Source organism: Paenarthrobacter sp. TE3676 (genome assembly GCF_056279165.1).
Map to the genome: position 1 here is coordinate 570577 of NZ_JBWBQU010000003.1, position 56786 is coordinate 627362.

Annotated in this window: 55 protein-coding genes and 1 tRNA gene (2 of these 56 only partly in view); 41 read left to right on the forward strand and 15 right to left on the reverse strand. The window is 62.2% G+C overall.

Annotated features, from left to right (window positions below; genetic code table 11):
- The 3 genes in view from ACZ881_RS10250 to ACZ881_RS10260 are tightly spaced (at most 29 nt apart) and all read left to right on the forward strand, a layout consistent with a single transcriptional unit that may run on beyond the window.
- Window positions 1-318, forward strand: partial view of a GTP-binding protein gene (locus ACZ881_RS10250; RefSeq protein WP_476114860.1) — the end only. The gene continues 834 nt to the left of window position 1, outside the view; the window shows 318 of its 1152 coding nt (coding positions 835-1152); its start codon lies beyond the left edge, outside the window; its stop codon occupies window positions 316-318.
- Window positions 319-347: 29 nt separating this feature from the next.
- The gene (ykgO, locus tag ACZ881_RS10255; RefSeq protein ID WP_011775528.1) at window positions 348-470 is read left to right on the forward strand and encodes a type B 50S ribosomal protein L36; all 123 of its coding nucleotides are present in this window, start codon (window positions 348-350) and stop codon (window positions 468-470) included.
- 25 nt (window positions 471-495) lie between these two features.
- On the forward strand, window positions 496-1308 hold the full coding sequence (locus ACZ881_RS10260; protein WP_091468917.1) for a shikimate 5-dehydrogenase: 813 nt from the start codon (window positions 496-498) through the stop codon (window positions 1306-1308).
- A 13-nt stretch (window positions 1309-1321) separates the two neighbouring features.
- Here ACZ881_RS10260 and ACZ881_RS10265 read toward each other — a convergent pair whose 3' ends face one another.
- Window positions 1322-2551 carry a THUMP-like domain-containing protein gene (locus ACZ881_RS10265; protein WP_476114864.1) on the reverse strand — a complete coding sequence of 410 codons (1230 nt, stop codon included), beginning with the start codon at window positions 2549-2551 and terminating at the stop codon, window positions 1322-1324.
- Window positions 2552-2618: 67 nt separating this feature from the next.
- Between ACZ881_RS10265 and ACZ881_RS10270 the strand changes: the two genes are divergently transcribed.
- The 17 genes from ACZ881_RS10270 (at window position 2619) to ACZ881_RS10350 (ending at window position 27712) form a co-directional block, all read left to right on the forward strand.
- On the forward strand, window positions 2619-2981 hold the full coding sequence (locus tag ACZ881_RS10270) for a hypothetical protein (RefSeq protein ID WP_476114866.1): 363 nt from the start codon (window positions 2619-2621) through the stop codon (window positions 2979-2981).
- 191 nt (window positions 2982-3172) lie between these two features.
- Window positions 3173-3469 carry a co-chaperone GroES gene (gene groES / locus ACZ881_RS10275; protein WP_011775524.1) on the forward strand — a complete coding sequence of 99 codons (297 nt, stop codon included), beginning with the start codon at window positions 3173-3175 and terminating at the stop codon, window positions 3467-3469.
- Window positions 3470-3553: 84 nt separating this feature from the next.
- Window positions 3554-5167 carry a chaperonin GroEL gene (gene groL / locus ACZ881_RS10280; RefSeq protein ID WP_017200315.1) on the forward strand — a complete coding sequence of 538 codons (1614 nt, stop codon included), beginning with the start codon at window positions 3554-3556 and terminating at the stop codon, window positions 5165-5167.
- A gap of 173 nt (window positions 5168-5340) precedes the next feature.
- Entirely contained in the window at window positions 5341-6978 is a 1638-nt protein-coding gene (locus ACZ881_RS10285; protein WP_476114869.1) for a LuxR C-terminal-related transcriptional regulator, read from the forward strand.
- 116 nt (window positions 6979-7094) lie between these two features.
- Window positions 7095-7412 (forward strand): hypothetical protein, encoded by a 318-nt coding sequence (locus ACZ881_RS10290; protein WP_476114871.1) that lies wholly within the window; start codon window positions 7095-7097, stop codon window positions 7410-7412.
- Complete coding sequence (locus ACZ881_RS10295; protein ID WP_476114873.1) at window positions 7409-8509, forward strand: flavin-containing monooxygenase; 1101 nt, start codon at window positions 7409-7411, stop codon at window positions 8507-8509. Before ACZ881_RS10290 ends, ACZ881_RS10295 begins: the two co-directional genes overlap by 4 nt.
- 216 nt (window positions 8510-8725) lie before the next feature.
- Window positions 8726-10789: an acyltransferase family protein gene (locus ACZ881_RS10300; protein ID WP_476114876.1), complete on the forward strand. Its 2064-nt coding sequence runs from the start codon at window positions 8726-8728 to the stop codon at window positions 10787-10789.
- Window positions 10786-12867: an acyltransferase family protein gene (locus ACZ881_RS10305; RefSeq protein ID WP_476114879.1), complete on the forward strand. Its 2082-nt coding sequence runs from the start codon at window positions 10786-10788 to the stop codon at window positions 12865-12867. The genes ACZ881_RS10300 and ACZ881_RS10305 overlap by 4 nt, the downstream gene beginning before the upstream one ends.
- A gap of 244 nt (window positions 12868-13111) precedes the next feature.
- Entirely contained in the window at window positions 13112-14623 is a 1512-nt protein-coding gene (gene guaB / locus ACZ881_RS10310; RefSeq protein WP_091468897.1) for an IMP dehydrogenase, read from the forward strand.
- A 103-nt stretch (window positions 14624-14726) separates the two neighbouring features.
- On the forward strand, window positions 14727-16613 hold the full coding sequence (locus ACZ881_RS10315) for an ABC transporter ATP-binding protein (protein ID WP_178997123.1): 1887 nt from the start codon (window positions 14727-14729) through the stop codon (window positions 16611-16613).
- 41 nt (window positions 16614-16654) lie between these two features.
- Window positions 16655-17791: a GuaB3 family IMP dehydrogenase-related protein gene (locus ACZ881_RS10320; RefSeq protein WP_091468893.1), complete on the forward strand. Its 1137-nt coding sequence runs from the start codon at window positions 16655-16657 to the stop codon at window positions 17789-17791.
- A gap of 168 nt (window positions 17792-17959) precedes the next feature.
- Window positions 17960-19714: a glycerol-3-phosphate dehydrogenase/oxidase gene (locus ACZ881_RS10325; RefSeq protein ID WP_179019766.1), complete on the forward strand. Its 1755-nt coding sequence runs from the start codon at window positions 17960-17962 to the stop codon at window positions 19712-19714.
- A gap of 47 nt (window positions 19715-19761) precedes the next feature.
- Complete coding sequence (locus tag ACZ881_RS10330) at window positions 19762-20250, forward strand: PTS sugar transporter subunit IIA (RefSeq protein WP_309073172.1); 489 nt, start codon at window positions 19762-19764, stop codon at window positions 20248-20250.
- 52 nt (window positions 20251-20302) lie between these two features.
- Window positions 20303-21160 (forward strand): SURF1 family protein, encoded by an 858-nt coding sequence (locus ACZ881_RS10335; RefSeq protein ID WP_364307014.1) that lies wholly within the window; start codon window positions 20303-20305, stop codon window positions 21158-21160.
- Window positions 21157-21657, forward strand: coding sequence for a DUF3817 domain-containing protein (locus tag ACZ881_RS10340; protein ID WP_054809347.1), 501 nt, complete (start codon window positions 21157-21159; stop codon window positions 21655-21657). The genes ACZ881_RS10335 and ACZ881_RS10340 overlap by 4 nt, the downstream gene beginning before the upstream one ends.
- A 107-nt stretch (window positions 21658-21764) precedes the next feature.
- Window positions 21765-23354, forward strand: coding sequence for a glutamine-hydrolyzing GMP synthase (guaA, locus tag ACZ881_RS10345; RefSeq protein WP_091468881.1), 1590 nt, complete (start codon window positions 21765-21767; stop codon window positions 23352-23354).
- Between the two features lie 176 nt (window positions 23355-23530).
- The gene (locus tag ACZ881_RS10350; RefSeq protein WP_476114891.1) at window positions 23531-27712 is read left to right on the forward strand and encodes an AAA family ATPase; all 4182 of its coding nucleotides are present in this window, start codon (window positions 23531-23533) and stop codon (window positions 27710-27712) included.
- Between the two features lie 26 nt (window positions 27713-27738).
- Here ACZ881_RS10350 and cpaB read toward each other — a convergent pair whose 3' ends face one another.
- From cpaB to ACZ881_RS10365, 3 genes are all read right to left on the reverse strand, one after another.
- The gene (gene cpaB / locus ACZ881_RS10355; protein WP_476114893.1) at window positions 27739-28539 is read right to left on the reverse strand and encodes a Flp pilus assembly protein CpaB; all 801 of its coding nucleotides are present in this window, start codon (window positions 28537-28539) and stop codon (window positions 27739-27741) included.
- 65 nt (window positions 28540-28604) lie between these two features.
- Window positions 28605-28874 carry an FmdB family zinc ribbon protein gene (locus tag ACZ881_RS10360; protein ID WP_179019774.1) on the reverse strand — a complete coding sequence of 90 codons (270 nt, stop codon included), beginning with the start codon at window positions 28872-28874 and terminating at the stop codon, window positions 28605-28607.
- 154 nt (window positions 28875-29028) lie between these two features.
- A complete protein-coding gene (locus ACZ881_RS10365) occupies window positions 29029-29643 on the reverse strand; it encodes a 5-formyltetrahydrofolate cyclo-ligase (protein ID WP_476114897.1) in 615 nt (204 codons plus the stop codon).
- A gap of 97 nt (window positions 29644-29740) precedes the next feature.
- On the opposite strand from ACZ881_RS10365, the gene galU reads away from it, so the two are divergent.
- From galU to ACZ881_RS10390, 5 genes are all read left to right on the forward strand, one after another.
- Window positions 29741-30676, forward strand: a complete 936-nt coding sequence (gene galU, locus ACZ881_RS10370) for a UTP--glucose-1-phosphate uridylyltransferase GalU (RefSeq protein WP_178997109.1) — start codon at window positions 29741-29743, stop codon at window positions 30674-30676.
- Window positions 30677-30687: 11 nt separating this feature from the next.
- Complete coding sequence (locus ACZ881_RS10375; RefSeq protein WP_178997648.1) at window positions 30688-31299, forward strand: GNAT family N-acetyltransferase; 612 nt, start codon at window positions 30688-30690, stop codon at window positions 31297-31299.
- Window positions 31300-31444: 145 nt separating this feature from the next.
- The gene (locus ACZ881_RS10380; RefSeq protein ID WP_476115032.1) at window positions 31445-32335 is read left to right on the forward strand and encodes a hypothetical protein; all 891 of its coding nucleotides are present in this window, start codon (window positions 31445-31447) and stop codon (window positions 32333-32335) included.
- 6 nt (window positions 32336-32341) lie between these two features.
- Window positions 32342-33151: an SDR family oxidoreductase gene (locus ACZ881_RS10385; RefSeq protein WP_476114902.1), complete on the forward strand. Its 810-nt coding sequence runs from the start codon at window positions 32342-32344 to the stop codon at window positions 33149-33151.
- Window positions 33152-33187: 36 nt separating this feature from the next.
- A tRNA-Ala gene (locus tag ACZ881_RS10390) sits at window positions 33188-33260 on the forward strand.
- Window positions 33261-33316: 56 nt separating this feature from the next.
- On the opposite strand, the gene ACZ881_RS10395 is transcribed toward ACZ881_RS10390, so the two are convergent.
- A complete protein-coding gene (locus ACZ881_RS10395) occupies window positions 33317-33784 on the reverse strand; it encodes a SipW-dependent-type signal peptide-containing protein (protein ID WP_476114906.1) in 468 nt (155 codons plus the stop codon).
- A gap of 488 nt (window positions 33785-34272) precedes the next feature.
- Window positions 34273-34707, reverse strand: coding sequence for a GNAT family N-acetyltransferase (locus ACZ881_RS10400; RefSeq protein WP_476114909.1), 435 nt, complete (start codon window positions 34705-34707; stop codon window positions 34273-34275).
- A gap of 52 nt (window positions 34708-34759) precedes the next feature.
- Between ACZ881_RS10400 and arr the strand changes: the two genes are divergently transcribed.
- From arr to ACZ881_RS10435, 7 genes are all read left to right on the forward strand, one after another.
- Window positions 34760-35170 (forward strand): NAD(+)--rifampin ADP-ribosyltransferase, encoded by a 411-nt coding sequence (arr, locus tag ACZ881_RS10405; RefSeq protein ID WP_476114911.1) that lies wholly within the window; start codon window positions 34760-34762, stop codon window positions 35168-35170.
- A gap of 304 nt (window positions 35171-35474) precedes the next feature.
- Window positions 35475-36011, forward strand: a complete 537-nt coding sequence (locus ACZ881_RS10410; protein ID WP_091468858.1) for a PadR family transcriptional regulator — start codon at window positions 35475-35477, stop codon at window positions 36009-36011.
- Between the two features lie 4 nt (window positions 36012-36015).
- On the forward strand, window positions 36016-37719 hold the full coding sequence (locus ACZ881_RS10415) for an ABC1 kinase family protein (protein ID WP_476114916.1): 1704 nt from the start codon (window positions 36016-36018) through the stop codon (window positions 37717-37719).
- A gap of 29 nt (window positions 37720-37748) precedes the next feature.
- The gene (locus ACZ881_RS10420) at window positions 37749-38270 is read left to right on the forward strand and encodes a universal stress protein (protein WP_476114920.1); all 522 of its coding nucleotides are present in this window, start codon (window positions 37749-37751) and stop codon (window positions 38268-38270) included.
- On the forward strand, window positions 38257-38700 hold the full coding sequence (locus tag ACZ881_RS10425; protein ID WP_476114923.1) for a fluoride efflux transporter FluC: 444 nt from the start codon (window positions 38257-38259) through the stop codon (window positions 38698-38700). The genes ACZ881_RS10420 and ACZ881_RS10425 overlap by 14 nt, the downstream gene beginning before the upstream one ends.
- Window positions 38697-39068: a fluoride efflux transporter CrcB gene (crcB, locus tag ACZ881_RS10430; RefSeq protein ID WP_178997093.1), complete on the forward strand. Its 372-nt coding sequence runs from the start codon at window positions 38697-38699 to the stop codon at window positions 39066-39068. Before ACZ881_RS10425 ends, crcB begins: the two co-directional genes overlap by 4 nt.
- A gap of 70 nt (window positions 39069-39138) precedes the next feature.
- Complete coding sequence (locus tag ACZ881_RS10435) at window positions 39139-39669, forward strand: ferritin (protein ID WP_091468845.1); 531 nt, start codon at window positions 39139-39141, stop codon at window positions 39667-39669.
- Window positions 39670-39710: 41 nt separating this feature from the next.
- Here ACZ881_RS10435 and zapE read toward each other — a convergent pair whose 3' ends face one another.
- Genes zapE through ACZ881_RS10455 form a run of 4 tightly spaced genes read right to left on the reverse strand, consistent with a single transcriptional unit; the run spans window position 39711 to window position 42822 of the window.
- Window positions 39711-40859 carry a cell division protein ZapE gene (zapE, locus tag ACZ881_RS10440; protein ID WP_476114930.1) on the reverse strand — a complete coding sequence of 383 codons (1149 nt, stop codon included), beginning with the start codon at window positions 40857-40859 and terminating at the stop codon, window positions 39711-39713.
- Window positions 40856-41851: a magnesium/cobalt transporter CorA gene (gene corA / locus ACZ881_RS10445; RefSeq protein ID WP_091468841.1), complete on the reverse strand. Its 996-nt coding sequence runs from the start codon at window positions 41849-41851 to the stop codon at window positions 40856-40858. Before corA ends, zapE begins: the two co-directional genes overlap by 4 nt.
- A gap of 10 nt (window positions 41852-41861) precedes the next feature.
- Complete coding sequence (locus tag ACZ881_RS10450; RefSeq protein ID WP_476114934.1) at window positions 41862-42287, reverse strand: DUF1761 domain-containing protein; 426 nt, start codon at window positions 42285-42287, stop codon at window positions 41862-41864.
- A gap of 19 nt (window positions 42288-42306) precedes the next feature.
- Window positions 42307-42822, reverse strand: a complete 516-nt coding sequence (locus tag ACZ881_RS10455) for an Lrp/AsnC family transcriptional regulator (RefSeq protein WP_091468835.1) — start codon at window positions 42820-42822, stop codon at window positions 42307-42309.
- 174 nt (window positions 42823-42996) lie between these two features.
- On the opposite strand from ACZ881_RS10455, the gene ACZ881_RS10460 reads away from it, so the two are divergent.
- Window positions 42997-44232: an MFS transporter gene (locus ACZ881_RS10460; RefSeq protein WP_091468834.1), complete on the forward strand. Its 1236-nt coding sequence runs from the start codon at window positions 42997-42999 to the stop codon at window positions 44230-44232.
- 10 nt (window positions 44233-44242) lie between these two features.
- Here ACZ881_RS10460 and ACZ881_RS10465 read toward each other — a convergent pair whose 3' ends face one another.
- From ACZ881_RS10465 to ACZ881_RS10475, 3 genes are read right to left on the reverse strand one after another with little or no spacing between them, the layout of a single operon-like run.
- Window positions 44243-44749, reverse strand: a complete 507-nt coding sequence (locus tag ACZ881_RS10465; protein ID WP_026539896.1) for an Lrp/AsnC family transcriptional regulator — start codon at window positions 44747-44749, stop codon at window positions 44243-44245.
- Between the two features lie 54 nt (window positions 44750-44803).
- Window positions 44804-45445, reverse strand: a complete 642-nt coding sequence (locus tag ACZ881_RS10470; protein ID WP_091468831.1) for a TMEM175 family protein — start codon at window positions 45443-45445, stop codon at window positions 44804-44806.
- Between the two features lie 31 nt (window positions 45446-45476).
- Entirely contained in the window at window positions 45477-46706 is a 1230-nt protein-coding gene (locus ACZ881_RS10475) for an MFS transporter (RefSeq protein WP_476114946.1), read from the reverse strand.
- A 100-nt stretch (window positions 46707-46806) separates the two neighbouring features.
- Here ACZ881_RS10475 and ACZ881_RS10480 point away from each other — a divergent pair, with 100 nt between their 5' ends.
- On the forward strand, window positions 46807-47781 hold the full coding sequence (locus tag ACZ881_RS10480; protein WP_476114950.1) for a LysR substrate-binding domain-containing protein: 975 nt from the start codon (window positions 46807-46809) through the stop codon (window positions 47779-47781).
- On the opposite strand, the gene ACZ881_RS10485 is transcribed toward ACZ881_RS10480, so the two are convergent.
- Entirely contained in the window at window positions 47756-48787 is a 1032-nt protein-coding gene (locus ACZ881_RS10485; protein ID WP_476114953.1) for a nitronate monooxygenase, read from the reverse strand. The genes ACZ881_RS10480 and ACZ881_RS10485 overlap by 26 nt on opposite strands.
- A 41-nt stretch (window positions 48788-48828) precedes the next feature.
- Here ACZ881_RS10485 and ACZ881_RS10490 point away from each other — a divergent pair, with 41 nt between their 5' ends.
- Window positions 48829-49764: an N-acetylglucosamine kinase gene (locus tag ACZ881_RS10490; RefSeq protein WP_402934098.1), complete on the forward strand. Its 936-nt coding sequence runs from the start codon at window positions 48829-48831 to the stop codon at window positions 49762-49764.
- An 11-nt stretch (window positions 49765-49775) separates the two neighbouring features.
- Here ACZ881_RS10490 and ACZ881_RS10495 read toward each other — a convergent pair whose 3' ends face one another.
- Window positions 49776-50807 (reverse strand): pirin family protein, encoded by a 1032-nt coding sequence (locus ACZ881_RS10495; RefSeq protein WP_476114957.1) that lies wholly within the window; start codon window positions 50805-50807, stop codon window positions 49776-49778.
- Window positions 50808-50857: 50 nt separating this feature from the next.
- On the opposite strand from ACZ881_RS10495, the gene ACZ881_RS10500 reads away from it, so the two are divergent.
- From ACZ881_RS10500 to ACZ881_RS10525, 6 genes are all read left to right on the forward strand, one after another.
- Window positions 50858-52654 (forward strand): glycoside hydrolase family 35 protein, encoded by a 1797-nt coding sequence (locus tag ACZ881_RS10500; RefSeq protein WP_476114961.1) that lies wholly within the window; start codon window positions 50858-50860, stop codon window positions 52652-52654.
- Between the two features lie 29 nt (window positions 52655-52683).
- Window positions 52684-53136 (forward strand): NUDIX hydrolase, encoded by a 453-nt coding sequence (locus ACZ881_RS10505; RefSeq protein ID WP_476114965.1) that lies wholly within the window; start codon window positions 52684-52686, stop codon window positions 53134-53136.
- Between the two features lie 233 nt (window positions 53137-53369).
- Window positions 53370-54551 (forward strand): ribosome small subunit-dependent GTPase A, encoded by a 1182-nt coding sequence (rsgA, locus tag ACZ881_RS10510; RefSeq protein ID WP_476114968.1) that lies wholly within the window; start codon window positions 53370-53372, stop codon window positions 54549-54551.
- A 154-nt stretch (window positions 54552-54705) separates the two neighbouring features.
- Entirely contained in the window at window positions 54706-55800 is a 1095-nt protein-coding gene (locus ACZ881_RS10515) for an ABC transporter ATP-binding protein (RefSeq protein ID WP_476114970.1), read from the forward strand.
- Complete coding sequence (locus ACZ881_RS10520) at window positions 55800-56540, forward strand: ABC transporter permease (RefSeq protein ID WP_476114974.1); 741 nt, start codon at window positions 55800-55802, stop codon at window positions 56538-56540. The genes ACZ881_RS10515 and ACZ881_RS10520 overlap by 1 nt, the downstream gene beginning before the upstream one ends.
- On the forward strand, window positions 56537-56786 hold the beginning of the coding sequence (locus tag ACZ881_RS10525) for an ABC transporter permease (RefSeq protein WP_091468805.1). The gene runs 494 nt beyond the window's last position; only the first 250 of its 744 coding nucleotides appear in the window; it begins with the start codon at window positions 56537-56539; its stop codon lies beyond the right edge, outside the window. Before ACZ881_RS10520 ends, ACZ881_RS10525 begins: the two co-directional genes overlap by 4 nt.

Consider the following 56786-nt stretch of genomic DNA (forward strand, 5'->3'; position numbering starts at 1 on the left):
CCTAAAACGCGGATCGCCGTCCAGGGAATCGGGCCGCGTGTGTGGCTGGAAAGCACCGGAAAGTGGCTGGCTGACACTGTTGAATCAGCGCCTGGCCTCGCGCGCCCGGGGAAGGCAGGTGCCGACGTCGACTCCCTCCTTGACTGGCACCCCAGCCATGGCGACCGCGGAACTGTGTTGGCCATCACCGGAAGGTCGGAGGACATTGATCCCCAGGAAATCAGCGGTCTGCTGGACGGCTGCCAACTAACGGAGGCGGAGATGGAGCAGGATTTCGGCGTCTGGGACGACCCCCTGGAACTCAGCGACGCCCTCTAAACCGAACACCCACACAAAGGAGAAACACCATGAAAGTCAGGAATTCGCTGCGTGCCCTCAAGAAGATCCCCGGCGCCCAGATCGTGCGCAGGCGGGGGCGCACCTTCGTCATCAACAAGAACAACCCGCGGATGAAGGCGCGGCAGGGCTAACAGCACGGCGTTGTTTAATGGGGGAATGCCAATCCTGAACAAAGACATGTCCCTGTGCATTTCGCTTGCGGCCCGGCCCAGCAATATCGGGACCAGGTTCCACAACTATCTGTACGATCTGCTCGGCCTGAACTTTGTCTACAAGGCATTCGCCCCCGCGGACATCACCCTTGCGGTGGCGGGCATCCGCGGCCTCCCGATCCGGGGCGCCGCGGTGTCCATGCCGTACAAGGAAGCCGTCATCCCGCTGGTTGACGTCATGGATCCGTCGGCCAAAGCCATTGATTCGGTGAATACCATCGTCAATAACCACGGTGTCCTCACTGCCTACAACACGGACTACATCGCGATCGCCCGGCTCCTGAAGGACCACCAGGTTCCCAGCAGCCACACGGTGCTGCTCCGCGGTGCCGGCGGCATGGCCAAGGCCGTAGCCGCAGCCCTTCGGGACGCCGGGTTCACCGCTGTAACCATCGTGGCACGCAATGAGGGCACCGGCCGTGCGCTCGCAGACCTCTACGGCTTCGGATGGCAGGACGACGTCAACGGATCAACCGCGGACCTCATCATCAACGTCACTCCGTTGGGAATGGCAGGTGCGGATGAAACCGCCCAGTCCTTCGATGACGCCACTATTTCCGCTGCCCAGGTGGTGTTCGACGTCGTGGCATTGCCGTCGGAGACGCCGCTCATCACCGCTGCCCGGCGAGCTGACAAGAAGGTGATCACGGGCGCCGAGGTCATCGCTATCCAAGCTGAGGAGCAGTTTGTCCTGTACACGGGCGTGCGTCCGAGCGCCGAGCAGGTGCGTGAAGCTTCGGAGTTCTCCCGCCGTTAGCTCTTGTGACACATCAGGCCGTCACTGGCTCCACGACAACAGCCACTCTTTCCTCGCCGATCCGGGTGAGGACCAAGGTGGCTGTTTTCGCATCCTTGCCCTTGAGGGGTTTGGCGGGAAGCAGTTGCTTCCGCAACTCTTCCGGGGTCACTGCCGTGCCGCGCTTCTTGATATCCAGCACCGTGACGCCGTTGTTCTTCACCCATGCCTTGAGCGCCTTGACGTTGTAGGGCATCACTTCAAGCACTTTGTAGGCACGGGCGAACGGGGTGTCATGCAGCTCGGGGGCGCAGATGTAGGCGATGTGCTCGTCCACCAGATGCCCACCGAGGCGTTCTGCGACGTCGGCCACCAGCCCTGCCCGGATCACCGCCCCATCGGGTTCATAGAGGAAGCCCTCGACAGGCCCGACGGCGGCTACCGGGCCGCCGTCGAAATCCGCACCGCTGGTGATTTCAGCGGCGCCTTGGCTGCCGATAACCAGCGCTGCGCGACGCACGCCGGGGCGGGCCACTGCGTTGAACCATAAGGTCACTTCGGTAACATCGCCGCCCACTGAGACCCATTGGGCCTCGCAGCCTGACGGCACCGAATCATGGGGGATTCCGGGACCCATTTTGACGCCGATTGCGCGGCCGGTGGCTGCCAGGCGTTCAACGAAGGACAACGGGGGAGAGAACGCTTCAGGGTCCCAGATCCGCTTGGTTCCGGAAGTGGACGTGGTTCGCCGGGCAGGATCCAGCCATACACCGTCGATCCCGTCCAGTTCCACGGACGTGGCATCCGAGTGCACCACAGTGGCGTGCGGGAATGGCATGAGGTTGATCGTGGCGCAGGCGGCAGTGGTTTCATCCATCTCAACGGCGGTCACCGAAATGTCCATGGAAGCCATCGCCATGGAATCGGCACCAAGGCCGCAGCCGAGGTCAGCAACGTGCGGGATGCCCGCCTTCGCGAAACGTTCGGCGTGCCGGGCCGCGACGTTCAAGCGCGTTGCCTGCTCCAGTCCCGCTTGAGTGAAAAGCATTTGCCGGGCGAACTCGCCGAACTTGGCCTCGGCACGTGTCCGCAGGCGGGATTGCGTGAGGACCGCGGCCACGAGTTCGGGGGAGTGGCCCGCTTTCCGGAGCTCGGCATTGACGCTGAACGAGTCGGCTTCGCGGTAGGGCCCCAAGGAGGCAAGAAGTTCCCATCCTTCAGTTGTCAGCAAGGGCGCGATCTGTTCCTGCGGTGCGTGAGGCATGGGATCAAGCCTAACGGCGCGGTGCTTGACAACGTGACCGGCGAATCAGCCCGATAGGGTTGTTTTCATGGAAGACAACGCAGCCCCGCATCACTCCACCATGACAAAGTTCGCTCGTCCGGCCCTGATAGCGGGGGCAGTGATCGCGGTAATTTGCGTCGGCCTGCTAATCATTATCTTCGCGTTGGATTCCTTCAATGCCGCCACCTACTCCGTCGCCGGCAAGAGCGTTAACGACGCCACCGAAGAAGCGCGGGGCATCCGCGAACTCTACAGCGGTGCCAGAACCGGTGGAATCATCACCCTGGTGATCTCCGGCGTCGTAGCTATTGCCGCTGCCGTAGTGCTGTATCTGAACCGCGGCAACGCTCCGTTGGACGAGGACGATGACGGCGAAGACTACGACCTGGACGACCTCACCGGCCGGTGACGGAGGTTCACTCATGACGAAATTCTGGCACTCGCCTTGACCGAGTGCTAACGCTTACATAGAGTCTTGTTAGCACTCTCCCCCGGAGGGTGCTAATCACGCCAAGCGTCTTCCGGCACCGCGACGACGGTTGTACGCTCCGGCACCCTAGTTCTTAGTCCATGAATCAGCTCATGAAAAGGAGAGTCCGAGTGTCGGTCTCGATTAAGCCTCTTGAGGATCGTATTGTTGTTCGCCCGCTCGAAGCAGAGCAGACCACGGCTTCCGGCCTGGTAATTCCGGACTCCGCACAGGAGAAGCCGCAGGAAGGCGAAGTTGTTGCAATCGGCCCCGGCCGCTTCGATGACAACGGCAACCGCGTACCGGTTGACGTAGCTGTTGGCGACGTCGTCATCTACTCCAAGTACGGTGGAACCGAAGTCAAGACCGGCGGCAACGAGTACCTCGTTCTGTCCGCCCGCGACGTCCTTGCGATCGTCGTAAAGTAACTTCCTGGAGCCCCGCACCGCCGCCGCGTTGGAATCATTCCGACCGTCAGCGGTGCGGGTTTTCTGTCTTGAAAGGACACAACCATGGCAAAGCAGCTTGCTTTTAACGATGCTGCCCGCCGGTCTCTTGAGGCCGGTATCGACAAGCTCGCCAATACTGTCAAGGTGACGCTTGGCCCGCGCGGCCGCAACGTCGTGCTGGACAAGAAGTGGGGCGCTCCCACGATCACCAACGACGGTGTGACCATCGCCCGCGAAGTTGAGCTTGACGACCCCTACGAGAACCTTGGCGCACAGCTGGCCAAGGAAGTAGCAACCAAGACCAACGATGTCGCCGGCGACGGCACCACCACGGCCACCGTGCTGGCACAGGCCCTGGTCAAGGAGGGCCTCCGCAACGTTGCTGCCGGCGCCGCTCCTGGCGAGATCAAGCGCGGCATCGAGGTTTCCGTCGAAGCCATCGCAGCCCGCCTCCTGGAGAACGCCCGCGAAGTCGAAGGCACCCAGGTTGCCAGCGTTGCAGCCATCTCCGCGCAGAGCGACGAGGTTGGCGAACTGCTGGCTGAAGCGTTCGGCAAGGTTGGCAAGGATGGTGTCATCACCATTGAAGAATCCTCCACCACCCAGACCGAACTGGTGCTCACCGAGGGCATGCAGTTCGACAAGGGCTACCTTTCCCCGTACTTCGTCACTGACGCAGAGCGCCAGGAAGCAGTTCTTGAAGACGCCCTCATCCTGATCAACCAGGGCAAGATCTCCTCGCTGCAGGACTTCCTGCCGCTGCTGGAAAAGGCCCTGCAGGCCAACAAGCCGCTCTTCATCATTGCTGAAGACATCGAAGGCGAAGCCCTCTCCACGCTGATCGTCAACCGTATCCGCGGCACGCTCAACGTTGTTGCCGTCAAGGCTCCGGGCTTCGGCGACCGCCGCAAGGCCATGCTCCAGGACATCGCGACGCTCACGGGCGCCCAGGTTGTTTCCCCGGACCTCGGCCTGACCCTGGACAGCGTTGGCCTCGAGGTCCTTGGTACCGCTCGCCGTATCACGGTGACCAAGGACAACACCACCATCGTTGACGGTGCCGGCACGGCTCAGGACGTTGCCGACCGCGTGGCGCAGCTGCGTGCTGAGCTCACCCGGACGGACTCCGACTGGGACAAGGAAAAGCTGCAGGAACGCTTGGCCAAGTTGGCCGGCGGCATCGGCGTGATCAAGGTTGGCGCAGCCACCGAGGTTGAGCTGAAGGAAAAGAAGCACCGCATCGAGGACGCTGTTTCCTCCACGCGTGCAGCCCTCGAAGAAGGCATTGTTTCCGGTGGCGGTTCCGCTCTCATCCACGCCCTCAAGGCGCTGGACGAGTCCCCGGCCGTCAAGGCCCTGGAGGGTGACGCGGCAGCTGCTGTGGGCATCGTCCGCCGCGCCTTGGTTCAGCCTTTGCGCTGGATCGCCCAGAACGCCGGCTTCGATGGCTTCGTGGTTGTTGCCAAGGTTTCCGAGCTGGAAGCCAACCACGGCTTCAACGCCAAGTCGGGCGAGTACGAGGACCTGATCGCCGCTGGCGTGATCGACCCCGTCAAGGTCACCCGTTCGGCTCTCCGCAACGCCGCTTCCATCGCTGCCCTGGTTCTCACCACCGAGACCCTGGTTGCCGAGAAGCCGGCTGAGGAAGAAGACGCACACGCAGGCCACCAGCACTAAGAGCCTGTTATACAGAAGCCCCGGTCACCGTGACCGGGGCTTCTGTTGTCTTCGGGGTGGTGTCGTGGCCTGTGTCGCTCAGCTATTGTGAGCGCACGACGGCGGCGGTAACCTGACGCTAATACGGCGGCTTGGGTGCGTCAACGGGGCGCATCGACGCCGACGGGTGAGCCATGACGATGCCTGCCACAGCTTTGGACCTGGGACGCTCGGCATTCTCCGAGCACCGCTGGAGCGATGCCTTCGAATGCCTCGCCCGCGCCGACACCGCAGGGGGACTGCCTCCTCAAGACATCGAGCTGGTGGCCTCTGTAGCGATGCTGTTGGGCAAAGACGCCGAGGGCGTGGCCTACTTGACCCGGGCGCACGACGAATTCATCACGCTGGGCGACACGGATAGTGCCGCGCGCTGCGCAGCATGGCTGGTGCTGTACTTGATGGATCTCGGTGAGCCCGCCCGCAGCAGCGGCTGGATGTCCCGGGCCAAGCATCTGGTGGAAGGGCTGGATAGCCCTACCGCAGCGGAGGGCTACCTGTTGGTTCCGGAGGCACTTGGTGCCCTGTACGGAGGAGCTCCGGAGGCGAGCTTTGCGATTTTCAGCCGGGCGTTGGAGATCGGCCGGCACTTCCAGGACAAGGACCTCATGGCGCTGGGCCAGCTCGGCGTCGGAACCGCCAGGCTCACCCTCGGATTCCCGGATGAGGGCCTTCAACTTCTTGACGAAGTGATGGTCTCGGTCATCGCGGGCGAAGTTTCGCCCATCCCGTCCGGGATCATCTACTGTGCGGTGATCGGCAACTGCCGGTTGGTGTTGGATGTCCGCCGGGCCCAAGAGTGGACGGCCGCGTTGGAGAAATGGTGCGGGGACAGGCCGGACATGGTCATGTTCAGCGGGCAGTGCCAGTCCCACCGGGCGGAGTTGTTTCTCCTCCATGGCGCATGGGATGACGCCCTTGCCGCGGCGCGGATTGCCCAAGACCGTGCGCGGCGGGGCGACCCGGAAGCCACTTACGGCGCTTGGTACCAGCAAGGGGAAATTCTCCGTCTCAGGGGAAGCCTGGCCGAAGCTGAAGCTGCCTTTGCAAGGGCAGGCGAGACGGGTTTCGAGCCCCTTCCCGGTATGGCCCTGGTGCGATTGGCCCAGCAGAACGGCCCCCAGGCCCAGTCCATGATGCGTCGGGCAGTGGCAGCGTCGGATCCTGCCAACCGGCGAAGACTTCTTCCGGCTTTGGTTGAGGTGGAACTCGCCTCCGGTGAGCTGGCAGCGGCAAGGTTCGCTGCCGACGAATTTGCGTCCCTGGTTGACCCGGGAAAGCGCCCTCTGGAAGCTGCCCTCGCTGCCCACGCGGAGGCAAGCGTGCTCTTGGCTGAAGGCAGCGCGGAAGCTGCGCTGATGGCGGCCCGGACCGCATGGAGGCTGTGGTTCTCCCTTGAAGCACCATATGAGGCTGCCCGTTGCCGCGTGCTGGCGGGCAGGGCCTGCGCGGCGCTGGGCGACCCTGATTCCGCGACCATGGAATTCGAAGCAGCCCGGGCGGAATTCGTGGAGCTGGGCGCCGCTCCCGCGGCCTCTGAAGTAGTGGGCATCAGTGGAGAACGCGATCAAGGCACTGGCTCGCCGCTTACTGTCCGCGAACTGGAGGTCCTGCGTCTGGTGGCGGAGGGCAACGCGAACAAAACCATCGCCCGATCCCTTTACCTCAGCGAAAAGACCGTTGCGCGGCACGTGAGCAACATCCTCACCAAACTCGCTGTGCCATCGCGCGTGGCAGCGACCCGGTATGCGTTCGATCACCATCTGTTGAGCTAACGCCATCTGTTGAGGTCTGGCTCGTTCGCCTGTGCGCATAAATACCCATGCAGCGTGGGTGGGAATGGGCCATTCTGCCGACGCGGTGGATGGGGCTGGACTCATAGCTTGGCTGTATGAACATTCCACTGCTTGCCGGCACCGTATCCACCGTGCTTTTCGCCGCCAGCATGCTCCCCATGCTTCTGAAGGCCGTGCGCACCAAGGACCTTGAGTCATACAGCGTCGGCAACATCGCCACCACCAACGTGGCCAACGCAGTGCATTCGTTCTATGTCTTTGATCTTCCGGCAGGCCCCGTATGGCTGCTGCACTCCTTCTACATTGTGGCGTCTGCCCTCATGCTCTTGTGGTGCCTGCGCTACCGGAAGGTTCCTGAAGACACACACAAAGAACCCATCGGAGAACCAGTAATTGAAGGGAAAAAACCATGAACGGGAGCCAGAACCCAGCAGTAGACACGCTCATAGTAGGAGGTGGACAGGCAGGCTTGGCGATTGGATATTGGCTGGCACAAGAAGGCAGCAGCTTCCTGATAGTGGATGAAAATGCCAGGACGGGAGACTCTTGGCGGCAGCGATGGGATTCCCTGCGGCTGTTCACTCCCGGCAAGTACGACGGCCTTCCCGGGGCGCCGTTCCCTGGCGACAGGTTGAGTTTTCCCACCAAAGATGAGCTGGCTGACTACCTTGAGGACTACAAGCGCCGCTTCGACCTGCCGATCGTACACAATGTGCGTGTCGACGGCCTTGTGAGCGACGGGGATGGATTCCAAGTCACCTCGGGGCAGCGATCATGGCATGCCAGGAACGTGGTTATTGCCACGGGGGGATACCGTGTGCCCAAGACCCCGGCCTTCGCCGGGGAACTGTCGCCGGACATACTCCAACTCCATTCCCAGGACTACAAGAATCCTTCCCAGCTCCAGCCCGGCCCTGTCCTGGTGGTGGGACTGGGGAACTCAGGGGCGGAGATTGCCCTGGAGGTCAGCGGGAGCCATCCGACCGCTGTGGCGGGAGCCCCCGGTGGCGAGCTCCCCGTGCGCCACGGACGTGCAGCAGCGCGCTTCGTGCTTCCGGTCATTCGTTTCGCGGGCCTGCACGTGCTCACACTCGACACCCCTGTCGGCCGCAAGGTTGCTCCAAAGTTCATGCAGAAGGCTGCGCCGCTGATCCGGACCAGGACCAAGGAACTGCACGCTGCAGGTGTTGAATTGCTGCCCAGGGTCACCGGTGTCCGGGACGGCTATCCGGAAGTTGGCGGAGACATCCAAACGGTCAAACCTGCCAACGTTATCTGGTGCACGGGTTACCGGGACGACTACTCGTGGGTCCGGGTGCCCGTGGTGGACGGGGCAGGCAGGCTGCTGCAAAAGCGGGGAGTGGTGGCCGACGTTCCAGGTGTGTTCTTCATCGGCCAGGAATTCCTGTTCGCTGCGGCTTCGGCGACCCTTCCGGGTGTCGGACGGGACGCGCGCTACCTTGCCCGTCGGGTGGCAGCAACGCGTTCCAGCGGACTAGTGAACGTGTAATGGGTCACGTTAGTGAGGGGCGTGGCCGGCTGCAGTGTTAACGAGAGCAGGGAGTATCAGCACAGGTCACGCACAGGTTCGGGTGGCACAATGTATGGCTGGACCTGTGCTGATGGGGCTTCGGATGGCGGCCAGGGACACCCTTCAACATCGGTTGCGCGACTGAAACCGCGTAATATTGATGCTTTGTGCCAGAGCTTTGAGGAACTGCCTAACGTGACGACGCCAACGATTCCAGCCCCTGCCCACCACGGTAAGCGGGCTGCCGGACCCGTTGCAAAGTCTAAGTTCCGCCCCGAAATCCAGGGCCTTAGGTCCCTCGCAGTCCTGATGGTGGTCAGCTACCACATCTGGATCGGCAGGGTCTCCGGAGGCGTTGATGTCTTCCTCCTCATTTCAGCGTTCCTCATGACCCTCCAGTTCACGGGACGTTACAAACAGGGCCGCCCCATGGACCTTGTGCGCCACTGGCTGCACCTGTTCAGGCGGCTGCTGCCCGCCGTCGTCGTTGTTCTGGTGGGCACTCTCGCAGCAACCTTCGTTTTCCTGCCAGCCACGCGTTGGGTTGAAATTGTCCAGCAAACCTGGGCTTCGCTGTTTTACTTTGAGAACCGGCTGCTGCAGGAGCTGGCGGTTGACTACTATGCCACCGACCACAGCATGGCGAGCCCCGTTCAGCACTTCTGGTCCTTGTCCATCCAAGGCCAGGTATTCATTTTGTGGCCCATCATCTTTGCGACGGTTGCGCTGGTGTGCCGCCGCTTTGCCCTCCGCTACCGCGCCACTCTGGTGTATGTTTTCGCCATCATTTTCCTGGTCTCGTTCATCTACTCCATCATCTTCACAGCCAGCAACCAGGCCGTGGCATACTTCGATACCTTTGCCCGTTTGTGGGAGTTCGCCTTGGGCACGCTGGTGGCGTTGGTGCTACCGGGCCTGGACTTCTCCAAACCCGTCCGTGTGGTCCTGGGATGGGTGGGGGTGGCAGCGATGCTCACTTGCGGAATCCTGTTGCAGGTACAAACTGCGTTCCCGGGATTCGTAGCCTTGTGGCCTACGCTGGCCGCGGTCGCGGTGATCGCAGCCGGTCAGACCGGGAGCCGTTTCGGGGTGGACCGGATCCTGAGTTCCAAATTCCTGGTCCGGCTCGGTGACAACTCCTACGCCCTATACCTCTGGCACTGGCCCATCCTGGTGATTGCCCTGGCCTGGAGCGGCAAGGGTCAGGCCGGTTGGCTTTCCGGCACGGCCATCATTGCGCTGTCACTCGTTTTGGCTTTCCTGACCACCAAGTTCGTGGAGAAGCCGTTCCGGGAATGGAAATGGCCCGAGATGAAGCGCCGCCGCTCGGTCATCGCAATCGCGACGTGCCTGGCAGTCGTTTCCGCACCCCTGCTCGCTTTCCAGTACAAGCTGGACTTGGACCAGCAAGCTGCAGAGGCGCGAATGGTCTTCGACAATCCCGGGGCAAAGGCACTCCTGCCCACTTACGTGAATGAAGCGGCTCCAAATGCGCTCACTCAGCCCACCGCGGAAAGGATCGGGCGTGACTGGGCCCAACTGCCCGAGGGGTGCTCCGGAGACACGAAACCCGAGTCGCAGTTGCTGCAGGACAACTGCCGGCAGAACGGTGTGGGTTCCGACGCCACCAAGACAGTCCTGGTGGTAGGCAACTCGCACTCCCAGCAGTGGCTTGCCGCCATGGAAGTATTGGCGGAGCAGCATCATTGGCGCCTCTACTCGCTGCTGTACGGGGCGTGTCCCTTCATGACTGAAGACCCCGAGTCGGAGCCTGGCTGTAACGAGTTCAACAGTGAAGTGCGCAGCCACATCCGGGACCATACGCCGGATGCCATCTTCATGGTGGGCACAGCGGCCGTGTCGTCCTTGCCTGACGAAAGACTCACCCACGGCTTTGAGGACCTCGTTCCCGAGGTCACGGCACTGGGCATCCAAATGGTGGCAGTGCGGGATAACCCAAGGTTCACTTACAGCCTGACGGACTGCGCCCTCGCCAAAGGGGTGGACAGCCCTGATTGCCGTCCGCTGAAGTCGGACGTCCTGGCCGAACCCAGTCCTTTTGAAGCCGTGGCGGGTAAGCACCAGGACCTGATCCTGCTGGATATGACCGACCTAGTGTGCCTGGGCATCTACTGCCCGCCCATCATTGGTAACACCTTCGTTTACCTGGACGACAACCACCTGACCAAAACGTACGTCAAGAGCATGTCGGGCATGCTCGATGAAAGGTGGTTTGCCGCGACAGGGTGGCAACGATGATGGACACACGCGCAAGAACGGCTGCCCCGCCAAGCAAGGAATCCACGACGTCGAAACCCGGCTTCCGCCCGGAAGTCCAAGGCCTGCGAGCCCTGGCAGTGCTCATGGTCGCGGCTTACCATATCTGGCTCGGCAAGGTCTCGGGCGGCGTGGACGTTTTCCTGCTGATCTCGGCTTTCCTGCTGACGCTGTCCTTCACGCGCAAGCTCGAAAGTCATAAGCCACTTCGACTCCTGCGGCATTGGCTGCACGTGTTCAAGCGGCTGCTGCCCGCCGTCGTCGTTGTCTTGCTGGCCGCCTTGGCAGGCACCTGGGCACTCATACCGCAGAGCCGGTGGCCCGATATCCTCACTGAGGCTTGGGCATCCCTCATGTACCGGCAAAACTGGCAGTTGGCCGCTTTCGCAGTGGACTACTACGCCCAGCAGCACGTTCACGCCAGCCCCCTGCAACACTTTTGGTCGCTATCCGTGCAAGGCCAGGTGTTTATTCTGTGGCCGTTGATCTTCGCCGGAGTCGCACTTCTGCAGCCGCGGCTGGCTAAGCTGTTTCCGCAGCGGAAGGCCTTAACCCACAGGCAGCTGCTCTTCATCGCCTTCGGCGCGGTCTTCCTGGCATCACTCGTGTTCTCCATCGAGCAGACCGCCAACAACCAGGCCCATGCGTACTTTGACACCCGTGCCCGCCTATGGGAATTCGCTTTGGGTTCCCTTCTCGCCCTGGCGATCCCATACCTGAAACCAGGACGCCGGTTCCGTGTTTTCCTGGGATGGGCAGGGATTGCAGCGATGCTCGCCTGCGGGCTGATGCTCACGGTGGACCGCTCCTTCCCGGGTTTCGTAGCCCTTTGGCCCACCCTTGCGGCTGCAGCCGTCATCATCGCGGGTCAGAGCGGTAGCCCCTTCGGTGCCGACCGTCTCCTGGGCTCACGCCCACTGGTCATGGTGGGTGACAACTCGTACGCCCTGTACCTGTGGCACTGGCCGGTTTTGGTGTTCTTCCTCCTGGCCACCGGCACTACCGCGCCCAGCCTCCTCCAAGGCCTGGGAATCATGACGGTTTCCATGCTGTTGGCGGTAGCCACCACAAGGTATGTGGAAGTTCCCCTGCGCCGCTGGAAGTGGCCGGACGTGCGGTCCTGGCGGGCCGCCGTCGTGATTGCCACGTGCGGTGCGCTGTTGGCGTTGCCGGTCACGGTGTGGCAAAGCGCCATCACCGCTGAAGCTGCAGCGATTGCGGATCAGCCCCACGAACTGACGCCGGGTGCTGCCGCGTTGTCCCCGGAGTACGCCGGTGAGCCGAGCGAAGAAGCCCTCATCATCCCCGCGCCCGCAGCCATGAAGGACGAGTGGGCAAACGTCGACGGCAAGTGCACCGGCGACAACGTACCCAGCGATCCGTTGCTGCAGGACTGCCTGCAAAATGAGGAACCGGCGGTGGTCACCAAGAGGATCGTGGTGCTCGGTGATTCCCATTCCCAGCAGTACACGGCTGCTCTTGGCCCGATTGCCAAAAAGCACGGCTGGGAAGTGGTGACGCTGCTTAAAGGTGGCTGCCGGTTCGGTGCCCAGTCGCCGGAGCGCCCCGATTTCTGCAACGAGTTCAACAAGGCAAGTTCCGCCTACGTGATGGAGCACAAGCCCGACGCAGTTTTCACCGTGGCATCCAAGACGCACGTCGATGCTCCCTTTGAAACCGAAGTGCCCGGATACCTCGAAGGCATCAAGCCGTTCACGGACCTGGGAATCGATGTGGTGGGTGTCCGGGACAACCCGCGGTTCAGCTTCAATATGCCCGAGTGCGTGCAGAAGAAGGGCAAGGATTCGCCCGACTGCAATGTGCCCCTTGAAGAGTCCTTGGCGGCGTCATCACCTTTGGACGACTATGTAGGCAAGGTGGAGCGGCTCTACCTGATGGATATGAGCGACTTCATCTGCGAGCAAGGGACCTGTCCCGCGGTGGTTGGTAACGTCTACGTGTATAAGGATGACAACCACCTCACCAAGACCTATGTTCAAACCATGATCCCCATGTTTGAACAGCGGCTGCTGGCCGCTACCGGTTGGTCCGCAAGCTAGGTTCCGCGCTCGCCGGCTGTTTCAAACGTACGACGACGGCCTGCCGCCAGTGCTGTTGCTCACAGTCAGGCGTCGCGGAATATGGCGATCGGCGCGGAGGTTCTAGTATTTATCCAATACCTTCTGCACAGGTAACTTTTGCACAGGTACTCTCTGCACAGGCCAGTCCCGTAATGACGGGCTGGTCATCAGTTGCAACCCCTACCAGTTAAGCCCCCGGAACCCAGGTAAGAGGCGCACACTCATGACCCAGCCCGAACACGATCCCTTTGGCTTTGTAGGCCTGACCTACGACGACGTCCTGTTGCTGCCCGGCCACACGGACGTCATCCCGTCCGACGCTGACACGTCCTCCCGCATTTCCAAGCGCATCTCCGTCCAGACTCCTTTGCTTTCAGCAGCAATGGACACCGTGACCGAATCCCGCATGGCCATCGCCATGGCCCGGCAGGGTGGTTTGGGCGTGGTTCACCGCAACCTGTCCATCGATGACCAGGCCGAGCACGTAGACCGCGTCAAGCGCAGCGAATCCGGCATGATCACCAACCCGCTGACCATCGGCCCGCAGGCCACGCTGCAGGAGCTGGACGAGCTGTGTTCCCGCTACCGCGTTTCCGGGCTTCCCGTCGTGGACACGGACGGACGCCTGCTGGGTATCGTCACCAACCGCGATACCCGCTTCATTCCCGAATCTGAATTTCCGCTGCGCAGCGTCAGCGATGCCATGACCAAGATGCCGCTCATCACCGGTCATGTGGGTATCAGCCGTGAGGAAGCCTCCCACAAGCTGGCCACCAACAAGATCGAGAAGCTCCCGCTCGTTGATGAGCAAGGCCGCCTGATGGGCCTCATCACCACCAAGGACTTCACCAAGGCTGAGCAGTACCCGTTGGCCACCAAGGACGACGAAGGCCGCCTCCGCGTAGGTGCCGCCATCGGATTCTTCGGTGACGGCTGGGAACGCGCCATGAAGCTCGTCGACGCCGGCGTGGACGCACTGTTCGTTGATACCGCCAACGGCCACTCCCAAGGTGTGCTGGACATGATCCGGCGCCTGAAGTCGGATCCCATTGCGGCGCATGTGGACATCATCGGCGGCCAGGCAGCCACTCGTGAAGGTGCCCAGGCACTGATCGACGCCGGTGCTGATGGCATCAAGGTGGGCGTGGGTCCGGGATCCATCTGCACCACCCGCGTCGTCGCCGGCGTGGGCGTGCCGCAGATCACCGCCATCTACGAATCCGCCAAGGCAGCAATCCCCGCCGGTGTTCCCCTGATTGCCGACGGCGGACTCCAATACTCGGGCGATATTGGCAAGGCACTGGTTGCCGGAGCCGACACCGTGATGCTGGGCTCCCTCCTCGCCGGCTGTGAAGAGTCCCCGGGCGAGCTCATCTTCGTCAACGGCAAGCAGTTCAAGAGCTACCGTGGCATGGGCTCCCTTGGCGCCATGCAGTCGCGCGGCAAGAACACTTCCTACTCCAAGGACCGCTACTTCCAGGCCGACGTCTCGGGCGACGACAAGCTCATCCCCGAAGGCATCGAAGGCCGCGTTGCCTTCCGCGGCCCGCTGGCCTCCGTGGCTTACCAGTTGGTGGGTGGCCTCCGCCAGACCATGTTCTACACGGGCGCCCCCACCATCCCGGAGCTGAAGGCACGCGGCAAGTTCGTCCGCATCACGCCCGCAGGCCTGAAGGAATCGCACCCGCATGACATTCAGATGACCGTCGAAGCGCCGAACTACGGTTCCCGCTGATCACCCATCTGCCCACCAGCTGTTCCCCGTGGAAGTTTCCACGGGGAACAGCTGTTTAACAGGACGCGACATAAATGTCGGTCCCGAAGAATAGGCTGGGCACATGTCAGAAAAGCCCGCACAATCGCGGCACCCGGAGTCGGTCCGGCTGAACTCGGTCCCACCGGGGGCGCCGCCCCGCAAGCTCGCCTTGCGGCCATACGCGCGCGCCGTCGGGCAGGTCCTCAAGGTGAGCTTCAAAGCTTCACCCGGCGCAGTCATCATGAAGGTGGCAGGGTCCCTGATTTCGGCCACTCTGCCGCTGGTCACCACGTATTTCGCTGCACTGACCACCACAGCACTGGCGGCCGGTTACGCGGGAGACCCCGACGCCGGTCCCCGGGCCATTCTGTACGTCATCATCACCGCAGCGCTGGGATTGTTCTGGGGCGCCTTCAGCAGCGTTGACCGCTACATCCAGCAGTTGATGAGCTTCAAAGTGGGCGCCATCGTGGGCGACATGATGTACCAGCGCTTCCTCGCGCTGGAATTCTGGCGCTATGACGACAAAGAAACGGTGGATCTTTACGACCGCGCCAAGCGGTTCTCCGATTCGTATGCCCGCGTCCTGGACCGGATAGCCGCCATCTTTACACAGTTCGTTTCCGTGGTCCTGGCTATCGGTGCTTTGCTCCTGGTCAGCTGGTGGATCGCAGTCATCGTCCTGGTGGCCATCGTGCCCAGCGTCTACCTGCAGTTCAAACTGTCCCGCGAACAGATCGCGCACTGGAATACGCAGGTGGATTCGAGGCGGCAACGCCGGATGATCGAACAAAACCTGCTCCGGCCCCAACACATTGCCGAGATGCGGCTGTACGGGATCGTCGGATACCTCATGGATCTGCGATCGAGGCTGCGGGATGCTGACGAACGCAGGCGCCTGGACTTCCAAAAGCGGTACATTCCCAAGCAGCTTGCCGCCGATTCCCTGCAGTACGGGGCCGAGGTTGTGTCCCTGATCTGGGTTGTTGGCCAGATCATCGCCAGGGCGCAGCCAGTTGGACAGTTCCTGTACGTGCAGCAGATTGTGAGCCGCGCGCTGTCTACCGCCAACAGCCTTGTCTCTTCGCTGAGCTCCATTGACGAGGACCTCGCCAACCTCAAGGACTATGAGCTTTTCATGGCCCTCCCTATCCCAAGCGGGAAAGAAAAGCCGCTGTCGTCGTCGCCCGCAACCGTGGAGCTGCGGGACATCCGGTTCAGCTACACGGGGAGCGACATCGAGGTCATCAAGGGCATCTCCATGACCATCAGGGCAGGTCAGCACATCGCCATTGTGGGGGAGAACGGTGCAGGCAAATCAACGCTGATCCGAATCCTGGCTGGACTGTACCGCCCCGACTCCGGCCAAGTGCTGCTTGACGGCGTGGACCTTGCCGGGATCGACGTCACCAGTTGGCACCGGCACCTTGCAGTGCTGAGCCAGGAGTTCCTGAAATACGAGTTCGCCACCGCGGCGGAGAACATCTATCTCGGCGACGTGGACCAGCCCCGGGACGACGACCGGATCCGGCGGGCGGCCTCGGACGCCGAAGCCATGGAGTTCATCAACAAGTTGCCCAACGGCCTGGAGAACCACGTCAGCAACTGGATGGAGGACCCCCGGGGACGCAAGGGAAGCGGGCTGTCGGGTGGCCAATGGCAGCGCCTGGCCATGGCACGCAACTTCTACCGCGATGCCTCGTTCATGGTCATGGACGAGCCCACGTCAGCCATCGACGCTTTGGCGGAACATCGCATTTTCACCCGGCTTTTCGCAGACCGGAGCAGCACCATCATTGCCATCAGTCATCGCCTCGCCACCATCGAGAAGGCAGATATCGTGTACATGCTGGAGGACGGCCGCATTGCCGAGCAGGGAACCCACAAGGAACTGGTGGCATTGAGGGGACGCTACTTCCGGATGTTCGAATCCCAGCTCTCGGTGGATGAAACCAGCCGGAACACCTAGGGGAAAACGGGGCCTTCGTTTTGGTGGGATAAACTCGAGCAGTGACTTATGAGATTGAGATTGGCCGTGGCAAGCGTGGGCGTCGTGCCTACTCCCTGGATGACATCGCGATCGTCCCGAACCGCCGGACGCGTGACCCGAAGGACGTCTCTGTCTCCTGGCAGATCGACGCATACAAGTTCGACACCCCCGTTATTGCGGCTCCTATGGACTCCGTGATGTCCCCGGATACTGCCATCGCTTTTGGTCGCCTCGGCGGCTTGGGCGTCCTTGACCTCGAAGGCCTCTGGACGCGCTACGAGGATCCCCAGAAGGTGCTTGACGAGATCGCGGACTTGGCCGACGAGACCAACAGCCCCGCCGTCACGCGTCGCATGCAGGACCTTTACCAGGCACCCATCCAGCCTGAACTCATCAGCTCCCGCTTGGCGGAGATCCGCGCCGCCGGGGTGACTGTTGCTGGGTCCCTGACCCCCCAGCGCACCCAGGAGCACTACAAGACCGTGGTGGCTGCCGGCGTCGACATCTTTGTCATCCGCGGAACCACGGTTTCGGCTGAGCACGTCTCCAAGAATCACGAGCCCCTGAACCTCAAGCAGTTCATCTATGAACTGGATGTTCCGGTGATTGTTGGCGGAGCAGCCGGCTACACGCCTGCCCTGCACCTCATGCGCACCGGCGCTGCCGGCGTCCTGGTCGGTTTCGGCGGCGGAGCCACCACCACCACGCGTCGCGCCCTCGGTATCCACTCACCCATGGCTTCAGCCATTTCCGATGTCGCTGCCGCCCGCCGCGATTACATGGATGAGTCCGGTGGACGTTACGTCCACGTCATTGCCGACGGCGGCATGGGCAGCTCCGGAGACATCGTCAAGGCCATCGCCATGGGTGCCGACGCCGTCATGCTTGGCAGTGCACTCGCTCGCGCCGAAGAGGCACCGGGCCGGGGCTGGCACTGGGGTCCTGAAGCACACCACCTCGAATCTCCCCGCGGCGATCGCGTCAACGTCGGAACGGTTGGTCCGTTGGAAGAGGTCCTCTTCGGACCCGGCCACCACACCAACGGGACGTCGAACCTTATCGGCGCCCTGCGCCGCTCCATGGCGACCACCGGCTATTCGGACCTCAAGGAGTTCCAGCGCGTCGACGTCGTGGTTTCTCCTTACGCAGGCAACTGAAACTAGTCGCTGAAGGCCCGTGTTGGCTCCGATCACCATCGGAGCCAACACGGGCCTTCTTCGTTGGGGCGGTTCTTCCCATCGCGGCTGCACCCCGTGCCCTGCCCAAGGAGGCGAGCAACAAGTAGGGTAGGGGACTACCAGCTGTTGCGTTTGAGGAGGGGTCCGATGAGCAATGTCGCAGGCGGTCCGCAGGTGAATTCCCCGGGAGCACTGAGCCCGGAATCCCGTGCCGCATCGATCGAAGTCCTGAAAGCCACTGCCCAGCCGGGCAAAGAGCTCGACATCCTGATTGTTGGCGGCGGAGTAGTAGGAGCCGGTGCAGCGCTGGACGCAGTGACTCGTGGCCTCACGGTAGGCATCGTCGAGGCACGGGATTGGGCGTCCGGAACCTCCTCCCGATCGTCCAAGCTCATCCATGGCGGCCTGCGGTACTTGGAGATGCTGGATTTTGGCCTCGTCCAGGAAGCCCTTCAGGAACGGGGGCTGCTGATCCAGCAGATCGCGCCGCACCTGGTGCGCCCCGTCCCCTTCCTCTACCCGCTGACGCGCCGCATCTGGGAGCGCCCTTACGTCGGTGCGGGCATTATGCTCTATGACACCTTGGGTCTGACCTCCGGCCACAGCCGGGGCGTCCCCATGCACAAGCACCTCTTCCGGCGCGGAACCCTGCGCGCAGCTCCTAGCCTCAAAGAAGATGCCTTCGTCGGATCCATCCGCTACTACGACGCCCAGGTGGATGATGCCCGTCTGGTGGTCAACCTTGTAAGGACTGCGGCGCACTATGGCGCCCACGCAGCGAACCGCGTCCGCGTGGTTGATTTCCTGCGCGAGGGGGAACGCGTGGTCGGTGCCAAGGTGGAAAACCAGGAGGATGGCACAGTCTTCGAGGTCCGGGCCAAGCAGGTGGTCAACGCTACAGGCGTATGGACCGATGAAACCCAGGCAATGGTGACGGACCGTGGGCAACTCAAGGTGCGGGCCTCCAAGGGAATCCACCTTGTGGTGCCGCGCGACCGCTTCCAATCCACGGTCGGGTTGATCCTCCGCACCGAAAAATCTGTGCTCTTTGTGATCCCTTGGGGCAGGCACTGGATCATCGGTACAACAGATACCGATTGGACGTTGGACAAGGCACACCCGGCAGCTTCCAGCAAGGACATTGATTATGTGCTGGAACATGTCAACAAGGTTCTCAAGCGTCCCCTGACCCGCGAGGACGTGGAAGGCGTCTACGCAGGGCTCCGCCCCCTGCTCGCTGGTGACAATGACTCCACTGCCAAACTGTCCAGGGAGCATGTGGTGGCGCACCCCGTGCCCGGACTCGTGGTGGTAGCCGGCGGGAAGTACACAACGTACCGCGTCATGGCCAAAGACGCCGTGGACGAGGCAACCAGGGCCATGGACGAACGTGTTCCCTCCAGCTGCACTGAAACAATTCCGCTCCTGGGCGCCGAGGGATTCAAAGCAGCGTGGAACCGTCGGGGCAGGTCCGCCGAGCAGGCGGGTGTGCATGTGGCACGCGTGGAGCACCTGCTCAACCGTTTCGGATCCATGACCCCCGAAGTGCTGGACATTATCGCTGGACGGCCGGAACTGGGAGAGCCCCTTCCTGGAGCGGATGACTACTTGGCTGCCGAAGTTGTCTATGCAACAACCCACGAGGGCGCACGCCACGTTGACGACGTTCTGACCCGCCGCACCAGGATCTCCATCGAAGCTTGGGACCGGGGTGTGTCTGCCGCGCCCGTTGTAGCTAAGCTGATGGGAGAAATCCTTGGCTGGAGCGAGACCCAGCGCGAGAGCGAAATCAAGCACTACCTGGCGCGCGTGGAAGCTGAACGACTTAGTCAGCAGCAACCCGATGACGAATCGGCCGATGCCGCGCGCATGGGAGTGGATGACATCGTTCCCCTTCGCTGACCAGCTCAAGGAATTGAGGCCGGGAGGCCACATGGAGGGAACATAACTTGGCTGAACCACTTGACCGTTACGACGCGGAACTGACCACCCCGGATACGGTCATCCTTGAACTTGTTGCCAAAGACAAGATCGATGCCGCAGCGCAACTGGCTCACAGGCTCCACGCAGCAGGCAGGATCTCCAATCTTGAGGGCTTCCTGGAGCAAGTGCATTCGCGTGAGCACCAGCTTGCCACCGGGCTTCCGGGCGGCATTGGACTGCCGCATGCCCGAAGCGAATTCGTGGACAGGATCTCCATTGCGGTAGGCGTGACCAAGTTTGGCCATGCCTTGGACTTCGGCGCCACTGACGGTCCGGCAACCCTGGTCCTCCTTATCGCCACCCCGGCCAGTTCCTTCTCCGACCACCTGGAGGTTCTTGCCACGCTCGCGCGTTCCCTCTCCAAGGAGTCATTCCGGGAGTCCCTGCGCCGGGCACACGATACCGAGGTCATCTCCGAACTCATCAACTCCAGCCTGGTGTTCTTCGACCACTAGAACCAGAAACCTCGTTTCGTTGTTCTACAGCCGGACGAAGTACGGTTAAGGGGTGTTGAAAACCGCGTTGAAACCCCGCTGGATCGCAGGACTGGTCTTTGCGCTTCTGTTGTCCGGGGTGTTTGTGCTGCTCAGCCAATGGCAGCTCAGCCGGTCCGCCCAGCACGAGCCCCCCGCTCCGTCCAGCATCGAAGAAGTGAAACCGCTGGTGGACGTCCTCCAGCCGGGCCAGTTCTTCCCCGGCTCTGTCTCGGACCAGATGGTCACCGCTACGGGATCGTACGATCCCGGCAAGCAGGTCCTCGTTGAAGGCCGCCTTTACAACAACCAAAAAGGCTTCTGGATCGTCTCAGCCTTTGCCGTCAACAACGCTCCCACAATCAAGGGCGCAGGCGCCTCGCCCCAGACCTGGATTCCGGTGGCCCGCGGCTGGGTGGCGGACCCCGCCCAAGCCGGCCCGCCGCCGTCGGGAACCATCACGTTGACGGGTCGCCTCATCCCATCCGAAGCGCCGCTTCCAAACGTCGACGCCGGTCCAGACCGGGCGTCTGCAGTCTCAACGGCGGAGCTCATCAACAAGTGGGAAGTCTCCAGCTATCAGGGTTTCGTCGCCGCGACATCCGAGGCCTCAGGCGGAGTGACCATTCCCCTTGACGGTGACGTCAAAGCACTTAATATCCCGCCGCAGCCCCCTGCAGAACAAGTCAACTGGCTAAACCTCTTCTATGCGGTGGAATGGGTTGTCTTTGCCGGGTTCTCGATCTTCATTTGGTGGCGTCTGGTGAAGGACGACTACCGGCGCGACCTCGAAGAAGACGAAGACGAGGATGATGACTTCGACGAAACGGGCCATCCCGAAGCAGCCACAGAACCCACAAGCCCAGAGCCAGAACATAAGGTGCAGCAATGATTGAGCCAAAACCGGCTATCCAGCCCGAACATTCCGGACCCAAGCCCAAGAAGCGACGCTTCGGCGGCACGGAAGCGCAGATCCGTTCGGCGTTGAAGTTCTACAAAGTCATGGCATACCTGACAGGTGCCATGCTGCTCCTGCTATGCGCCGAGTTGATTGCCCGCTACGGCTTTGGTGTCTCGCTCTTCGCGGGCGGCACGAATGCGGTTACGGGTCAACCCTTTGGCTTTGGCTTTGCTGAATCCGAACCCAAGGGCGTCATCGGTGGCTTCAACATCTCCACCTCCGTGCTGATCGTGCACGGTTGGATGTACGTGGTGTATCTGGTTTCAAACTTCCGCCTGTGGTCGCTCATGCGCTGGCCTTTCTCCAAAATGGTCCTTCTGGCGCTGGGCGGAGTCATCCCGCTGCTGTCCTTCATCGTGGAGAAGAAATTCCACGCGCAGGTGGAAGCGGAACTCGCAGCCAACCCGCAGGCGTCCAAGCGCTACTAGGACTTCACGGCGTCCCGGTGTGAGATGCCTAACGGCAGGCCCTGTTTTGGGCCTTGGCCGCCCTTGTCAACGTGCACCGGGGCGGCCCGGCAAAGTAGTCTTGTCTGGTGACTACTCCCACCGCACCCCAAACTTCCCAGAAGCCGGTGCTGGTTGTTGACTACGGTGCCCAGTACGCGCAGCTGATTGCCCGCCGCGTCCGCGAAGCGAATGTGTATTCGGAAATCGTTCCGCATACCTTCACCACCGAGCAGCTTCTGGCCAAGAACCCGGCAGCCATCATTCTCTCCGGAGGGCCTTCCAGCGTCTACGCCGAGGGCGCCCCGTTCGTGGGTGCTGACCTCTTCGAGGCCGGCGTTCCCGTTTTCGGTATCTGCTACGGCTTCCAAGCCATGGCCAATGCCCTGGGTGGCAAGGTGGCCCAGACCGGTTTGCGCGAGTACGGTGCCACCGAAGCACTCCTGGTGGGTGACGCACGCTCCATCCTCGACGGAGTCCCGGCGTCCCAGAACACGTGGATGAGCCACGGCGATTCCGTTCACGAAGCCCCCGAAGGCTTCGAGGTGCTGGCAACTACGGCCGGAGCCCCAGTGGCTGCCTTCGCCAACGATGAGAAGCGCCTTTACGGTGTGCAGTGGCACCCGGAAGTGAAGCACTCCGTCCTTGGACAGCACGTCCTGGAGAACTTCCTGTTCAAGGGCGCGGGCCTGAGCCCCAACTGGACCACGGGCAACATCCTCGAAGAGCAGGTGGACCGTATCCGCCAGCAGATCGGCGACTCGAAGGTCATCTGTGGCCTCTCCGGTGGTGTCGACTCTGCAGTGGCTGCCGCTCTCGTCCAGCGCGCTGTCGGCGACCAGTTGACCTGTGTGTTCGTTGACCACGGCCTGCTGCGTGAAGGCGAAGCAGAGCAGGTTGAACGCGACTTCGTGGCAGCAACGGGTGTCAACCTGTACGTTGCCAACGAGCAGGAGCGCTTCCAGTCGGCATTGGCCGGTGTCAGTGATCCCGAGACCAAGCGCAAGATCATTGGCCGGGAGTTCATTCGGGCCTTCGAGGAAGCGGAACGGGCCATCATTGCCCAGGCCGCTGCCGAGGGTGAAAAGATCAAGTTCCTCGTCCAAGGCACGCTGTACCCGGACGTCGTCGAATCCGGCGGTGGCGAGGGTGCTGCCAACATCAAGAGCCACCACAACGTTGGTGGGCTTCCGGAGGACCTGCAGTTTGAGCTGGTCGAGCCACTGCGGGCCCTGTTCAAGGACGAAGTCCGTGCCGTTGGCGCACAGCTCGGCCTCCCGCAGGAAATCGTCGGCCGCCAGCCGTTCCCCGGTCCCGGCCTGGGAATCCGCATTGTGGGCGAAGTGACCAAGGAACGCCTGGACCTTCTGCGCAAGGCTGATGCCATCGCCCGCGCCGAGCTGACAGCTGCCGGCCTTGACAATGACGTATGGCAGATGCCGGTGGTCCTCCTGGCTGATGTCCGCAGCGTTGGAGTTCAGGGTGACGGCCGGACTTATGGCCACCCGATCGTGCTGCGTCCGGTGTCTTCCGAAGACGCCATGACGGCAGACTGGTCGCGCTTGCCGTATGACCTGCTCGCACGTATCTCCAACAGGATCACCAACGAGGTGGACGGCGTTAACCGCGTGGTACTGGATGTCACCAGCAAGCCACCGGGAACCATCGAGTGGGAATAGCATTCTGAGTGGCCGGCTTCCTTTGGGAGGCCGGCCACTGTGCTTGAACCGGGCAACGTCATCCGGGGTACGTCTTTGCCCCAGGAAATGCTTCCAACTGTGAAATGACGGCGAATTTCACGTTGGAACAGCGTTGCGGAGCGGGCTGACCGAGGATTCCCGCTACCCTCGAACGTATGCCGGTATGGTCCAAGGCGTCTAAAGCTAGTACAGAAAAGAAGGCAGAAGTCGTGTCAGTAGGTCAAGGCCAGGAAGAGGGCTCCGAAGAGCTCCGCAAATGGCTGTCTGGTCTCAAACCCGTCACCGGGGCAGATACGATGCTGCGCTTCGTCAAGACACCCGAAGGCGCGATCGATCTCAGCAATGCCCACCCTTCCGGGCTGGCTCAGTTGCTCGCCGGTCGCAGAACACGGCTGTCCACTCTCATCAGGGACCGCCAACAGTACTTGGTGGCGGCCAGGGCGGCCCGCAACATCCGGTCCAAGATCTTCGAGCTCAGCAACGACCGCGGCATCGAGGCCGGGTACTTGTCTGCCGGGACCGTGGTGTGGACCTCGGCCGTTGGTGGTAAGCCGCAGCGCGTCTCCGCGCCAGTGATGCTCACGTCCATCGTCCTTACAGTCAGGCCGGGCGAAGACGACTTCGAACTTCAGCTCACCGAACAAGCACGCATGAACCCCGCGCTGGTGCGTCACCTGAAGACAGTCCATGGCATCGTTTTCGACGTCAACGCTGTAGCCCGCATGGCTTACAACACGGCCCGGCTGGATCCCCAGCCGGTTCTGGACCGGTTGTCCACGCTCATTAAGCCTATCCATGGTGCAGAGGTGGAGTTCAACCTGCTGGTCACTACCCTGGCTGACCTTTCGGGCAACCTGGATGATCCCTGGATCAACATGAACAACCCCACGGTTGCGGCCCTCTCGACCGCAGCCAATGGCGGCGACATTGAGCCGGAGCCCATTAAAGCGGGCAGGTTCCCCAGCTTGGATCTTCGGGACCCGGCCGACGAACTTCTCTTGCTCGACGCCGATACGGACCAGCAGTACGTGGTGGACGCCGTTCGCGCGGGAGACTCCCTGGTTGTCTCCACTCCTCCTGGAAGTGGGCAGACGCAGACGGCAATCAACGCCATCGGTGCCTTGGTCAGCGAAGGCAAGTCCGTGTTGGTGGTAGGAGACAGGCAAGCCAGCCTCGCGGGTCTTTCCGCCCACCTTGAATCGCTGGGCCTCGAATCGGTGCTCTTCAGGCCTGGTAACGGGACCACGCCGCAGCAACTCAAGGGTCAGTTGGTCAGGGCCATCATGCGCAATGAGAAAGCGCTTGAACCACAGCTTGGCAACCTTCACCAGACACTGACAGGCCACCGTCATGCCCTGATGGATCATGTTGCCTCGCTGCACAACGTCCGTGAGCGCTGGGGGTGCTCGCCCTATCAAGCGATGCAATCACTCGCCGAGCTGACGTCCATCCATCCGGCACCCTCCACTACTGTGCGCTTGAAGCGCAGCGTCCTGGACAATATCAAGGACCGTGAAGAGCTCGCGGGGCGCCTTCGTCGCGCTGCCGAACTTGGTAGCTTCAGCCGGGCCTCCACTTCCAGCCCTTGGTATGGCGCCCGTTTGGTCACCCGTAAGGAGACCGAGGAAGCCCAGCAGCTCGCACGCTTGGCCGAGGAGAAGCTCCCCGTCCTGCGGGATCGCATGAAGCAGGTTTCCGATCACGCTGAGATTCGCCTGGGCGAAACCTTTACCGAGTGGGGTGCGCAGCTTGAACTGCTGATCGCTGTCCGCGAGAGCTTGGATAAGTTCACTCCGGACATCTTCGACCGGCCGGTGCATGACCTCATCTCAGCCACTGCCAGTTCCGCCTGGCGCCGTGAGCGCAATCTTGAGATGCCTTCCATGCAGCGTTCACGCCTGCGCCGGGTCGCCAAGGAGTACGTACGCCCCGGTGTCCACATCGCGGACCTCCACAGCTCCCTGGTCCTTGTCCAGGAGCAGCGTGCCCTGTGGGCAGGCTATGCCACAACCCAGCGACACCCGGCGGTGCCATCCGGCCTTGCCGATCTCGGGGCCCTCTACCGCGAACTCGACGCCGAGCTGCGCCGTCTTGGTGATTCGCTCAAGCACACGTCCGATGGCGGTTCGTTGCAGGAGACTCCGTATCTGCAACTGATGGAACGCCTCGAGCGACTCGTCGCGGACACGGCCACATTGGAAACCCTTCCTGAGCGAACACTCCTCATCGAGGAAATGCGGGAGCACGGGCTCGGCGAACTGCTTGCGGACCTTGCTGCCCGGGAAGTCCCGGCGTCGTCGGTAGCGGCCGAGCTGGACCTTGCCTGGTGGCAGTCCGCTTTGGAAGCCATGATCAGTGGTGATGATTACCTCGCCATGTCCGACGGTGATTCGCTGCGGCGCCTGGAAGCTGAATATCGCCTGGCCGACCAAGCACACATTGCCAGTGGCGCCGCCCGCCTTCGTTGGCAGCTGGCCCAGAAGTGGCGTCAGGGCCTTCTTGAGCACCCGAGGCAGGCGGAGTTGCTCCGTGCCTTGTTGAAGGACGGCCGTGTGACGTTGCCCGCCTTGAGCGCCCAAGCACCGGATCTTGTGCCTCTGTTGGTTCCTGTGTGGTCCGTCAGCCCTTATTTGCTCACGGGCGTTCTCCCGGCCGAGCAAAAGTTCGACGCCGTGGTGGTCATCGACGCCGAATCCACCTCTCTGCAGGCGGTTCTTCCGGCGATCGCCCGAGCACGACAGGTAGTTGCCTTCGGTGATGCAAAAATCGCCAATGCGCGTACTTTCAGCGTGGCCGTGGAACCTCCGGTTGCCGGGGTGGCCAGCCATGAAAACGTGGACAGTGCATTCAAGGCTCTGGCCCGGGTCCTGCCCACCTGGCAATTGAACTGGGTCTATCGTGCGGTGGACGAGGACTTGATCCTCCAGCTGAGCAAGAACTACTACGACGGCGGTCTGCGACGCCTGCCGGACGGCAATTCGGTGACTGGCCTGGATCGATCGATTCACGTGGAGTACATACCCGACGGCACCGGGCTGCCCGGAGCGGACCATGAGGGCGTTGAGTCTGTCACTGCAGAAGTGAACCGCGTGGTGGACCTTGTCTTCGAACACGCCAGGCTCCGGCCCCGTACTTCCTTGGCAGTGGTGACCGCAAGCCTGCGCCATGCTGCCAGGATCGGCGAGGCCATCAGGCTCCAATTGCCTAACCACACTCTTTTGTCCAGCTTCTTCGGAGCGGGCCCCGAGTCCTTCCGGGTGGTGGACCTTGAGCGCGCCCAGGGGCTGGTGCGTGACCACGTGATCTTCTCGCTGGGCTATGGCCGCACTCCGCACGGCCGTGCACTCCATTCCTTCGGCCCGTTGTCCACCGAAGGTGGGCGAAACCGTTTTGCCTTGGCGATGACGCGCGCTCGACGCTCCATGCACGTCCTCACGTGCTTCCGGCCTGAGGATCTCGACCTTGATCGCCTGGCCCATGGTGCAGTGGATTTCTATGAACTGCTGGACCGGGAACTCTCCGGTAACAGTAACCTTGGAACACCTGCCTCCCGCGCTGTAGCCAGTGAGCAGGCGCTGGGTGAGGATCCGTTGGTGGCCGATCTTGGCGAACGCCTGCGTGCACGTGGAGCCCGGGTCTGGCATCTTTACGATGGTGTGCTGGATATCGCGGCGGCCGCGGACCCGGTCCACACCATTGGCCGCGAGGGTGCGGAAATCCCCACCCCTGTCGCCATCGAATCGGATGGCACTGAACGGTACCGGCGGATGAGCGTCCGTGAACGGAGCCGGTTGCGGCCGCAGTTGCTTGAGCGTATGGGCTGGCGCTACATGTCGCTTTGGACGATCGAAGTGTTCACGGATCCGTCCTCCTGCGCTGACCGGATTGGTTCGTACCTGGGGCTTGAGAACCACATCGCCCAGTCCGCTTCTGCCCACCATGGCTTCCTGCATTCGGATGGTGAACAATTGAATCCGGGCAATGAAGACCAGAGGGTGGACCAGGGCTCCGCCGTCCATGCAGACGGCGAAACTCAGGCCGTTGCCCGTGAAGAACATGGCGTCGCCGCGACCAAAGGCTACGCGGAGAATGGGAAAGAAGCACCACTGATGGATCAGGAACCAGGCACAGAAGACCGCGCCGCGCAGGACTCCGGCGAGCCGGTCACCGATGCCACTGAAGAAGCTGCGGATGCCAAGGCCACGGCAGCTAAAACAGCCTCCAACGGAATTCTTCCTACGAAGGCTGCAGAGGATGATCCCCGGCGATGGGGCGACGAGTCCGGCTACGACCATGAGCAGTGGCTGAAGGAACAGAAGCCCCCGCATTGGGGCTGAGCTCCATCCGGCAGCAGACCCGCGCACTATGGGCTGACTAAAACAAAGAAGAGCTTGCCTTGCGTTGATGCGCCGGCAAGCTTTTCTGCTTGTTGGGGATCGGCCGCCACCACTACCAAGCCGTCGGTATCACTTGTCCCCAGCCATTCGCCGGGCTTGCCGCCTTGGGCTGATGTCCAGAGAACGGGCACCGGGCCCGCAAGAACCTGGCTTTGCCGGGCCTCGTCATAGGAGCCCGCCGCGGTAAGGACCACTGTAACCAGCTGGCCGGGGGAGAGAAGCTGGATGGATGAGGGATCAGCCATCCTGAGAGGGACCGCTGCCGAGCCCACGGGTGCGCCCGTCAGGAGTCCCGGGCCCAGCAGGCTGGCCTCCGTAGGTATCTGCCCTCTGCGGAGGGGGGAAGCAAGCTGACGGCCAACAAGGGTGCCGACACTATGCACCGATCCGGTAATCGCGAGATCGGACGGCACTCCAACGCTGGTGAAATCAGATTCTGTGAGGCTGCTACCTGTCGGCAGGTCGCGGGCTGCTACCACGATGCTCACGCGCTGCTCAGACGCAGGAGTAAGTTGCTGGACGGCGATGCCGGCAGCCACGCACAGCAGGAGCGCAACGGCCAAGCGGCGGTTGCGTGAAATCCATGATCCAAATCCGCCCCGCTGACCGACATGACCTCTTGGACGGCGGCTGAACCGTGAGGTGTCTCCGGCTCGGGAACGGGATGGTCGGGCAGGAGAGCGGTTCAGCGGCGGCCAGTCACCGGCGGCTGCTGCTGCTGAACGCTCGGCGCGGGCGATGAGGGCTCTGCGGGAGGAAGATGACATCCCGCCACGTTAGCCAGTCGCACCGGGCCGCAAACAGCGGTCCGGTGCCTTATGTGGAAAACCTTTTAGCTGGCTGCGGCTGCAGTTGCGGGTGCTGCTGCAGGGGCCGCCGGAGCGGCGGGTGAAGCTGGTGCGGCCGAAACCGTGCTGCCCTTGGCGTCGCGGGAATCAGTCCGGTAGAACCCGGAGCCCTTGAAAACGACGCCAACGCTGTTGAACTTCTTGCGAAGCGCGCCCTTGCATTCGGGGCACTCCGTCAAGGAGCTGTCAGAAAAGGACTGGACGATGTCAAAGGCATGGTCACAGTCTTTGCAGGCGTATGCGTATGTGGGCACTGAGTTCCTCCTTCAGGACAAAGTTCAGGTCCTGTGCAACACCGGCGGAGAATTTCCGCCTTAGCAGTCGCAGGGCCTGAGTGCTAATTCTATCATTGGTCCCTGTCTGGTGTACCAGCAGATGTGCCGGACCTCACTTGCCGGGACAGGGCTGTCAGCCGGGCTCCGGTCCGTCGTGAAGTTGGACGACACCAGACGGGGTCAGCACCTGACGCACCGGGCGATCAAATGCCTCGGCGGGAATCGAGCCTGAAGGCAACAAATCGTCGTCGTACACCACTGCGATGGTAGGCGGCCGCTGGCCGGCAGCATCGAGGCCTTGGAGAAGTCGGTCGTAGTAGCCACCGCCTTGGCCAATGCGGTTTCCGTCCCGATCCACGGCTGTGGCGGGCATGAAGATCCCGGCAGCTTTGGCAATCACGGTGCTTTCCAAGCGTTCACCCTCCGGTTCGTCTATGGGCGCATAGGCGGACCTGACAAAAGCCGTGGAAGGCGTCCAATACACCCAACTCAGCAACCGGCCAGGCTCGCAAACAGGCAGCAGCACTTGATGCCCGGCCTCGTGCAGGGACTCGATGAGGGGGATAGTGGGCGGCTCGAAGGCGACGCCAAGGTACACAGCAAAGGTGGCGGCGCCGCCGGGGGAGAGCTCCGCTGCCCAGGCTGTCCCATGCCGCGCAAGCGAATCGCCAGCAGTTGCTATGTGCTCCGGAGTGAGTGTCCGCCGGTGCAGCCGCCGACTGCTGCGGATGTCTTCCTTGGATGCCATGTGTGTCCAATCTGAGGTTCTCCCCGCCCGCTGAAGAGCAGGGGCTGTCCGCTACCAAGACGAAATGTGCGTCCCGCCGCGGCGAGGGGTTTAGCCGATGATGTGTTCCTTCCGTTACATTAGTCCGGTGACTCTAGAAAACAACGCTGTCCGTAAGGCCGTCATCCCCGCAGCGGGCCTTGGCACCCGGTTCCTTCCCGCCACCAAGGCGATGCCGAAGGAAATGCTGCCCGTGGTGGACAAGCCCGCCATCCAGTATGTGGTCGAAGAAGCAGTCAAGGTGGGCCTGCACGACGTCCTGATGATCACGGGGCGCAGCAAGCGCGCGCTGGAAGACCATTTTGACCGCGTGCCTGCGCTGGAAGCCACCTTGGCTGAAAAGGGCGACACCGCCAAGCTTGAGGCCATCCAATCCGCCACCAACCTCGGCGACATTCATTACGTCCGCCAGGGTGACCCGAACGGCCTGGGCCACGCAGTCCTTCGTGCAAAGCAGCATGTTGGCTACGAGCCCTTCGCCGTTCTGCTGGGCGATGACCTGATCGATGCCCGCGAGGACCTGCTAAGCGAAATGATCGCTGTCCAGCAGAAGACCGGCGGTTCCGTGGTTGCCCTTATTGAGGTGGAGCCGTCCAAGATCAGTGCTTATGGTTGCGCTGATGTTGAGGACAATGGCGAGGACGGCTACGTGCGCATCAAGCAGCTCGTCGAGAAGCCTTCTCCGGAAGAGGCCCCGTCCAACCTTGCCGTGATCGGGCGCTACGTCCTGCACCCGGCTGTGTTCGACGTCCTGGAGAAGACTGCACCCGGACGCGGTGGAGAGATCCAGCTGACAGACGCCCTCGAGGTTCTCGCTGCCGGCGAGGGCGAAGGCTATGGCGTCTACGGCGTTGTCTTCCGCGGCCGTCGCTACGACACCGGTGACAAGCTCAGCTACCTCAAGGCCTGCATCGAGCTTGCCTGCGAGCGTGAAGACCTCGGTCCTGAGCTTCGCGAGTGGCTGCCCAACTTCACAGCCGCTCTTCCCAAATAAACAAACTCATGATGTACGGCTCCGCGATCTGGCCGGTGACGCTGGAAAGCGGAGACCTGTTGCTTCGGCCTATCCGTTACCGCGACAAGCGGGAATGGTCCGAAGTCCGTTCGCGGAACAGCGAGTGGCTCGCGCCATGGGAGGCGTCCAACCCGGCACCGGGTGGGCGCCTCCCCAGCTACCGCCAAATGGTGGGTTCCTTGAATGAACAAGCCCGTCAGTCCACCGCCCTGCCATTCCTCATTGTTGAGCGAACCGATGGCTTTGGTGAGCCGAAAATCGTCGGGCAACTGACGGTTTCATCGATCGTTTGGGGGTCGGCCATGATGGCCACCCTCGGATATTGGGTTGATAAGGACCGTGCCGGGCACGGCATCGCTCCCACAGCGGTTGCGATGGCCACAGACCACTGTTTCAGGGTGCTGGGACTACACCGTATGGAAATCAACATCCGCCCCGAGAACTCAGCGAGTTTGCGGGTGGTGGAGAAGCTTGGATTCCGCGACGAAGGTTACAGGGAGCGCTACCTGCACATCAACGGCGAATGGGCTGACCACCGCTCCTTTGCACTGACCTCCGAGGAAGTTCCAGAGGGACTTCTGCGCCGGTGGCTCAGAGGATAAACGGGCAGGTCATCGGCCTTTTTGCCCGTATCTCCAATCATTTGCGGACTCGCGGGCGACACACCGGCCGCAATGCCGCCGCACCCGAAGATTTGCTTCTACGGTTTTGAATGTGGACTTCCCTCTCAGCAGCTCAGTGATACTCGTGGTCACTGTTGCGCTGTGGATGGTCTGGGTGGCGCCCTATGTTCTGCGGAACAGGCGGCAACAAGTCCAAACGGCCGGTGTTCCAGCAGAGGCTTTTGATGACGAACCAGACGAAACGCAGGCAGGGGTGGTACTGACTTTGGCACCTCAGCAGGAGAAACCGATGGAGACCATGCATAGCGAAGCACCGGCGTCGCCCCAGGAATCCCGCGCGGCCGAGCCCGCCCTCGGGAAGGTACCCACTACTCCATTCACTATCCGCTATGCCCGGCTAACGCTGGCCCTGGCAGGTCTTGCCCTGCTGGTGACAGCTGGGGTGTCCGGAGTCCTACGAATTCTTGGGATCGGTTCTGTCTGGTTGCCGCTGGTATCGCTCATTGGTGCGGTGCTCGCCGTCGTAACGTTGCGGAAGCTGGCCCTGCGGGATCTTCGCGAACGCCGGGCCCGCCGTGCTGCTCAGGCCTCGCCCATCCCGACGCCTGCGCGATACCTGCCGAAGGAACCGGCTGTGGAGTCGAAGGAAACCACGGTTTTCGACGCCGAAGCCACCAGCCGTGAGGCTGCTCGCTTATCCGCGGTGGAACTGCGGCAGGCAGCGCTGGCCGTGGCTATTGCCGCGGGAGACAAATCTGCTCAGAATACGAAGGATTCGAAGGGTGCCTCCTGGCAGCCAGTCGAGGTCCCGAAGCCCACGTACGTGGCTGCTGCCAAAGCACCGCGTCCGGCTCCAGAGCCCTTGGATCTGCCCGAAGCACCAAAGCCTGTGGGCAAACCTGTCCTGAAGCAGAACGTTGAACAGGCTGAGGTTGCGGCCGCCGTAGTCGCATCCGTCAAGGGCCACAGTGCTCTGAGCAACTTGGACGATGTCCTGCAGCGTCGACGCGCCTAACCACACGTGACAACGCTGTGCGTTGCGGGTGGCACGGGCCAGGTAGGTCATGAGCTTGTCCGACTCGCCCTTCTAGCGGGGTACCATGTTTCGGTCCTGAGCCGCAATGTGCCGCCTGTCGGCTCAGCGAAGCACCACGACGGCGCCACATACTTTGTGGGCGACGTCACCTCAGGGGATGGCCTGGCAGCCGCGGTGGCGGGTGCCGACGTCGTTATTGATTGCCTTGAAGGGCAGTTCGGCAAAGCCCAAAAGCAGTTCGCCGACGGCGGCGGCAGGCTTCTTGCTGCAGCGCACCTGGCTGGCGTCCGCAAAGCTGTGGCTCTGTCCATTATCAACTGTGATCTCAGCTCCTTTTCCTACTACGCCTCCAAAGCCGCCAAGGAACAGAAGTACGCGGAGTCGCCATTGAAGACCGTGGTGGTCCGGTCAACGCAGTTCCATGGCTTGGTGGCAAGGATTTTCGCGGCCGGTGCAAGGGTAAGGCTGATTCCCACCTTCAAAGCCGTCAGACTCCAGTCGATCGCGCCGGCAGATGTTGCAGCGGCGTTGCTTGAGGCAGCGGTGGGTGAATCGCGGGATAACTCGCATGCCGAGCATCTCGTGGTGACAATTGCGGGCCCGGAAACCTTGGCAATGCGGGAGATGGCAGAGTCATGGAAATCGGTAGTCGGCTCGAGGGGCAGGATTATTGAGTTGCCTTTGCCCGGACCGACGGGTGATTTTCTTCGCGCCGGACACAACGTGAGCTCCGAGCAGCCGTATGGCACGGAGACGTTCGTGTCGTGGTTGGAAAAGCACAGGGAATGTTTGTAGCCTAAGGTCACTGGCCGGGCAGTTGAGCTTGGTTCAGGGGCTATAGCTCAGTTGGTAGAGCGCTTCGTTCGCATCGAAGAGGTCAGGAGTTCGAATCTCCTTAGCTCCACAGATTTTCTGGCCTTCGGTGGTCCGCAACACCGAAGAACGTTCCCATCAATCGCTTTAGGGGCAGTTCAGCGTGCCGCTGAGGGGCTGCCCGGCCCAGAAGTTGGTGGAGTTGGGAACCTTGTAGTAACCACGGATCTGGTATGTCCAGGTGCCGGACAAGTCCCCTATGCTCTGGATTCCGGAGCTGTAGGAACGTCCGGAGCTCTTGCTCATGTCGCCGGTGAACTGCACGACGCCATCCGGGTCCATGACCTTGAGCTCGTGGTAGTTGGCGAACGGAACAGCCGGGAAGCTGCCGACACTGATTTTGGCTTGGGCGAACCAGAGGAAGGAATCGCAGCTCTTGGTCACGGCCACGGTGTTTGCTGCTGGTGCCGGAATACGTGCGGCAGTAAGCGCCATCGCGCCGGCATCGGTGTCGTTGAATTGGGCGTGCGCGGGTGGAACCTGGGCACCCATCAAGAGGAGTACCGCGGCCAGGATGATGGCCGGTACTTGCCAGATGATGCCCTTGCATTGCATGCGTGTGGTCCTCGTTCCCGTAGCGTGGTGATCTCTCCCTCCAAAAGTGTGCCCTGGCGGTCTCAGGAATGACCTCGGTGAACACTCAAGGTCTGCTCAAGAATGAAAGTACCCCCGATGCCGGTTCAACGAGGCGGGGGCTGCCCGGAAGACGCTGGACCGTGACGCCAAGCAGCGGTCGGCCGTCGGTCGCAGGGCAGGGAGTGCTTGGGAGGCGTCGTCGAAGTGGTTTTCCCGGATCATTGATTCGATGGCCCGGCATTGGTGCTCTGACATGAGACTGGATCAGGAAAGTGGACCGGGGACCGGCCTGAAGGGCAAACGGGCCGGCCCCCGGGGCCTTGGGTGGAACCTCTGGGGCTCCTGCTGTTGCTGCGTCTGGCTGACAAGAACTACTGTGCAGGGCCCGGATCAAGAACAAATCCTGCTCTTCCTCAGGAAATCATCAAGACTCCCGCATTGCCCGGATGAGCGGCTACGAGCTGGCTTTAGAGCTGTCGCCGGAACTGGGCGAAGACCCGCACAGGTCCCGGCTGGAAGTCCGATCCCTCGGTAAGCCCCAACGATTCGTAGAAGGCTCGCTGCCGCGGTTCGTCGTCCGTGATGAGGACGGTCTGCCGGACGTGCCGGTATCTCTCTTGGATTTGGCCAAAGAGTGCACGGCCAACGCCTGCTCCTTGGAAGCTGGGGTTGACGAGAATGTCTTGGACGTAGGCAATGGTGGCATCGTCGCAAATCGCCCGGGCCAAGCCCAGTAATGCGCCTTCTTCGTCCCTGGCCACCACCACAAAGGACGAACTCCTGATCGCCTGATCAAGCAAGAGTGGGTCGTTGGTGTACGCGGACCAGCCGACCGATGCATAGAGAGAAAGCAATTCCGTCTCAGATACCGTGCCATCGGTTGAAAGTGTGAATGCAGGCATTCGACCAGCCTTACACGATTGCGGCGCCTGCGCGTGCAAGTAGGCTGTACCTGTGAGTCAACCGTTGGACGAGGGTCCGTTCTTTCACGGCACCAAAGCCCATCTTCGGGAGGGCGATCTCCTGAGGCCAGGCTTCAGGTCGAACTACCGCCCTGAAGTGGTGATGAACCATATTTACTTCACCGCTCTTCGGGACGGTGCGGGGCTGGCTGCCGAGCTGGCGGCCGGCGAAGGGGAACCGCGCGTCTATGCCGTTGAACCCACTGGAACGTTCGAGGACGACCCGAACGTGACCGACAAGAAGTTCCCGGGCAACCCCACCCGATCATTCCGCAGCAGCTCCCCGCTCAAGGTCACTGGTGAAGTGACCGACTGGACTCGTCTGACTCCCCAAGCGCTGCGAGAGTGGCGGGAACGACTGGCGGCAATTGTTGCGGACGAACGCGGCGAAATCATCAACTAACGGCTTTGCGCGAAGCAAGCTTCAGGGCAGGTAGTGGCCCCTCCGGAAGCAGCAAAAGACGAGTACCAACTACTCGTGTGCCGGCTTGGCGGCTCGTCTTTACTGGACCCAGCGGATCCCCGCAACGGCCAGCGACCCCCCTCGTTGGCCGGGGCTGCCCAAGGATCCGCGGCAGGGGCCGGACGGCATCACCCAGAAGTGCTGTCCGGCCCTGCGCAAAGGGCCCTGCCATTGTCTCAGGGACAAACCGTGTATATCGTTAACTATCGTTCAGTATCGTTCGCGACATACCGAGGTGAGCCTGATGCATAATTCATTCCCCGCAAACGGATTTATGGGAAACAATCTGGACGGCATGTGGCAAGCCGTGGAGGAGTTCCGGTCACGCTTCGAGAAGCGTTCAGGCACCCGGGCTGGGCGGGGCGAGCTGAGGACAGCCATTCTGGCCCTCCTCGCTGAGCGTCCAATGCACGGTTATCAGATCATCCGTGAAATCGAAGAGCGGAGCGGTGGTAGCTGGAAGCCAAGCGCTGGCTCCGTTTATCCGACACTGCAGTTGCTGGCAGATGAGGGGTTTGTCAGCACTGAGGAATCAAATGGCCGCAAGATCTACTCCCTCACCGAAGCGGGCCGCGAGGACGTTGCAAGTGCCGAAACAGCAGCGCCTTGGGAGTCCGCCGGCAACACTCCCGGCTTCGGCGCACTGCCCAAGGCTGGGGTCGAGCTTGCTCAGGCGGCGGCCCAGGTGGGGCGCACCGGAACGCCAAAACAGGTGCAGGAGGCTGTGACGGTGCTGGAAGACGCACGCCGTCGGCTGTACTCGATCCTCGCCCAGGACTGAAGGGGTGACGTCGGTTCGACGTAACCGGACGGATCCCTTGGCCGGTGAAGCCCGAGCCCGTTATCGCCGAATCCTGCGCTTTGCCGCATGGCATTTACTGGTCACCTGGTGGTTCGAGTTGTTTCTGCCTCGAGTCGGGCTGCGCCGACTGACTGAGCGCAACCGGGCTCAAAGGATGCGGCGCTTCGCGCAACGCTTCCATGGCCTTGCGGTGGAGCTTGGCGGCCTGATGATCAAGGTGGGCCAGTTCATGTCGTCCAGGCTCGATGTACTCCCGCCGGAGATCACTGCCGAGCTGGAGGGCCTTCAGGACGAAGTCCCGCCGGTCCCGTTCCCGGACATTCGCGCGCTTGCTGAAGCCGAACTGGGTGCGCCTTTGGAAGCAGTGTTCGCTTCGATCGAGGAGACGCCGATCGCAGCCGCGTCACTCGGCCAGGCCCACCGGGCGAAATTGCTCCCCGGCAACGCCGAAGACACTGGCCTCAGCAGCGTGGTCTTCAAAGTGCAGAGACCGGGCATCGATACCATCGTGGATGTAGATCTCGCTGCCCTGAGGAGAGTGGGTGGCTGGCTTAGCCGCATTCGTATCGTCTCAAACCGTGCTGATGTGCCAGCGTTGATCAAAGAGTTCGCCCAGACCAGTCTGGAGGAAATCGACTACCTGAATGAGGCGGCAAATTCAGAGCGTTTTGCTGCTGACTTCGTCGACGACGCCCGGGTAACGGTGCCGGGGGTGGTCTGGGAACGTACCACACGCCGCGTGCTCACCTTGGAAGATGTCACAGCCATCAAGATCACGGATGCGGAGTCCCTGCGAATGGCGGGGATCGACCCTGCCTCGGTTGCCCCTGTTTTCGCTTCCGTGATGTTTGACCAGTTGTTCACCAACGGCTTCTTCCATGCAGATCCGCACCCTGGCAATATCTTTGTCACACCCAATGCCGGATCAGCGGAACATCCATGGAAGCTGACGTTCATCGATTTCGGGATGATGGGCGAGGTCCCTGCGAAGACCAGGAGCGGACTGCGTAAACTCCTGATCGCGGCTGCCTCGCGGGATGGAAAGGGCCTCGTCGCCGCCATCAGCGACGTCGGCGTCTTGATGCCCTCGGCTGATACTGCCGAGTTGGAGCGGGCAATGACGCAGCTGTTCGCGCGTTTTGGCGGGATGGGTTTCGCTGAACTTCGCGATGTGGATCCGCGGGAATTCCTTGATTTTGGTGCGGAGTTCGGCAACGTGATCAGATCGCTTCCGTTTCAGTTGCCGGAGAATTTCCTGCTCATCATCCGCGCAATGTCGCTCACGTCGGGGGTATGCAGTTCGCTGGACGCCCGTTTCAATCTTTGGGATTCGGTGGAACCGTATGCGGCACAATTGCTGCGGGATGAGCGCAGCAATCTCGTCAATGACGTCGCTGCACAGGCGTTCGACGCCGCTGCGGTCGCCTTGCGCCTGCCGAAAAGGCTCGACGGGCTGGTCACCAAGCTTGAGGACGGCTCACTGCAGGTATCCAACCGGCGGCTGGAACAACAAATGGCCCGCATTATCGTCTTGCTAAAGCGGGCAGTGGGTGCGCTGATCTTCGGAGCGATGCTGGTGGCTGGATCCGTGATGAGGGCCGACGACCTAGTGCTCGGCAATGTGCTGATGATCGGGTCGGTGGTTCCGCTGCTCTACGGGTTGTGGCCGGGCCGGGGTCATCTGTAAGCCAGCCGTCGTCGTCGTAGAATTGCCCTGTGACTGAGACCCCCACCCCACGTCCCGAGGCCTCCGGCAACATGTCCGGCCCCATCCTGGTGGGGGTGATGCCCGGGCAACATGCCATCGTTGTGGAGCGGGCAGCACAGGTTGCCGCCAGCGCGGGTGTTCCACTGGTCTGCGCCTATGCGGATGTCACGGTGTACCCCGTGGACGGAACAGCGGGCGGTCTGGCCGCCCCGATTGATCCGGATGGGGTTGCCGGAGCCCAAGGCATTCCGGAATCACTGACGGCGACCATTGCCCACCAGCTTGATGGCCTGGACGTCGAGTGGTCCATGGTGCCGCTCGCGGGGGAGCCCGCGCGTGCTCTGGCACGCGAGGCCGGGGATATCGGCGCCTCCATGATCGTGGTGGGTACGCGGGAGCATAAACTGACGGCCGCCCTCAAAGAGCTGACGGCCGGTTCGGTGGCCCGGCATCTGTTCCATCGTCAAGACCTGCCAGTGCTCGTTGTCCCCGTGAACCCCAGGGTCCCGGACGACGATGACGACGACTGAGGCAACAAAAGCACTCCACCGTCAGTGGGGCTTCATCGGCATAGTTGCAGCCGGCGGGGTGTTCGGAGCGCTCGCCCGGTACGGCTTGGGACTGGTGATACCGGCGCCAAATGCTTGGCCGCTTCCCACCCTGGTCATTAATCTCTCCGGCGCGTTGGCACTGGGCGCCCTTCTGGAAGGACTTTCCCGCAGAGGGTCCGACGTCGGTAATCGCCGTGTTTTGCGGCTCGCCTTGGGTACGGGGTTCGTGGGGGCATACACCACCTACAGCACCCTCGCTTTGGACGCAGTTCACTTGTTTACGGTGGGTGAGGCACCTGGAGCTGTCGGATACTTGGCTGTGAGCCTGCTCGGTGGAGCCGCGGCCACGACTGCGGGCATCTGGTTGGGTGCCTGGCACCATCGGCGTGCAACCGGACGCCAACAATGACGGTGGTACTCCTTGCGCTCGCGGGCGGAATCGGCGCAGCTGTCAGGTTCATGGTTGACGGTTTCATCAGGCAGCGCTTCAAGACGGCCCTCCCGTGGGGAACCATCCTGATCAATGTCTCAGGTTCCTTGGCGCTCGGGTTCCTTGCCGGACTGCTGATGCGGGGCCAAGCACCTGAGTCGCTGTTCTTAATCGTGGGAACGGGCTTCCTCGGTGGATACACCACGTTCAGTACGGCAAGCCTGGAGACCATCCGGCTGATTCAAAGTGGCAGGACGGGCCTGGCGCTCATTAACGGCTTGGGATCCATGGCGGCAAGCGTTCTTGCTGCAGCGGCAGGAGTGGGGTTCGGCCTGTTGCTCGCTTGAGCGGTTTATGGCTCCAGCAGTGGCGAAGCTCACCCACAAAAGTGTCATGGCCCGGCTGTAGGATCGAGCCATGGCTAAGAAGACTTTCAATGAGCTGTTGTCCGCCCAGGTCGCCAATGAGTTTGCGGCCTCCCAGCAATACATCGCAGTAGCTGTGTATTTTGATGGCGAAGACTTGCCGCAGCTGGCCCGTCACTTCTATCGCCAGTCCCTCGAAGAGCGCAATCACGCCATGATGATGGTCCAATACATGCTGGACCGCAACGTGCACGTGGAGATCCCGGGTATCGCCCCGGTGCGCAACAACTTCAGCAACGCCAAGGAGCCCATCGCCCTCGCCTTGGAGCAGGAAAAGGAAGTTACCCGGAGCATTGAGGAGATGTTCCGCGTTGCCCGTGCAGAGGGCGATGCTTTGGGTGAGCAGTTCATGCTGTGGTTCCTGAAGGAACAGGTCGAGGAAGTTGCCTCAATGACCACGTTGCTGAACATCACGGAACGTGCCGAGAACCTCTTCGACATCGAGAACTACGTCGCGCGCGAAACCGTAGGCGACGGCGGACACGACACCAGCGCGCCATCGGCCGCCGGCGGGGTCATCTAGGTAACTGCCTCGGTTAAGTGCCTCAAGGGGCCGCTGGATGCTTAGCTTCCGGCGGCCTCTTCGCTGTCCATGTCTTTGTCCGGATGGGAGCGGCTCAATAAGGACAATCGGCTGGCGATGCGCGCAAGGTCTACCGGCAGGGCAGTGCCGCTAGGCTCAACGTCCCAGTCGAGAGGTCCAGCGCCCACCAGGAACAGCGTGATGTCCTGGTCGTAAAGGACATCCACCACGTTGCTGAACCGCTGCCAAGCAGGCGCGGACGCAGCATCATCGGCCGGCGAGGGAACGTCGTCGATGACCCATGTCCTGAATGTTTCAGCCAAGGCGAGAAAGTCCGACGTCGAGGTCAACCCACCGCACAGTTCCTCAAATCCAACCCACAGGAGATCCGGATCGGAGTTCTTGACCACGATCGGTTGGGTGGTGGGGGTCAAAACGCGGCTTTGCGCGGGCGTTGGCCGGAACAAGCCAAAGCGCCCCAGCTGTCGGGGTGTGCCGGGGGAAATAAGGCGGCCTGAGCGGAACGCACCACTACCGGCAGCGGGGTCGGTTCCAGCAACCGGATAGCGACGAAAATCCGAGGCGCCAGTGATTTCCACGGTATCCATCATCTCCTTGATCGCCTCGATGGTGGGCAGGAAATGGTCATGCCATAGGGGATTGGGCAGTAAGTCGTCCGGTGCGTAGTTGGATGTCACCACAAGGGGAATCCGACGCTGCGCCGCGGCCCGGAGCAAACGGGAAATGAACATGCCGTCGCCGATGTCGTGGACGTGGAACTCGTCAAAGAACAGAACCTCAACGTCGTCCAGCAGCCCGTCCACTGACTGCTGGATTGCTGGTCCACTGCCGGACTCCACAGCATGCGCGCCGCTATGGAGCCTTCTAAAGAAATCGTGGAAGTGGACACGCCGCTTCCGCGCCTCAAGCCGTCCGTAGAAGCTGTCCATCAGCCAGGTTTTACCGCGGCCGACGGGTCCGTGGAGGTATAGGCTTCGAGGCGGCTTCCGGGGAAGCGCCCGACGGCGGCGGGTTACTTGGGCGCCAAATGCCGCCAGTCGCTCGGCTGCTTGCCGCTGGCTGGATTCGAGCTCAAAACCCGACCGCGCGGCGTCGTGCGCCATGCCCTCAACCAAAGTCCTCATGACGTCCCGCGGAGTGCGCGGATCAGGCCTCAGCGGCGGCGTCACAACCAGCCTTTGCGTTTGAAGATGACATACATGAGCAATGCGGCGCCGAACATGAGCCCAACAGCCAGTGGATAGCCAAAGTCCCAATGCAGCTCAGGCATATGGTCGAAGTTCATTCCGTAGACGCCTGCCACGAAGGATGGAGCGAAGAGGATGGCAGCCCACGAGGAGATCTTCTTGACCTGCTCGTTTTGGGCAGCGCTGGCCTCGTTCTGGCGGTTTGCGGTCAGCGTGCCGTCAAGGGTGAGGGCGTTTTGGAGGAGATCCCGGAACGAGTTTGCCCTGGAGATCACGCGTTGGACGTGGTCCTCGACGTCCCGGAGGGAGCGCTGCAGCTCGATGTCCACGCCGTACTTTTCGAAGCCCTTCTCCAGGAGCACCATCATGTCCGGCAAGGGATGAATGGCACGCTGGAACTGGATGACTTCGCGGGCGAGCTCATAGATACGGCGAGATACGGCGCTGTCGCCGCTGAAGAGCTGGTCCTCAATCTCGTCAATGTCGTTTTCAAGACCTGCAACCACAGGGGCGTAGTCGTCCACTACTTGGTCCAGGAGGGCGTACAGCACCGCCTCCGGGCCGTGGCGGAGGAGATCCGGGCGTTCCTCCAGCCGCTTGCGCACCCGGGCCACGCCACCGGTTTCGGCATGCCGGATGGTCACCACAAAGTTCGGTCCCGTGAAGACATGGAGCTCGCCGAACTCCACAGTTTCGGTTTCGTCCAGATACCGCGCCGGACGGAGGACCGTAAACAGGTTGTGGTCGTAGCGCTCCAGCTTGGGTCGCTGGTGCGCGGAGACGGCATCTTCCACGGCGAGTTCGTGAAGCCCGAACTCTTCGGCGACGGCGGCCATTTCGTCTTTAGTGGGACGGTAGAGGCCAATCCAAGCCATGCCGCCGTGTTCCGCGAGTGTCTCAAATGTCTGTTCGAGGTTTTGCGGGGTGGCAGTGCGTACGCCGTCTACATATACGGCGTTGTCGATAATGGTCACTGGTTGAACGCTACTGCATGGCCCCGATGATGGCGCCCGCGACGGTCATTGCCACGATGTCGTGGCCGGAGTCGATGAGGGTCACTGCAAATGGGCGCCCGGCGAAGCCGTTATGAATGACATGGCCGCCGGCGCGGAATACCAAGGCAAGGATCAGCGCGAAGAAACCGCCGGCAAGGAAAGTGTTGAGGTTCAGGGCGCTGATGAGGACAGCGAGGAGAATGCTGGTCACGGCAGCTGCCACCATCATGGGAACCCAGATGCCTGCGCCGCCTTCAATGTTCTTGAGGTCGTCTTCGGTTTTGCCGATTGCCTGCATCCACTTCCGCCCCAGTACAGCCGGCATGTACCAGACGAAGCCGATCACCATGCTTGAAACGAAGGCCAGAAGTACGGCGAGCCAGTTGATCTGGGAGATGTGTGAGAGCCAATCCATGCCTAAAAGCCTAGTGCGTTCAGGCCTCTGGGCTCGCGCTCCGGCCTTCTTGCCTGGACCGTGTTGGTGTTGCAGCCATTCTCCCGATGAGGGGCTCAGTGCGGTACGGGATATGGGTGTGCAGGGCCAACACTGTTTCGGTCCTGATGACTCCCTTGGTACGGAGTACTGACCGCAAAGCTGACTGGAGGTTGTGTGTATCCGTTGCCACCACGCGGCACCACAGATCGCCGCGGCCTGAGATTTCATGGACCTCCAACACTTGGGGGATCAGGCGCAAGGCGCCGATGACGCCGTCGAGTTCCCGGTGGGTGACTTCAATCGTGACGAAAGCGACGACGTCGTAGCCTACCTTTTCGAGGTCCACTTCCCGCCCAGCGGCTTGCAGCACGCCTGAACGGAGAAGGCGCTTGACCCTGCTTTGGGCTGTATTGCGTGCTATGCCCAGTTCGTCGCTTAACTCCGCGATCTGGATGCGGGGGTCTTTGATCAGTTCCAAGAGGATCTTCAGGTCCAGGGGGTCAAGGGTGTTCAAATGGTCACTCCAGCTCACTTGGCTCGTACTACTTTGAGTATTCTGCTCAATTCTTGCATTCTGATAGTCCTCAAAGATCAGTGCTACTGCATTCTATTGCCATCACTACATAGCTGGGCTGCAATTCTCACAAGGAAACAAACAGTCCGGCCACCGAGTCCGAAGGCATGGAAAATGACCGTCTTGAGCGAACTCCGCATGCGTCCGGTTACCGCCGAACGCTGGGGATGGGATGCCTCCACCACTGCCAGGTTGGTCCTGGCCGGGGTTGTAATCTTTACGCTGCTGGTCGGCGCCAACCTGGCTACGCCCTTGTACCCGTTGCTGCAAGCCAGGATCGGCATGTCTTCGCTCGGCGTGACGGTTGCGTTCTCCAGCTACGTCCTCGCACTCGTAGCCGTTCTCATGGTGGCGGGCCATTGGTCGGACCACATCGGGCGGAGGGCAGCGCTGGTGCTCGCTGTCCTCGTCGGTTTGGCGGGAGGCGTCATCTTCGCGAACGCGGACACTCTCATCACGTTGTCCCTGGGCCGGGCGCTGCAAGGCGTGGCGGTTGGACTAGCCACGGGAGCCAGTTCCGCTGCACTGCGCGAATTACTGCCCCAGCGGCCCGACTGGGCGTCCCGCTTTACGTTGCTTTCCTCTGCCGGCGGCGTGGCCGCGGGCCCTGCAATCGGTGGTCTCTTGTCGCTCCTGCCGGACCCGACACGCACTCCGTACTATGTGCACTCCGCGGTATTGGTAGCTGCCCTCATTCCCTTGTGGCTGTTGAAAGCCAGGCCAGCCATCGCACCGGCGGAAGGACCGAAGCCACTGAAGGTCCTTGCCCCCCGGAAGCCGTCCATATCGCATGATGCGCGCGGAGCATTCTGGATGGCTTCGGCTACCGGGTTCCTGAGTTTCGCGGTGTTCGGCTTCTGCCTGTCCTTGGCGCCCGGGTATTTCGCCAGCGTTGTCCACGCCGATTCCAGGCCGCTGATCGGACTGCTTGCCGGCGTCACTTTGGGAGCTTCAGCCCTGAGCCAACTGCTGGGTGCACGCGGGCGTTTCGTTGTCCCCGTGGCGCTTGCCGTACTGGGGGTCTCGGTTGTTTTGGTGGGAGCCGCCGCAGCATGGTCCAGCCCCTGGTTGCTGGTGGCAGCAAGCATCACCGCCGGAGTGGGACAAGGGATTGCTTTTCGACAGGTATTCAACGAAGTGGCCGGGAAAGTGGAAGCCGCCCGCCACGCCCAGGTCATCAGCACCGTCTACGTCATCACTTATCTGGGGAGTGCTGTTCCGGTGATTGGGCTGGGGCTGGCTGTCTCGGCGCTCGGCCTGCAGCCCGCCGTCGTGGGTTTCACTGCTTTGTGCGGCCTGGCTGCCTTGTCGCTTGCGGCGGTGTCCCTTCGAAGCGCCTTGCGTTCCTGAGCTGCTCCGTTTATTCGGGCAGCGGTCCCCGGTTGCCGGGAATGTGCTGGAACACCATGGTGGTTTCCGTGTGACCCACCACGGGATCGGTGGCGAGGTTGTCCAGGAGCCAGTTGCGGAGGTCGTCCGTATTGGCGACGGCGATGTGCAGCAGGTAGTCCACAGAACCGGTGGTGTGGAAAGTGGAAATGACGGCCGGGAGTTTGGGAACCCGCGCCGTAAAGCGGTCGATTTGATCACGGTCATGGGCGCGGAGGCGAACCGCAATGAGGGCCTGAACAGAACGGCCGATGGCCGGCAGGCTCAAGACCGCTTCAAATCCCTCAATGATTCCCCGTTCGGAGAGCGCCCTGGTGCGCATCAGGGCAGTGGAGGGGGCGATTCCTACAAGTTCAGCCAGCTGCTTGTTGGAGATCCGGGCGTCGTCCACCAACGCGGCGAGGATTCGTTCGTCGATCGCGTCGAGCGGCTCTGCGCTGCCCGGGCTTGACCGAACATTCTTCGTGGGGTTGCTCACGGATCCTCCTGAAATTGCCTCTTGTCCATCCTAATCCGTGAAATCTTCAGGTGACTATCGTTTGGCGGGGCGTCGGCGGGCCCATCTCCGATCAAGCCGTTGGAGAGGCTCACTAAGCAGCATCACCAGCAGCGGCCAGTTTCCTGCGCCCGGAATGACAAGGGCCAAAACAAGCGCCAACAGGAAAAGTCCGGAAACGATGCCGCTCGCTCGAATTCCTGACACCGCATCAGCGTCATCCATGGTGTGGAGATCGGGGTGGGTCCGCAAATAGGCACGGGCCAGAAGGAGCATGAGGCTGGTGGCGAACAGGGTTCCAATGTAGACAAGGGGCTGCGCCCAGTCAGACTGCATCTGGGTGGACAGTGATGTGGCCACGGGCATCACCACAATGGTGAACATCCATGCCACCGTCAGCCACAACAAGCCCGGGTCCACGCGCTTGACGCTGCGGAACAGCTTGTGGTGGTGCACCCAAAAAACGGCAATCAGGATGAAGCTTAGGACAAACCCGAGCAAGGCGTACTGTTCTTCCGCCAACCACTCGGCCGTTGTGCCATCGTGGTCCGCCAGTTCACCCACACTCTCCATGAGGGGCAGGATCAACAACGTCAAAGCAATCGCCACCACGGCATCTGTAAACGCCTGCAAACGCTCCGGCGACGACAGTTCCCGGCTTTTCGTGACCTGTGTCATGCCTCCGATTGTAGGGGCAGCCCGGCTGAAATCAGCGGGAGTTTAGCCGTGGGCGGTGCACTATCAAGGTGACTGCCGCCGTCGTACATGACAGTGCGATGACGCTCAACGCCAAAGCCGACCACCCAAAAGCCTGAAAGGCAAGCCCGCCCGCCCAACCGATGGCGCTGGAACCCAGGTAGTAGGACAGGTTGTACAGGGACGCTGCTTGTGCCCGGCCCGTGGTGGCAATAGCTCCCGTCCATCCGGACCCAACGCTATGGGCGGCGAAGAAGCCCCCAGTGAAGATCACCAGCCCGGCAAGGGTGGCTGCGAGATTCTCCACCAACGTCATTGCCAAGCCCGCCGACATGATGGCAATACCTGCCACCAGGACGTTCCGCCGACCGAACCTGGTGGTCAGCCCCGCGGCCCATCGTGAGCTGATAGTCCCGGATAGGTACGCAAGGAAAATCAGGCTGACTACGGTGGCAGGAAGTCCAAAAGGTTCGGCATGCAATCGGAATCCGAGGTAGTTGTAAACGGCAACAAAGCCACCCATGAGCAGGAAGGCCTGCAGGTACAGCGACACCAACTTGGGATTACTCGAGTGCCGGCCGAGGGTTCGCAGGGCGCCGCGAAATCCCATGGGCGGGGCGGGACTGAACCGGCGTTGCTTCGGAACAAGAACCAGGAACAAGACTGCTGAAACGGTGGCCAGCAGGGAAACAGCCAGCGCCGCGGCGCGCCACCCCCAAAGTTCTCCAACAGGTCCGGCGACCAAACGCCCGGCCAAACCACCCAAGGTAGTTCCGGCAACGTAAGTTCCAGCGGCGAGGGCCGTATGGATTTTAGTAACTTCCTCATTGAGATAGGCGATGGCGATGGCCGGGATTCCGCCCAGGGCCATACCTTCCAGAGTTCGGAGCCCCAGCAGCCAGGGCACAGTGGGCGCCAGAGGCACCAGCAACCCCAACAGCGTGGCGACGGCGATGCCGATGGCCATGGCGCGGACCCGGCCAATCCTGTCGGCCGCAAAGGACCACGGCAGCACAGTGACTGCCAAGCCCACAGTGGCGAGGGAAATGCTCAAGGCCGCTTCGGCCGCCGTGATCCGGAGGTCCGCGGCCATGAGTGGAAGTACGGCCTGCGTGGAGTACAACTGCGCGAAGGTCGCAACCCCGGCAAGCGCCAAAGCGGCCAGGACGCGACTATAACCGCGGGAACCTTTGACGTGTCCCTCCCAGGAGTCGGTGCTGGGCTTGGAGGTTGCTTTGCTCACCGAGCCAGATTAGGGCTGGGTGGACACCATGTTCCAATGCATAGGTCACTTAGGATTGATGCAATAGTGCATGAATTGATCCTGCCAATAATGGAGCTTTATGGAACCCGATCACCAACAGCTCGTTCAACTGCTCCCTCTGCTGCCTGTCTTGGCGGAACTCGGCCGGACGGAACACATGACCGAAACAGCCGAGATCCTCGGCGTTCCACAGTCGACAGTGAGCAGGGCCGTTGCACGGGCCAGCGCCATCGTGGGGATGGACCTGCTGATCCGCGAGGGTCGTGGCATTCGCCTGACACCGGCCGCGCGGACGCTGCTGCCCTACATCGAAGCAGCGCTGGAGGACTTCCAAGCCGGGCTGGACAGGGTGCGGCACGAATCTGACGTTGTGAGGGGCAGGATCGGGGTTTCGTTCCAACACACCTTCGGTGAAGCCACCCTTCCCTTGCTCATCAGCGCCTTCCGCGCACACCACCCGCACACTGTGTTCGAACTCTGGCAGGGTCCACGCGACGATTGCCTGAGGCAGCTGGCTAACGGGGACATGGATTTCGCGTTGACGGCACCCATCGCGCCGGAGGGGCGGGGTATTCGTGCTCTGCCTTTGTACCGCGAGCCATTGCGCGCGGTGCTGCACTACCGGCACCATCTGGCCGGAAAGTCCAGCGTCCGCCTCTCCGAACTCCGGCACGAACCGTACATCACCCTCCCGGAGGGGGTGGGCCTTCGGGCGTTGGGCGAAGCGCTCCTGCGCGAAGCCGGATTCAGGCCGCGGATTGCTTTTGAAGTCCAGGAGTCCACCTCTGCCCGTGGATTGGTCTCGGCCGGGCTGGGCTTTAGCATCCTGCCGCCAGCGGGACCCGGTTCAGGGACCGGCCAGTTCCTTCCCGAGGCCGAACTTGGGCTCGTTGAAGTGGCTATCGAATCGGACCTGGCATTCCGGCAGATCGGTATCGCCTGGAGGGAGCGGAGTTTCGAACCGGACGCCGTCAGGCTGTTCCGGGAACTCGTGGTCACCGAGGGCGGCGACTTGCTCGCCGAACTTGTCAGAGCCCGTTCAGGAACTCCCTGACCACGTCCTTCGCAGATCCTTCCCTGGCCTGCTGCCAGCCGGTCCCTGCCCACAGGTTGAGGCGATGGGGATCACCTGCCGCGGATGATGCAGCCCGGACGGGGCTGGTGAGGTGGTGGATGGCCGGATAACCCTCCGGCGCGTCCTGATGGTCGCGGACGAATTCATTGACCAGCGAACGTGCCCAGCGCCCCGTGAATGCCCGGGTCATTGCTGTCTCCGTAAATCCGGGGTCGCCCAGCGCGTCCTTGTGCGGTTTCCGTGCACCGCTCTCGTCAGTCCGAACCAGGGCGGTCCCGACTTGCGCTGCTACCGCGCCAGCGGCCAGCACGTCGCGCAGCACTGCGGTATTCATGATGGCTCCGGCAGCGATGAGGGGAAGTCCGACGGCGGCACGCACCTGGGCCACCAGTTCCGCCGTCGTACGGGCTGCTGGTCCCTGCCGGCAAGGCAGGAAGGCTGCCGTGTGTCCGCCCGCGGAGCTGTGCTGCACTGCGATGGCATCGGGGCCTTCCTCTGCAGCCGCAAGAGCCTCGTCCACACTGGTAACACTGGAAATGACCCTGGTGCCTGCTTTTTGCAGGGCCTGGACCACCGGCTTTCCCGGCAGGCCGAAAGCGAAGCTCACGAACTCCACGGGGTCGGCCAGCAGGGCATCGATCTTGTCCTGCCAGGCGTCGTCGTCATCGAGCCGGAGGGGAGGTAGTGTCACGCCGTAACGGGCCGCTTCGGGTTCCAGTTCCGCCCGGTATGCCTCAAGTTCCGCCCGTGCTTCAGGACCGGGCGGGAGCTGGCTTGGGTCCGGTACGAACACGTTCATGCCAAACGGAATATTAAGTTCCCGCGTGGCAGCAATTTCAGCCGTCATGGCTTCGGGGCCCTTGTAGCCGGCAGCGATGAAACCCAGTCCACCACCCTCATGAACTGCTTTCACCAACGCCGGCGTGGACGTTCCCCCGGCCATGGGAGCTGCAACAAACGGTGTACCAAACAGGGATTCAGGCATGTGCGGTTTCTCCTCCGGACGCTCCAAGCTAGTCTTTCACGGTGAACAATCCTGACTCTGCCACGCATTCCCACGCCGCCCCGGAAGCCGTGAGCGGCACTGTCATCGGCCTCGACATCGGCGGCACGAAAACCCGCGGCGTGCGGTTCCTCAACGGATCGCCGGTCCGGGATGAGAGCGCAGGCAGCTCCAACGTCCAAAATGTTAGCCGGGAAGTGGCCGCAGCGAACCTCGCTGAGTTGTTCGGGAAAATCGGTGGCGGCCACATTGACCAGGTGTACGCCGGTGCAGGGGGGATCGATACGGACGAAGACGCCCAGGCGCTCGCCGACCTCATCGCACCGCACGCCCCAGGTGCCCGCATCACGGTGGTTCACGATTCACGGCTGTTGCTGGCGGCTGGGGGAGCGGGCACGGGCGTCGCGGTCATTGCCGGGACCGGCTCGGCCGCGTGGGGAAAGAACGACGCCGGCGAGGAAGCCCGGGCAGGTGGCTGGGGCTATCTCCTGGGCGACGAAGGAAGCGGCTACTGGCTGGGGCGCGAGGCCGTTCGGCACAGCCTGCGCCGGATGAACCAAGGCCTGGAGCCTGACCGGCTCAGCCGTGCACTGTTGGACTCCGTCGGTGTGGAGGAACCCGGCAAGCTGATCGCACTGTTCCACTCCCCTGACACCGGCCGCCGCTACTGGGCGCAGCAGGCCCGGTTGGTAGTGGAAGCCGCCGACGCCGGTGACGACATGAGTCGGGCACTAGTGGAGCAAGCAGGCCGCGACTTGGCTGAACTCGCCGAACAGGCCGTCCGTCAATTGGGCCTGGACGGTCCAGTGATCCTCGGCAGCGGACTTGGCATGAACGTCCCGCGGCTACAGGAAGCGTTCAAGGCCAGGCTGGCCCAAAACGGCATTACTGATGTGCGCATTCTTCAACAGGATCCCGTGTTCGGCGTCCCGCGGCTCGTAGCGGAGCAGCGGGATTAACCGTACAAAACTTAGCCGCGGGTTCGTGGCCGTAGCTTGACGCCCGGGAGCGGCGGGGCGGGAATACGGCCAGCCTCCGGTCCTGCATCAGGACCATGCCCGGGGACGAAGCCGAAGCGTGAGCTGGCGGCAGCGTCGTCGTCGAGCGATCCTTCGGCTTCCCACTCCTCACGGGCCTTTTCCACTTCCTCATGCGTCCTGCCCACGAAGTTCCACCACATGAGCAGGTCTTCGCCGAACGGTTCGCCGCCGAGGAGCATGAAGCGGGTGTTCGGCTGCGTCTGGACGGCAAGGCTGGACCTGCCGGCCCCCAAGTAGGCCAGGGGACCAGCCTCGATGTCCTGGCCATCGATCACGACGTGGCCATCCAGGACCAGTACGGCGTGCTCAAAATCGGGCCGCAAGGGCAATTCGAGGGACCCCGTGCCCGTGATGTCGGCTCCAACAATCGGGCTGAACATCGTGGCGGGGGAGCGCTGTCCGGCAAATTCGCCCACCATCACGGTGGCCGTAAAGCCTTCGCCCACCGCTACCGGCAGGTCCCTCACCTGTTCAAATGACGGCGCACGGTGCCTGTGCTCGTCCGGAAGGGCAACCCACAGCTGGAGTCCTCGGGACATCGGAATTTCTTCCACCAGTGGACTGGACCCGGTCTCGGTAGTGGCCGGAAGGACGGAGAACTCGGAATGGGAGATGCCATGGCCTGCCGTCATGATGTTCAGCTCGCCGGGCCGGACCACTACATCGCTGCCTACGCTGTCGCGGTGCCGTACGGCGCCTTCCAGGGGCCATGTGACAGTTTGAAGTCCGCAGTGTGGGTGGGGGAGTACGCTCATGGCCACCCGGTCGGGACCGAAACTGTCCAGGAAACACCAGGCACCCACAGTCGGCAGTCCCCGCTGGGGCAGCGTCCTCATGACGTTCATGGCGCGCACGCCGCCCAAAGGAACCTCGCGCTCGGGCCACAACTGAACGCAGGGACTTTGACCTTCCGGCACCGCGGGGCAGACTTCCTCTGCGGGGGAAGTATCAAGATTGGTCATGCGATCATCACCTGTGCATAAATGTTGGAAATTGAGCTAATCTGTTCCACGTGAACAACGCCCTCCTGAGCTACCGAGACGCAGTCCTTTACCGTTCGGGTGAACCGTATCGCATCCTCGCCGGAGCCATCCACTACTTCCGTGTACACCCGGACCTGTGGCAGGACCGGCTGCGTCGGCTTAAAGCGATGGGCGCTAACACGGTGGACACATATGTTGCCTGGAACTTCCACCAGCCTACGCGCGATGAGGCGCCGGACTTCAGTGGTTGGCGGGACTTGGGCCACTTCATTGACCTGGCGGCCGAGGAGGGGCTCGACGTCATTGTCCGCCCTGGCCCGTATATCTGCGCCGAGTGGGACAACGGTGGCTTCCCCGCCTGGCTGACTGGCATTCCCGGCATCGGCCTGCGCTGCATGGACCCGGAATTCACGGGTGCCATCGAGGAGTGGTTCGATCAGCTCCTCCCGATCATCGCCTCACGGCAGGCGTCAGCGGGCGGTCCTGTGGTGGCCGTTCAGATTGAAAACGAATACGGCAGCTACGGCGACGATCACGAGTACATCCGCTGGAACCGACGCGTCCTGGAGGATCGCGGCATCACTGAGCTCCTGTTCACGGCCGACGGCGGCACGGACTATTTCCTCGACGGCGGTTCCATCGAGGAAACCTGGGCGACCGCAACGCTGGGAAGCCGGGGCGACGAAGCGGTGGCCACATGGCAGCGACGCCGGCCCGGCGAGCCGTTCTTCAACGTTGAGTTCTGGGGCGGCTGGTTCGACCACTGGGGCGAACACCATCACCGCCGGGACGCCGAGGACGCCGCGTTGGAAGCACGCAAGATGCTCGATCTCGGTGGCTCACTCTGCGCCTATATGGCCCACGGCGGGACTAACTTCGGCCTCACTTCCGGCAGCAATCACGATGGCACCATGCTGCAGCCGACGGTTACCAGCTACGACTCAGACGCCCCCATCGCAGAGAACGGGGCCCTGACGCCCAAGTTCCATGCTTTCCGCAGGGAGTTCTTCCGGGCACGGGGCATAGAGGAGCTACCCGACCTCCCTCTGGAGTTGTTGGCTGACGCACCGGTACTTCCGGCGCAGTCCTTGCCTCTGACCGCGGGCCCGGACCTGCTGGAGCTTGTGCGGGAAGCCGGCAAACCTGTCAGCAGCGTGAGGCCACTTAGCTTCGAGCAGCTGGGACTCGACGCGGGCATGATCCTCTACGCCGCCGAAGCCATCCTTCCTGGCCGTCCGGACGCTCCCTCGGAGAGCCGGATGAAGATCACTGGCCTGAATGACCGTGCCTACGTGTGGGTGGACGGCACCTTTGCTGGTGTCCTGGACGACGTCAACGGTTCCGAGGGGTTGCCCGTCATCGGCACGGGCATCCCCGCCAAGCTTGAGATCCTGGTCGAGAACCTCGGCCGCATCAACTACGGACCTCTGACGGGTCATGGGAAGGGAATTCTGGGCGGCGTCCTCGTCAACCAGCGCTACACCTTCCACTGGACGCAGACACCTGTTGCCCTCGCAGACTGGACGCAGGAAGACCTTGAGGGGTTGGCAGGCGTCGACTTCGAGGTCCGGGAACCGGCCGACACCTACATTGCCTTGCCCGACTCGGGGAAGGGCTTCGTCTGGCTCAATGGCTTCCTCCTGGGCAGGTATTGGGATAAGGGCCCACAGGTGACGCTCTACGCACCGGCTCCTTTGCTTAAAACCGGCCGAAACAGCATCAAGGTGCTGGAACTCGGGAAACCAGGGACCGTCGTCGAACTTCGCGAAGCGCCTGACTTGGGTCCGGAAGAAGCAGGTCCGATCTCGGCGGCCGAGCTTCCGTAGAGTCCGGCCCGAGGATTTATGCTGACTCCATGACCCTCCAGTTCGATACCCGCCCAGCCGCTTACGCCGTGATTGTCCAAGAGGACAAGATCCTGCTTGCGTACTGGAAGCAGGACAGCAAGGAAGGCTGGACGCTACCGGGCGGAGGCCTGGATCTGGCGGAACATCCGGTGGACGGTTGCAGGCGTGAAGTCTTCGAGGAAACCGGGTATGAAGCGCGCATTGATCGCATGCTGGGTATCGACGTCGGCCATTGGCCTGCTGATGTCCGCCCCGACGGTTCGGTCAAGGATTTTCAGGCCATCCGACTGGTCTACGAGGCAACGGTGGTGGGCGGAGAACTGACCCATGAGGTGGACGGGAGCACCACGCACGCCGCGTGGATCCCCCTGAAGGACATTGGGAAACTCAACCGGGTGTCGTTGGTGGACACGGCACTGCGCCTGCACCGGGAGCGCCCGGCGGACGGGAAGCTGAGCTAAGCCAACCGGAAGGTGGGCCATAAGGCCTAGCCAAAAGGGCCCGATGTTGGCTACGCTGAACATCGTTGCCGGCCCATCAGCTGCCGGCCTGGATGCCGAGGAGGTGGATTTGATGATTGCCACGATCTTGCGCGCCCCGCACTCAGTTGCGGCGCGCCGTCATCAGCCCACCATTCCTGCCCCGGCATCAGCCTGCCAAAACTAGGCAGCCGGGCCTCCTCAGAGGCATTACATTGAACACTTACGCTTTAAGCGACCCTTCTTTTAGTTCCATCAAGCAGCTGCCCACTCACCAATCAAACGGACCAGTGGAGTACGGCTTCACCGACAAAACCGCGGAGCTTTTCCGCGCCCACAGCGCCCCAGGGAACCAGGAAACGGCCACACCCGGCCGCGTAGTGCGCCTGGACAGGAACCGGGTGCTCGTCGCATCGGCCGAAGGTCTCCTGCATTTGCCCTATCCCACGCATGGGGTTGTTCCGGCCACCGGAGACTGGGTATGGCTCGGCCACAACAACGCTGGCGAGCCCGCCGTCGTCGAGGTCCTTCCCCGCCATTCGGCGCTGAGCCGTAAGCGGGCCTTTGAAGCCTCGTCGGAAGAACAGATACTGGGCAGCAACATCGACATTGTTGCGGTGGTTGTCCCTGTGGACCGTCCGCTGACCCATAACCGACTTGAACGGACATTGGTGGCTGCGTGGGACTCCGGCGCCACGCCGCTGGTGGTCATCACCAAGGCTGACCTCGCCCACCTCGCGGACGACGTCGTGGAGGAAGTCATCCTTCAGGCCGCGGGCGTTGACGTCGTTACCACCTCCGCGGAGCAGGGCGATGGCCTCGACGAATTGATGCAGCGAATTCCTCAAGGCGCCACCTTGGTTCTCCTGGGTCCTTCCGGTGCCGGGAAATCGACGCTTATCAACGCCCTCGCGGGGCGTGAGCTCCAGCAGACAGGCGAGGTCCGGGCAGGCGACGGCAAGGGCAAACACACCACCACCTCGCGGGAGTTGGTACCTCTGGCGGGCGGCTCCGTGCTGATGGATACGCCGGGAGTCCGCGGGTTCGGGCTCTTCGACGCCGACGAGGGCATGGACGAGATGTTCGGCGATCTGGAGGAACTTTTCTCCCGGTGCCGCTTCACGGACTGCGCCCACCAAGCAGAGCCGGGATGCGCAGTCCAGGAGGCGCTCGCGGAGGAAATCCTGGATCCCCGGCGCTGGGCCAGCTACCTGAAGCTGCAACGCGAACTGGCGGCCTTGGCCAGGAAGCATGACGCTGCGGCCCGCCGTGCCTACCAGCGCGAATGGCACCAAAGGGTGATGTCAGCGGACCGAGGCCAGCGTGCAGCGGAACGTTACAAGCACGACCAAGCCGAGGAACGGACCGGAAAGGGCGGCAAGCGACGAAAACGCTGAACATTGCCGATTCATTACGGAACTCGTGGCGACGCTGACATCGCCGGTGGTGCTGGCTACGCTGGGTGAAGATTGCTTTGCAGCCAAGTAATAAGAGTGCATATGATCATCTGGCTCTACCGATGTTCTCTACCACAGATAGGTAAGCCCGGGTATGGCCGAAGCCATGATTGATTTCAAGAGCGTCACCAAGCAATACCAGGGCGGGCAACCGGCGGTGGATTCTCTCACCATGTCCATCGACAAGGGCGCCATAACCGTGTTTGTTGGCCCTTCGGGCTGCGGAAAGACCACTTCCCTGCGCATGATCAACCGAATGGTGGAGCCCACCAGCGGAACCATCACTGTTGCAGGGGAAGATGTCTCCCAGGTTCCCGCGGCCAAGCTCCGCCGCTCCATGGGCTATGTCATGCAGTCATCCGGCTTGCTTCCGCACCGATCCGTGCTGGATAACATCGCCACCGTTCCACGGCTCAACGGCGTACCCAAGGCGGCTGCGCGGAAGCGCGCGGAGGAACTGCTCGACGTCGTCGGGCTGGCTTCCGTCCTGGGCAAGCGATACCCGTCACAACTCTCGGGTGGTCAGCAGCAGCGCGTTGGAGTTGCCAGGGCGCTCGCTGCTGATCCGCCGGTCCTGCTGATGGACGAACCTTTCAGCGCAGTGGATCCTGTGGTCCGTGACGAACTGCAACAGGAACTTCTGCGTCTGCAGCGGGAACTGGCCAAGACCATTGTGTTTGTCACGCACGACATCGACGAAGCCACTGTTCTTGGTGACAAGGTGGCTGTCTTCGCCGTCGGGGGCAAGCTCGCGCAATACGCGGCTCCTGAAGAGATCCTTCGGGCACCTGCGAATGACTTCGTGGCCTCCTTCGTGGGACGCGACCGCGGCTTCCGCCACCTTGCCTTCAACGCCGCAGACGCCGTGACGCTGCACCCTGTCACCATGGTGAGTCCTTCCGATGGCCACCACGCGGGCCGCCAATCGGGGGAGTGGGCGCTGGTTGTCAACGACGATTCGCGGCCGCTCGGATGGTCTTCACCGCGGGACGGCGCCGGGCTGATCCCCGGAGGTTCGCTCTTCCGCAAGGGAGATACGCTGCGGCGCGCGCTGGATGCGGCGTTGTCGTCGCCGTCGGGCCTTGGCGTCGCGGTTGACGACGACGGCCGGGTGGCCGGAGTCCTGAAGGCGCCGGAAGTCCTGGCACTTATCGAAGAAGTCCGGCACCACAGGGAGGACGCCACCTGATGGAGTGGTTCCTTGCCAACAGTGGCATGGTCCTGGGGTTGGCCGGTCAGCACATGGTGCTCGCGATCATTCCCATGATCTTTGGATTGCTGATTTCGGTTCCCTTGGCCCAACTGGCCAGGCGCAACAGCACGCTCAGGTCAGTGGTGGCAACAGCCACCTCATTGCTGTACACCATTCCCTCGCTGGCCCTCTTCATCATTCTTCCCACCATCCTCGGCACGCGGATCCTGGATCCGCTGAACGTGGTGGTGGCACTGACCATCTATGCCGTGGCATTGCTGGTCCGTGCCGCGATGGACGCCTTCGACTCCGTGGATGACGACCTCCGAAGCGCTGCCGTTGCCATGGGTTTCAAACCCCTGGCCCGCTTCTTCCAGGTGGACCTTCCGTTGTCTTTGCCTGTGCTGTTCGCAGGACTTCGAGTGGTGTCAGTCAGCAATATCTCCCTAGTGAGCGTGGCGGCCCTGCTTGGTGTAGGCAACCTTGGGGTTCTGTTCACTGACGGCCTGCAGCGCACGTTCGTCACCGAAGTTGTGGTGGGCATCATCGCGATCCTGGTGTTGGCGCTGTTAATGGATGCGGTTCTGGTGGTGTTGGAGCGGCTCCTGACGCCATGGACCCGTGCGGCAGGTGGAAGTTCGTCGCGTCCGGATGGCAACGCCTTGCTCACCGAGCCCAAAGCGGGACCCGCGAAGCCGCACGCGGCCCTTCGCCCGGACCCGGGAGCGTCCGCATGAACATCTTTGCTGAAACCATTGCCTGGCTGACAAACCCCAAGAACTGGACCGGCAGCGGTGGAATCCCCACCCGCTTGCTGGAGCACCTGCAGTACAGCGCACTGGTGCTACTCATCGCCGCCGCCATCGCAGTGCCAATCGGTCTCTACATCGGGCACACAGGGCGCGGCCGCGTTGTCGCAGTGGCTGTCGCCGGAGCATTGCGTGCCCTCCCGACGCTCGGTTTGCTGGTCCTCTTCGCGTTGC

What these genes read in the sequence shown, in the direction of transcription:
- ACZ881_RS10285 (WP_476114869.1), top strand. Translation starts at nt 5,341, where the DNA reads ATGACGATGCCTGCCACAGCTTTGGACCTGGGACGCTCGGCATTCTCC.
- ACZ881_RS10400 (WP_476114909.1), bottom strand. Translation starts at nt 34,707, where the DNA reads ATGCCTGCATTCACACTTTCAACCGATGGCACGGTATCTGAGACGGAA.
- guaB (WP_091468897.1), top strand. Translation starts at nt 13,112, where the DNA reads ATGACCCAGCCCGAACACGATCCCTTTGGCTTTGTAGGCCTGACCTAC.
- ACZ881_RS10260 (WP_091468917.1), top strand. Translation starts at nt 496, where the DNA reads ATGCCAATCCTGAACAAAGACATGTCCCTGTGCATTTCGCTTGCGGCC.
- ACZ881_RS10290 (WP_476114871.1), top strand. Translation starts at nt 7,095, where the DNA reads ATGAACATTCCACTGCTTGCCGGCACCGTATCCACCGTGCTTTTCGCC.
- galU (WP_178997109.1), top strand. Translation starts at nt 29,741, where the DNA reads ATGATGTGTTCCTTCCGTTACATTAGTCCGGTGACTCTAGAAAACAAC.
- ACZ881_RS10305 (WP_476114879.1), top strand. Translation starts at nt 10,786, where the DNA reads ATGATGGACACACGCGCAAGAACGGCTGCCCCGCCAAGCAAGGAATCC.
- ACZ881_RS10270 (WP_476114866.1), top strand. Translation starts at nt 2,619, where the DNA reads ATGGAAGACAACGCAGCCCCGCATCACTCCACCATGACAAAGTTCGCT.
- groL (WP_017200315.1), top strand. Translation starts at nt 3,554, where the DNA reads ATGGCAAAGCAGCTTGCTTTTAACGATGCTGCCCGCCGGTCTCTTGAG.
- ACZ881_RS10325 (WP_179019766.1), top strand. Translation starts at nt 17,960, where the DNA reads ATGAGCAATGTCGCAGGCGGTCCGCAGGTGAATTCCCCGGGAGCACTG.
- cpaB (WP_476114893.1), bottom strand. Translation starts at nt 28,539, where the DNA reads ATGTCATCTTCCTCCCGCAGAGCCCTCATCGCCCGCGCCGAGCGTTCA.
- ACZ881_RS10340 (WP_054809347.1), top strand. Translation starts at nt 21,157, where the DNA reads ATGATTGAGCCAAAACCGGCTATCCAGCCCGAACATTCCGGACCCAAG.
- ACZ881_RS10315 (WP_178997123.1), top strand. Translation starts at nt 14,727, where the DNA reads ATGTCAGAAAAGCCCGCACAATCGCGGCACCCGGAGTCGGTCCGGCTG.
- ACZ881_RS10460 (WP_091468834.1), top strand. Translation starts at nt 42,997, where the DNA reads ATGACCGTCTTGAGCGAACTCCGCATGCGTCCGGTTACCGCCGAACGC.
- ACZ881_RS10375 (WP_178997648.1), top strand. Translation starts at nt 30,688, where the DNA reads ATGTACGGCTCCGCGATCTGGCCGGTGACGCTGGAAAGCGGAGACCTG.
- ACZ881_RS10295 (WP_476114873.1), top strand. Translation starts at nt 7,409, where the DNA reads ATGAACGGGAGCCAGAACCCAGCAGTAGACACGCTCATAGTAGGAGGT.
- ACZ881_RS10505 (WP_476114965.1), top strand. Translation starts at nt 52,684, where the DNA reads ATGACCCTCCAGTTCGATACCCGCCCAGCCGCTTACGCCGTGATTGTC.
- crcB (WP_178997093.1), top strand. Translation starts at nt 38,697, where the DNA reads ATGACGGTGGTACTCCTTGCGCTCGCGGGCGGAATCGGCGCAGCTGTC.
- ACZ881_RS10395 (WP_476114906.1), bottom strand. Translation starts at nt 33,784, where the DNA reads ATGCAATGCAAGGGCATCATCTGGCAAGTACCGGCCATCATCCTGGCC.
- ACZ881_RS10515 (WP_476114970.1), top strand. Translation starts at nt 54,706, where the DNA reads ATGGCCGAAGCCATGATTGATTTCAAGAGCGTCACCAAGCAATACCAG.
- ACZ881_RS10425 (WP_476114923.1), top strand. Translation starts at nt 38,257, where the DNA reads ATGACGACGACTGAGGCAACAAAAGCACTCCACCGTCAGTGGGGCTTC.
- ACZ881_RS10435 (WP_091468845.1), top strand. Translation starts at nt 39,139, where the DNA reads ATGGCTAAGAAGACTTTCAATGAGCTGTTGTCCGCCCAGGTCGCCAAT.
- ACZ881_RS10470 (WP_091468831.1), bottom strand. Translation starts at nt 45,445, where the DNA reads ATGACACAGGTCACGAAAAGCCGGGAACTGTCGTCGCCGGAGCGTTTG.
- ACZ881_RS10480 (WP_476114950.1), top strand. Translation starts at nt 46,807, where the DNA reads ATGGAACCCGATCACCAACAGCTCGTTCAACTGCTCCCTCTGCTGCCT.
- ACZ881_RS10520 (WP_476114974.1), top strand. Translation starts at nt 55,800, where the DNA reads ATGGAGTGGTTCCTTGCCAACAGTGGCATGGTCCTGGGGTTGGCCGGT.
- ACZ881_RS10410 (WP_091468858.1), top strand. Translation starts at nt 35,475, where the DNA reads ATGCATAATTCATTCCCCGCAAACGGATTTATGGGAAACAATCTGGAC.
- ykgO (WP_011775528.1), top strand. Translation starts at nt 348, where the DNA reads ATGAAAGTCAGGAATTCGCTGCGTGCCCTCAAGAAGATCCCCGGCGCC.
- ACZ881_RS10495 (WP_476114957.1), bottom strand. Translation starts at nt 50,807, where the DNA reads ATGACCAATCTTGATACTTCCCCCGCAGAGGAAGTCTGCCCCGCGGTG.
- ACZ881_RS10265 (WP_476114864.1), bottom strand. Translation starts at nt 2,551, where the DNA reads ATGCCTCACGCACCGCAGGAACAGATCGCGCCCTTGCTGACAACTGAA.
- ACZ881_RS10450 (WP_476114934.1), bottom strand. Translation starts at nt 42,287, where the DNA reads ATGGATTGGCTCTCACACATCTCCCAGATCAACTGGCTCGCCGTACTT.
- ACZ881_RS10365 (WP_476114897.1), bottom strand. Translation starts at nt 29,643, where the DNA reads ATGGCATCCAAGGAAGACATCCGCAGCAGTCGGCGGCTGCACCGGCGG.
- ACZ881_RS10485 (WP_476114953.1), bottom strand. Translation starts at nt 48,787, where the DNA reads ATGCCTGAATCCCTGTTTGGTACACCGTTTGTTGCAGCTCCCATGGCC.
- ACZ881_RS10350 (WP_476114891.1), top strand. Translation starts at nt 23,531, where the DNA reads ATGCCGGTATGGTCCAAGGCGTCTAAAGCTAGTACAGAAAAGAAGGCA.